53 protein-coding genes and 1 pseudogene (1 of these 54 only partly in view) are annotated in these 55,671 nt (G+C 68.5%); 29 read left to right on the top strand and 25 right to left on the bottom strand.

The window, feature by feature from the left end; all coding sequences use genetic code 11:
* The 13 genes from ACIHFD_RS57230 to ACIHFD_RS57170 form a co-directional block, all read left to right on the top strand.
* On the top strand, window positions 1-272 hold the final stretch of the coding sequence (locus ACIHFD_RS57230) for a universal stress protein (protein ID WP_397374083.1). It extends 538 nt beyond the left edge of the window; the window shows 272 of its 810 coding nt (coding positions 539-810); the start codon falls outside the window, past its left edge; the stop codon is at window positions 270-272.
* A complete protein-coding gene (locus tag ACIHFD_RS57225) occupies window positions 269-1,177 on the top strand; it encodes an RNA polymerase sigma factor RpoD/SigA (protein WP_397374082.1) in 909 nt (302 codons plus the stop codon). Before ACIHFD_RS57230 ends, ACIHFD_RS57225 begins: the two co-directional genes overlap by 4 nt.
* An 18-nt stretch (window positions 1,178-1,195) precedes the next feature.
* Window positions 1,196-1,663 carry a nitroreductase family deazaflavin-dependent oxidoreductase gene (locus ACIHFD_RS57220; protein WP_397374081.1) on the top strand — a complete coding sequence of 156 codons (468 nt, stop codon included), beginning with the start codon at window positions 1,196-1,198 and terminating at the stop codon, window positions 1,661-1,663.
* Window positions 1,664-2,029: 366 nt separating this feature from the next.
* Entirely contained in the window at window positions 2,030-3,730 is a 1,701-nt protein-coding gene (locus ACIHFD_RS57215; protein WP_397374080.1) for a GAF domain-containing sensor histidine kinase, read from the top strand.
* 71 nt (window positions 3,731-3,801) lie between these two features.
* On the top strand, window positions 3,802-6,099 hold the full coding sequence (locus ACIHFD_RS57210; RefSeq protein ID WP_397374079.1) for a phosphoketolase: 2,298 nt from the start codon (window positions 3,802-3,804) through the stop codon (window positions 6,097-6,099).
* Window positions 6,096-7,427 carry a wax ester/triacylglycerol synthase domain-containing protein gene (locus ACIHFD_RS57205; protein ID WP_397374078.1) on the top strand — a complete coding sequence of 444 codons (1,332 nt, stop codon included), beginning with the start codon at window positions 6,096-6,098 and terminating at the stop codon, window positions 7,425-7,427. The genes ACIHFD_RS57210 and ACIHFD_RS57205 overlap by 4 nt, the downstream gene beginning before the upstream one ends.
* A 112-nt stretch (window positions 7,428-7,539) precedes the next feature.
* Complete coding sequence (locus ACIHFD_RS57200) at window positions 7,540-8,889, top strand: amino acid permease (RefSeq protein WP_397374077.1); 1,350 nt, start codon at window positions 7,540-7,542, stop codon at window positions 8,887-8,889.
* Complete coding sequence (locus tag ACIHFD_RS57195; protein WP_397374076.1) at window positions 8,886-10,061, top strand: arginine deiminase; 1,176 nt, start codon at window positions 8,886-8,888, stop codon at window positions 10,059-10,061. Before ACIHFD_RS57200 ends, ACIHFD_RS57195 begins: the two co-directional genes overlap by 4 nt.
* A complete protein-coding gene (gene argF / locus ACIHFD_RS57190; RefSeq protein WP_397374075.1) occupies window positions 10,058-10,987 on the top strand; it encodes an ornithine carbamoyltransferase in 930 nt (309 codons plus the stop codon). Before ACIHFD_RS57195 ends, argF begins: the two co-directional genes overlap by 4 nt.
* Window positions 10,984-11,895, top strand: a complete 912-nt coding sequence (locus tag ACIHFD_RS57185) for a carbamate kinase (protein WP_397374074.1) — start codon at window positions 10,984-10,986, stop codon at window positions 11,893-11,895. The genes argF and ACIHFD_RS57185 overlap by 4 nt, the downstream gene beginning before the upstream one ends.
* Before the next feature lie 95 nt (window positions 11,896-11,990).
* Window positions 11,991-12,872, top strand: a complete 882-nt coding sequence (locus ACIHFD_RS57180; RefSeq protein ID WP_397374073.1) for a universal stress protein — start codon at window positions 11,991-11,993, stop codon at window positions 12,870-12,872.
* A 94-nt stretch (window positions 12,873-12,966) separates the two neighbouring features.
* On the top strand, window positions 12,967-13,491 hold the full coding sequence (locus tag ACIHFD_RS57175; RefSeq protein WP_397374072.1) for a hypothetical protein: 525 nt from the start codon (window positions 12,967-12,969) through the stop codon (window positions 13,489-13,491).
* Between the two features lie 323 nt (window positions 13,492-13,814).
* Window positions 13,815-15,305, top strand: a complete 1,491-nt coding sequence (locus ACIHFD_RS57170) for a CocE/NonD family hydrolase (RefSeq protein ID WP_397374071.1) — start codon at window positions 13,815-13,817, stop codon at window positions 15,303-15,305.
* A 424-nt stretch (window positions 15,306-15,729) separates the two neighbouring features.
* Here the strand turns inward: ACIHFD_RS57170 and ACIHFD_RS57165 are convergent, their stop codons facing one another.
* Window positions 15,730-17,136, bottom strand: a complete 1,407-nt coding sequence (locus ACIHFD_RS57165) for a DUF4389 domain-containing protein (protein WP_397374070.1) — start codon at window positions 17,134-17,136, stop codon at window positions 15,730-15,732.
* A 181-nt stretch (window positions 17,137-17,317) separates the two neighbouring features.
* Between ACIHFD_RS57165 and ACIHFD_RS57160 the strand changes: the two genes are divergently transcribed.
* The 4 genes from ACIHFD_RS57160 (at window position 17,318) to ACIHFD_RS57145 (ending at window position 19,997) form a co-directional block, all read left to right on the top strand.
* Window positions 17,318-17,533 carry a PLD nuclease N-terminal domain-containing protein gene (locus ACIHFD_RS57160; protein ID WP_397374069.1) on the top strand — a complete coding sequence of 72 codons (216 nt, stop codon included), beginning with the start codon at window positions 17,318-17,320 and terminating at the stop codon, window positions 17,531-17,533.
* Window positions 17,534-17,901: 368 nt separating this feature from the next.
* A complete protein-coding gene (locus ACIHFD_RS57155; RefSeq protein WP_397374068.1) occupies window positions 17,902-18,309 on the top strand; it encodes an Hsp20/alpha crystallin family protein in 408 nt (135 codons plus the stop codon).
* Between the two features lie 60 nt (window positions 18,310-18,369).
* Window positions 18,370-19,227: a universal stress protein gene (locus tag ACIHFD_RS57150; RefSeq protein WP_397374067.1), complete on the top strand. Its 858-nt coding sequence runs from the start codon at window positions 18,370-18,372 to the stop codon at window positions 19,225-19,227.
* On the top strand, window positions 19,224-19,997 hold the full coding sequence (locus tag ACIHFD_RS57145; protein ID WP_397374066.1) for a DUF6544 family protein: 774 nt from the start codon (window positions 19,224-19,226) through the stop codon (window positions 19,995-19,997). Before ACIHFD_RS57150 ends, ACIHFD_RS57145 begins: the two co-directional genes overlap by 4 nt.
* Before the next feature lie 144 nt (window positions 19,998-20,141).
* Here ACIHFD_RS57145 and ACIHFD_RS57140 read toward each other — a convergent pair whose 3' ends face one another.
* The 5 genes from ACIHFD_RS57140 to ACIHFD_RS57120 form a co-directional block, all read right to left on the bottom strand.
* A complete protein-coding gene (locus ACIHFD_RS57140) occupies window positions 20,142-20,834 on the bottom strand; it encodes a CBS domain-containing protein (RefSeq protein ID WP_397374065.1) in 693 nt (230 codons plus the stop codon).
* Window positions 20,831-21,436 carry an HPP family protein gene (locus tag ACIHFD_RS57135; RefSeq protein ID WP_397374064.1) on the bottom strand — a complete coding sequence of 202 codons (606 nt, stop codon included), beginning with the start codon at window positions 21,434-21,436 and terminating at the stop codon, window positions 20,831-20,833. The genes ACIHFD_RS57140 and ACIHFD_RS57135 overlap by 4 nt, the downstream gene beginning before the upstream one ends.
* A 2-nt stretch (window positions 21,437-21,438) precedes the next feature.
* Window positions 21,439-22,119 (bottom strand): CBS domain-containing protein, encoded by a 681-nt coding sequence (locus ACIHFD_RS57130; RefSeq protein ID WP_397374063.1) that lies wholly within the window; start codon window positions 22,117-22,119, stop codon window positions 21,439-21,441.
* 6 nt (window positions 22,120-22,125) lie between these two features.
* Window positions 22,126-22,542, bottom strand: a complete 417-nt coding sequence (locus ACIHFD_RS57125) for an Hsp20/alpha crystallin family protein (RefSeq protein ID WP_397374062.1) — start codon at window positions 22,540-22,542, stop codon at window positions 22,126-22,128.
* A gap of 88 nt (window positions 22,543-22,630) precedes the next feature.
* Entirely contained in the window at window positions 22,631-25,222 is a 2,592-nt protein-coding gene (locus ACIHFD_RS57120; RefSeq protein ID WP_397374061.1) for a GNAT family N-acetyltransferase, read from the bottom strand.
* Between the two features lie 172 nt (window positions 25,223-25,394).
* Between ACIHFD_RS57120 and ACIHFD_RS57115 the strand changes: the two genes are divergently transcribed.
* The 4 genes from ACIHFD_RS57115 to ACIHFD_RS57100 all read left to right on the top strand — a co-directional run bounded on the left by ACIHFD_RS57115 (window position 25,395) and on the right by ACIHFD_RS57100 (window position 31,260).
* Window positions 25,395-27,836 (top strand): cation-translocating P-type ATPase, encoded by a 2,442-nt coding sequence (locus tag ACIHFD_RS57115; RefSeq protein WP_397374060.1) that lies wholly within the window; start codon window positions 25,395-25,397, stop codon window positions 27,834-27,836.
* Between the two features lie 100 nt (window positions 27,837-27,936).
* Window positions 27,937-28,647, top strand: a complete 711-nt coding sequence (locus tag ACIHFD_RS57110; RefSeq protein WP_397374059.1) for a universal stress protein — start codon at window positions 27,937-27,939, stop codon at window positions 28,645-28,647.
* 73 nt (window positions 28,648-28,720) lie between these two features.
* On the top strand, window positions 28,721-29,701 hold the full coding sequence (locus ACIHFD_RS57105; protein ID WP_397374058.1) for an Acg family FMN-binding oxidoreductase: 981 nt from the start codon (window positions 28,721-28,723) through the stop codon (window positions 29,699-29,701).
* A 95-nt stretch (window positions 29,702-29,796) separates the two neighbouring features.
* Window positions 29,797-31,260 carry an AAA family ATPase gene (locus ACIHFD_RS57100; protein WP_397374057.1) on the top strand — a complete coding sequence of 488 codons (1,464 nt, stop codon included), beginning with the start codon at window positions 29,797-29,799 and terminating at the stop codon, window positions 31,258-31,260.
* A gap of 11 nt (window positions 31,261-31,271) precedes the next feature.
* Here ACIHFD_RS57100 and ACIHFD_RS57095 read toward each other — a convergent pair whose 3' ends face one another.
* The 8 genes from ACIHFD_RS57095 to ACIHFD_RS57060 all read right to left on the bottom strand — a co-directional run bounded on the left by ACIHFD_RS57095 (window position 31,272) and on the right by ACIHFD_RS57060 (window position 37,731).
* On the bottom strand, window positions 31,272-31,877 hold the full coding sequence (locus ACIHFD_RS57095; protein WP_397374056.1) for a hypothetical protein: 606 nt from the start codon (window positions 31,875-31,877) through the stop codon (window positions 31,272-31,274).
* Between the two features lie 248 nt (window positions 31,878-32,125).
* The gene (locus tag ACIHFD_RS57090) at window positions 32,126-32,806 is read right to left on the bottom strand and encodes a CBS domain-containing protein (RefSeq protein ID WP_397374055.1); all 681 of its coding nucleotides are present in this window, start codon (window positions 32,804-32,806) and stop codon (window positions 32,126-32,128) included.
* Window positions 32,807-32,911: 105 nt separating this feature from the next.
* The gene (locus ACIHFD_RS57085; RefSeq protein WP_397374054.1) at window positions 32,912-33,559 is read right to left on the bottom strand and encodes a DUF305 domain-containing protein; all 648 of its coding nucleotides are present in this window, start codon (window positions 33,557-33,559) and stop codon (window positions 32,912-32,914) included.
* A 712-nt stretch (window positions 33,560-34,271) separates the two neighbouring features.
* On the bottom strand, window positions 34,272-35,651 hold the full coding sequence (locus ACIHFD_RS57080) for an MBL fold metallo-hydrolase RNA specificity domain-containing protein (RefSeq protein ID WP_397374053.1): 1,380 nt from the start codon (window positions 35,649-35,651) through the stop codon (window positions 34,272-34,274).
* 14 nt (window positions 35,652-35,665) lie between these two features.
* Complete coding sequence (locus ACIHFD_RS57075) at window positions 35,666-35,773, bottom strand: hypothetical protein (protein WP_397374052.1); 108 nt, start codon at window positions 35,771-35,773, stop codon at window positions 35,666-35,668.
* Between the two features lie 14 nt (window positions 35,774-35,787).
* Window positions 35,788-36,327, bottom strand: coding sequence for a CBS domain-containing protein (locus tag ACIHFD_RS57070; RefSeq protein ID WP_397374051.1), 540 nt, complete (start codon window positions 36,325-36,327; stop codon window positions 35,788-35,790).
* Between the two features lie 116 nt (window positions 36,328-36,443).
* Window positions 36,444-37,394, bottom strand: a complete 951-nt coding sequence (locus ACIHFD_RS57065; protein ID WP_397374050.1) for an Acg family FMN-binding oxidoreductase — start codon at window positions 37,392-37,394, stop codon at window positions 36,444-36,446.
* Between the two features lie 31 nt (window positions 37,395-37,425).
* Window positions 37,426-37,731 carry a hypothetical protein gene (locus ACIHFD_RS57060; protein ID WP_397374049.1) on the bottom strand — a complete coding sequence of 102 codons (306 nt, stop codon included), beginning with the start codon at window positions 37,729-37,731 and terminating at the stop codon, window positions 37,426-37,428.
* A 304-nt stretch (window positions 37,732-38,035) separates the two neighbouring features.
* Here ACIHFD_RS57060 and ACIHFD_RS57055 point away from each other — a divergent pair.
* Together ACIHFD_RS57055 and ACIHFD_RS57050 are read left to right on the top strand one after the other, a co-directional pair.
* Window positions 38,036-39,085 (top strand): annotated as a pseudogene (locus tag ACIHFD_RS57055) (wax ester/triacylglycerol synthase family O-acyltransferase); the annotation flags it as partial.
* A gap of 88 nt (window positions 39,086-39,173) precedes the next feature.
* On the top strand, window positions 39,174-39,539 hold the full coding sequence (locus ACIHFD_RS57050; protein ID WP_397374048.1) for a WS/DGAT domain-containing protein: 366 nt from the start codon (window positions 39,174-39,176) through the stop codon (window positions 39,537-39,539).
* 250 nt (window positions 39,540-39,789) lie between these two features.
* Here the strand turns inward: ACIHFD_RS57050 and ACIHFD_RS57045 are convergent, their stop codons facing one another.
* From ACIHFD_RS57045 to ACIHFD_RS57035, 3 genes are all read right to left on the bottom strand, one after another.
* Entirely contained in the window at window positions 39,790-42,351 is a 2,562-nt protein-coding gene (locus ACIHFD_RS57045) for a cation-translocating P-type ATPase (RefSeq protein ID WP_397374047.1), read from the bottom strand.
* Window positions 42,352-42,644: 293 nt separating this feature from the next.
* Complete coding sequence (locus ACIHFD_RS57040; protein WP_397374046.1) at window positions 42,645-43,067, bottom strand: ATP-binding protein; 423 nt, start codon at window positions 43,065-43,067, stop codon at window positions 42,645-42,647.
* A 300-nt stretch (window positions 43,068-43,367) separates the two neighbouring features.
* The gene (locus ACIHFD_RS57035; RefSeq protein ID WP_397374045.1) at window positions 43,368-43,742 is read right to left on the bottom strand and encodes a hypothetical protein; all 375 of its coding nucleotides are present in this window, start codon (window positions 43,740-43,742) and stop codon (window positions 43,368-43,370) included.
* 149 nt (window positions 43,743-43,891) lie between these two features.
* Here ACIHFD_RS57035 and ACIHFD_RS57030 point away from each other — a divergent pair, with 149 nt between their 5' ends.
* Window positions 43,892-44,071, top strand: a complete 180-nt coding sequence (locus tag ACIHFD_RS57030) for a hypothetical protein (RefSeq protein ID WP_397374044.1) — start codon at window positions 43,892-43,894, stop codon at window positions 44,069-44,071.
* 288 nt (window positions 44,072-44,359) lie between these two features.
* Here the strand turns inward: ACIHFD_RS57030 and ACIHFD_RS57025 are convergent, their stop codons facing one another.
* From ACIHFD_RS57025 to ACIHFD_RS56995, 7 genes are all read right to left on the bottom strand, one after another.
* On the bottom strand, window positions 44,360-44,482 hold the full coding sequence (locus tag ACIHFD_RS57025) for a hypothetical protein (protein WP_397374043.1): 123 nt from the start codon (window positions 44,480-44,482) through the stop codon (window positions 44,360-44,362).
* Between the two features lie 25 nt (window positions 44,483-44,507).
* The gene (locus ACIHFD_RS57020; protein WP_397374042.1) at window positions 44,508-45,347 is read right to left on the bottom strand and encodes a universal stress protein; all 840 of its coding nucleotides are present in this window, start codon (window positions 45,345-45,347) and stop codon (window positions 44,508-44,510) included.
* 441 nt (window positions 45,348-45,788) lie between these two features.
* A complete protein-coding gene (locus ACIHFD_RS57015) occupies window positions 45,789-47,210 on the bottom strand; it encodes a wax ester/triacylglycerol synthase family O-acyltransferase (protein ID WP_397374041.1) in 1,422 nt (473 codons plus the stop codon).
* Between the two features lie 60 nt (window positions 47,211-47,270).
* Window positions 47,271-48,113 (bottom strand): universal stress protein, encoded by an 843-nt coding sequence (locus ACIHFD_RS57010; protein ID WP_397374040.1) that lies wholly within the window; start codon window positions 48,111-48,113, stop codon window positions 47,271-47,273.
* Between the two features lie 683 nt (window positions 48,114-48,796).
* Window positions 48,797-49,774 (bottom strand): Acg family FMN-binding oxidoreductase, encoded by a 978-nt coding sequence (locus ACIHFD_RS57005; RefSeq protein ID WP_397374039.1) that lies wholly within the window; start codon window positions 49,772-49,774, stop codon window positions 48,797-48,799.
* 746 nt (window positions 49,775-50,520) lie between these two features.
* A complete protein-coding gene (locus ACIHFD_RS57000; RefSeq protein ID WP_397374038.1) occupies window positions 50,521-51,177 on the bottom strand; it encodes a CBS domain-containing protein in 657 nt (218 codons plus the stop codon).
* A 103-nt stretch (window positions 51,178-51,280) separates the two neighbouring features.
* Window positions 51,281-52,126 carry a universal stress protein gene (locus tag ACIHFD_RS56995; protein WP_397374037.1) on the bottom strand — a complete coding sequence of 282 codons (846 nt, stop codon included), beginning with the start codon at window positions 52,124-52,126 and terminating at the stop codon, window positions 51,281-51,283.
* A 287-nt stretch (window positions 52,127-52,413) separates the two neighbouring features.
* On the opposite strand from ACIHFD_RS56995, the gene ACIHFD_RS56990 reads away from it, so the two are divergent.
* Window positions 52,414-52,650, top strand: a complete 237-nt coding sequence (locus tag ACIHFD_RS56990; RefSeq protein ID WP_397374036.1) for a pyridoxamine 5'-phosphate oxidase family protein — start codon at window positions 52,414-52,416, stop codon at window positions 52,648-52,650.
* Here the strand turns inward: ACIHFD_RS56990 and ACIHFD_RS56985 are convergent.
* Window positions 52,610-52,741 (bottom strand): cation-transporting P-type ATPase, encoded by a 132-nt coding sequence (locus ACIHFD_RS56985; protein WP_397374035.1) that lies wholly within the window; start codon window positions 52,739-52,741, stop codon window positions 52,610-52,612. The two genes, ACIHFD_RS56990 and ACIHFD_RS56985, sit on opposite strands and share 41 nt — an antisense overlap.
* Before the next feature lie 396 nt (window positions 52,742-53,137).
* Between ACIHFD_RS56985 and ACIHFD_RS56980 the strand changes: the two genes are divergently transcribed.
* The 4 genes from ACIHFD_RS56980 to ACIHFD_RS56965 form a co-directional block, all read left to right on the top strand.
* Entirely contained in the window at window positions 53,138-54,106 is a 969-nt protein-coding gene (locus tag ACIHFD_RS56980; RefSeq protein WP_397374034.1) for a ferritin family protein, read from the top strand.
* 156 nt (window positions 54,107-54,262) lie between these two features.
* The gene (locus ACIHFD_RS56975) at window positions 54,263-54,742 is read left to right on the top strand and encodes a hypothetical protein (RefSeq protein WP_397374033.1); all 480 of its coding nucleotides are present in this window, start codon (window positions 54,263-54,265) and stop codon (window positions 54,740-54,742) included.
* A gap of 319 nt (window positions 54,743-55,061) precedes the next feature.
* A complete protein-coding gene (locus ACIHFD_RS56970) occupies window positions 55,062-55,346 on the top strand; it encodes a DUF305 domain-containing protein (RefSeq protein ID WP_397374032.1) in 285 nt (94 codons plus the stop codon).
* A gap of 170 nt (window positions 55,347-55,516) precedes the next feature.
* Window positions 55,517-55,671, top strand: a 155-nt coding sequence (locus tag ACIHFD_RS56965; RefSeq protein WP_397374124.1) for a hypothetical protein, incomplete at its 3' end; no start/stop codon positions are given.

Below are 55,671 nucleotides of genomic sequence, written 5' to 3'. Positions count from 1 at the left end.
CGAGCTATGCACAGCCAGGCCGCGCGGCCCTTGATGAGGTGTCCGAAGTGACGTGGCCGTCCGCCGGATGGCACGCGGACGTCGCCCTCGTCGAGGAGGTGGTGCACGGCCATCCCGTCGAGGTGCTCCGCCAGGCCGCTGGCGGCGCCGACCTGCTGGTGGTGGGCTCGCATGGGCATGGCGCGTTTGCCGGGATGGTCCTTGGCTCGGTCAGTCAGGAACTGCTCCAGCAGTCCCCGTGCCCGCTGGTCGTGGTCAGGAGCGCCCGGTGAACGCCGATCCGGCTCGGCACGATCAGCTGAGCGACTACCTGGCGCGGATCGGCGGCACTCCCTTGCTGACCGCCGAGCAGGAGTTGGAGCTTGCCACACGGATCGAGGCAGGAGCCTGCGCCGCTCATTTGATCGCTCAGGGGAATGGGGGGCGCGAACTGGAGGCGGCGGCCGCCGATGGGCGGGCGGCCAGGAAGCACATGATCGAGGCGAACCTGCGTCTGGTCGTGTCCATCGCCAGGCGGTATGCGCATCGCGGTCTATCGCTCGCCGACGTGATCGAGGACGGCAACTTGGGACTGATCGAAGCGGTCGGGCGGTTCGACCACACCCGGGGCAACCGGTTCTCCACCGTCGCCACCTGGTGGATCCGCAAGGCCATCCAGCGAGGGCTGGAGTATGCGCCCACGATCCGGCTGCCCATCGGCGTTCAGGAGCAGTTCGCCAAGGTCGCGCATGCGGAGATCGTGACCACGCACCGGCTCGGACGTCGCCCGACGGAGCGTGAGCTGGCCGAGGAAGCCGGACTGCAACCGGCCCGACTCAACGCCCTGCGCTGCCTGCCACAGGGATGTGCCAGCCTTGACGTGCTCGTGGGAGCGGGAGGGCACCAGTCGACGCTGGGTGAGCTGGTGGAGGACACGGCCGCCCTGTCTGCCGAGCACCTCGTCGAACACGATGCACTGAAGGATCTGCTCGCCTCACTCGTCGACGGGTTGGCGCCGCGCCAGGCGTTGATCATGCGGTTGCGCTTCGGCCTGGACGGGCACACCGAGCACACACCGCGACAGGTCGCCGAGAAGCTCGGCTTGACTCCGTACTGGGTGCGCCAGCTGGAGAAGGAATCGCTGGCCCACATGCGCGTACGCGGGAGCCGTCGAGGGCTGTACGCGTGGGCGAGCTGACATTGAGAAGGTGAACTCGTGAAACGATCAGGGCGCTGGCACCACTGGCTCTATCGTGGCGGACGGCCGAATCGCGTGGCCCGGGCCATGAACCGGGCCTGGCGCGTGCTTCACTCGTCCGGGCTGGTGAGGTGCCTGGTGACCCTGGAGGTGGCCGGGCGCCGTACCGGCCACGTCATCTCCTTCCCGCTGGTGGTGGCCGACTACCAAGGAGAGCGCTACCTGGTGGCGATGCTGGGGCCCGACACCAACTGGGTGCGTAACGTGCGCGCAGCCGGGGGCCGGGCGGTGCTGCGCCACGGCCGGTGCCGAGCCGTCCGTCTCGAAGAGGTCGAGCCCGCGCTACGAGCCCCCATCCTGCGCCGCTATCTGGACCTGGCGCCGGGCGCGCGCCCGCACATGCCTGTGGACCGGCACGCACCACCGGAGAAGTACGAGCGGATCGCGGCTGGGGTCCCTGTCTTCCGCATCACCACGTCCTCATAGGAGCCAAAGATCGTGCCTCGGAACACTGGTCAGGTGCCGGTGCCGCCATCCTTGCGTTCAAAGAGATCGGACGCGCGCCGCCAGCCCGCTGATCCCGTTCGTCACGAGTACCTCGGCGACGTCCTTGAACGGAGTATCCGCCTTGACAGCGATCGCCCGCGCTGTCATGACCTCTCACTGTGATTCGCATGGTCCGCTCCTTTTGGTTCTCCCTTCCATGGCACATTGCCTTCCATCGCGGATTCGTAGGGACGAGGGGCTTCGGAGACCCTGACTTTGGAACCGCGGAAAGTCCTCAGAAAGCGCGCCTGGACATGTGGGCAAGGAAGCTAGGCAGCGTTTTGGCGTGGTGCGAGACTGACCCGTATGGAAAGCGAGCACCGTCCGTTGATGCCGCAGATGCGGCTCGATGAACTGCTGGCAGAGCTGCAGGTACGGCTCAATGCCGTGCTGGCCACCCGGGACCGGGTGCACGCACTGCTCGAAGCCGTCGTGTCCGTGGGCAGCGACCTCGATCTGGAGACAGTGCTGCGGCGCATCGTGGAGACCGCGACCAAGCTGGTCGACGCCAGCTACGGCGCGCTGGGCGTGGTGGGCCACGAGGACACGCTGCTCCAGTTCATCCCGGTGGGGCTGACCGAGGAGGAGATCGCCAGGATCGAGCACTGGCCACACGGCCTGGGCCTCCTCGGCTTGCTGATCAAGGACGCGCGGCCGCTCAGGCTGAGCCGCATCTCCGACCATCCCGAGTCGTACGGCTTTCCGCCGGGCCACCCGCCGATGGGGACGTTTCTCGGCGTCCCGGTACGGGTGCGGGATGAGGTCTTCGGCAACCTCTACCTGACCGAGAAGCGCGGCGGCGGCGAGTTCGACGAGGAGGACGAGGCCATCGTGATAGCGCTGGCCACCGCCGCCGGCGTCGCCGTGGAGAACGCCCGGCTGTATGAGATGTCGCGGCGGCGCGAGACCTGGCTGCAGGCGTCCTCGGAGGTCACCACAAGCTTGTTGTCCGGCGCCGAACCGGGTCATGTGCTCACCGTGGTGGCCGCCCGCGCCCGCCAGATGAGCGACGCCGACCTGGTCCAGGTGCTGCTGCCGGACCCGGCGGGAGACGCGCTGCGTGTGGAGGTCGCTGAAGGAGAGGGTGCCGAGGAAGTGCTGGGAACCGCCTTCGAGGTCTCGGCCACGCTCGCGGGCGACGTGTTCGTTCAGGGGGAGCCGATGTCCGACGCGGACATGCAGAGCGCTCCCTATCCGGACTCACCGCTGCGGCGGCTGGGTTATGGCCCCGGGCTCATGGTTCCGCTTGGCACTCCGCCGAACGTGCGCGGGGTGCTCACGCTGGCCAAACGGAGTGGGCGGCTGCCGTTCAGCACCGCGGAACTACAGATGTTGCATGCTTTCGCCGGCCAGGCGGCGATTGCGCTCGAACTGGCCGAGGCGCGCCGGGACGCCGAGCGGCTGGGGCTGCTGGAGGACCGGGATCGGATCGCCAAGGACTTGCACGATGTGGTGATCCAACGATTGTTTGCGACCGCGATGACGTTCATGAGCACGGTGCGGTTGGTGGACCATCCGGAGGCGGCCAAAAGGCTGCAGCGCGGTATCGACGAACTGGATGGGACGATCCGGCAGATCCGCTCGTCCATCTTCGCCCTGCAGGTCTCCCACGACCAGGACACGCCCAGCCTGCGGGCGCAGATCGTGGACCTGGTGGAAGGCGCCGGCAGCCATCTGGGCTTCATGCCTGGCTTGCGCATGGAAGGGCAGATCGACACGCTGGTGCCCGAACCCGTTGCCGAGCACCTGCTGGCCGTCCTGCGGGAGGCCCTATCCAATGTGGTACGCCACTCTCACGCCACCCGCGCCGAGGTCTCCGTCGACACGGCGAGCGACAGTCTCACCCTCACGGTCTCGGACAACGGTGTCGGTCTGGGGGAGAGCGGTCGTCGAAGCGGCCTGCGCAACATCGAGGAACGGGCCGGCCACCTGAGCGGTAATGCAGAGCTGGAGAGCCCGGGCCCGGACGGGAAAGGCACGCGGCTACGCTGGCACGTCCCGCTGTGAGGTCCCGCGACCCACGAGAAGGGGACCAAGGTCCCTAGGGCGCGCGGACTGATCCGGACATCATCGGCACCATGACGACGATGCAGTACATCGACGCCTACTGGCGTGCCGCGAACTACCTGTCCGTCGGGCAGATCTACCTGCTGGACAACCCGCTGCTGACGGAGCCGCTCCGGCCGGAGCACGTCAAGCCGCGCCTGCTCGGCCACTGGGGCACCACGCCCGGGCTGAACTTCTGCTTCGCCCACCTCAACCGGATCATCGCCGAGCGTGGCCAGGACATGATCTACATCGCGGGTCCCGGCCACGGCGGCCCGGCGGCGGTCGCGCACGCCTGGCTGGAGGGCTCTTACTCCGAGAAGTATCCCGAGGTGTCCCAGGACGCGGCAGGGATGCGGCGGTTGTTCCGCCAGTTCTCCTTCCCGGGTGGCATCCCCAGCCATATCGCGCCGGAGACGCCCGGGTCGATCCACGAGGGCGGCGAGCTTGGGTATTCGCTCGCGCACGCTTATGGAGCGGCCTTCGACAATCCACGCCTCGTGGTCGCCTGTGTCGTCGGCGACGGCGAGGCCGAGACGGGTCCGCTCGCCGCCAGCTGGCACTCCAACAAGCTGCTCGACCCCTATCGCGACGGCGTCGTCCTGCCGATCCTGCACCTGAACGGCTACAAGATCGCCAACCCCACCCTGCTCGCCCGCATCCCCGAGTCCGAACTGCTCAAGCTCATGGAGGGGCACGGCTACCGCCCGCACCTCGTCGGCCCCGACCACGAACAGATGGCGAACACGCTGGATGAAGTGTTCGATCAGATCGCCGCTTACAAGGACGGCCGCGCCGACCGCCTCCCAATGATCATCCTGCGGACGCCGAAGGGCTGGACAGGCCCGCGCGAAGTCGACGGGCTGCCTGTCGAGGGGACCTGGCGGGCGCACCAGGTGCCGCTGTCCGGCGTCCGCGACAACCTTGAGCACCTGACGATGCTGGAGAAGTGGATGCGCTCCTACCGGCCGGAGGAACTGTTCGACGTCGACGGCCGCCCGGTCCCGAAGATTCTGCAGACGGTGCCGGAAGGGGCGAAGCGGATGAGCGCCAGCCCGCATGCCAATGGCGGCGAGCTGCTGAAACCTCTCGCGCTGCCGGACTTCCGCGACTATGCGGTGGAGGTCAAAGCACCTGCGCGGCAATCCACTGAGCCCACCCGAGTGCTGGGCACGTTCCTGCGCGACGTGATCGCCGCCAACCCGCGCAGCTTCCGGCTCATGGGGCCGGACGAGACGGCCTCCAACCGGCTGCAGGCCGTCTTCGACACCACCACCCGGGCCTGGAACGCCGCCACCGAGCAGACCGACGACCACCTGGCCGCCGGCGGGCGGGTCATGGAGGTGCTGTCCGAACACCTGTGCCAGGGCTGGCTGGAGGGCTACCTGCTGACCGGCAGGCACGGCCTGTTCAACTGCTACGAGGCGTTCATCCACATCATCGACGCCATGTTCAACCAGCACGCCAAATGGCTGGAAGCGTCAAAGAAGATCCCCTGGCGGCGGCCCGTCGCCTCGCTCAACTACCTGCTGTCCTCACACGTCTGGCGGCAGGACCACAACGGCTTCAGCCACCAGGACCCCGGCTTCCTCGACGTCGTGGTCAACAAGAAGGCGTCCGTGGTGCGGGTCTACCTGCCGCCGGACGCCAACACGCTGCTCTCGGTCGCTGACCACTGCCTGCCCTCGCGCGACTACGTCAACGTGATCGTGGCGGGCAAGCAACCGGTGCTAGACCTGTTCACGATGGACGAGGCCATCGCGCACTGCACCCGCGGCCTGGGCATCCTGCCCTGGGCCTCCAGCGACTCCGGCGCAGAACCGGATGTCGTGCTGGCCTGCGCCGGCGACGTCCCCACGTTGGAGACCCTCGCCGCCGCTGCCATCCTGCGCGAGCACCTGCCGTCCCTGAAAGTACGGGTCGTCAACGTCGTGGACCTGATGCGGCTGCAGCCCCCGTCGGAGCACCCGCATGGCATGCCGGACGCCGAGTTCGACACCCTGTTCACCACCGACAAGCCGATCATCTTCAATTTCCACGGCTACCCGTGGCTGATCCATCGCCTCACCTACCGCCGCCACGGCCACGCCAACGTCCACGTGCGCGGCTACAAGGAAGAGGGCACCACGACGACGCCGTTCGACATGGCCATGCTCAACGACATCGACCGCTTCCACCTGGTCATGGACGTCATCGACCGCGTCCCAGGGCTCGGCACCACGGCGGCGCACCTGCGCCAGCGCATGAGCGACGAACGGCTGCGGGCCCGCGCGTACACGCGCGAGCACGGCGAGGACATCCCCGAGATCAGTGGCTGGACCTGGCCATGACAGCCGACGGCCGCGAAGAGAATACGGCCCCGCTCGGTGTCGATCGTGCCAGTACCGGCGACCTGTTCAACCTCGCGGTCGACATCGGCCCCGTGCCCATGCAGGTCGGCGCCTGCCTGATCCTGGACACCGGGCCGGGCTTCGAGCTGACGCACGCGCGCCGGCTGATCGCCGAGCGGGTCGGCGCGGTGCCGCGGTTGCGTCAACGCCTCGTGCCCACCCCACCCGGATGCGGTCGGCCTCTCTGGATCGACGACCCGGCCTTCGACCTGGACCGCCACCTGCATGTCACGACATGCCCACCACCCGGCGACGAAGGAGCGCTGCTCGACCTCGCTGCCGCGGTGATCAGCCGGCCACTGGCGGCGTCCCGGCCTCTGTGGTCGATGACCCTGGTGACAGGTCTGACGGGCGACAGGATCGGCATGATCGTCTGCTTCCACCACGTGCTCGCCGACGGCGTCGGCGGTCTGGTCGTGCTCGGTTGCCTCGTCGACGGGGTGCCCGCGCCGACCGCACGTGCGTTTCCCGTTCCCGCTCCGCCCCTTCGCCGGATCGCCGCTGACGCATGGAGTGCCCGGCTGCGTGCTCTGACCCGTCTCCCTCACACCTGGCGGGCCGTCAAGCGCGCCGCCGCTGAAGTCGGTGCTCCGCAGCGGTCGGCGATCTGTTCGCTGAACGCGCCCGCCGGTGGGAACCAGCGACTGGTGGCCGTCACGGCGAAGCTCGACGACGTCCGCCGGTTCGCTCACGCGCATGGCGGCACCGTCAACGACGCCGTGCTCGCCGCGATCACCGGTGCCGTACGCACCCTGCTGGCTCATCGCGGGGAGAGCGTCCCTGATCTGGTGGTCTCCATCCCCGTGTCGGCACGGACATCCGCCACCGCCGCCAGGCTCGGCAACCAAGTCGGTGTCATGCCCGTCCGCCTTCCCACCGGAGGCGGCCTCGCGCACCGGCTAGAACGCATCGCGACGATCACCAGAGCCCGGAAATCCGAGACCCCAGGAGTCTCGGCGCCGTGGCTCGCGAGGGTCGGCCGAATGCTCGCCCGCATCCACATGATGGGCTGGCTGCTCAATCACCAGCATCTGATTCACACCGCCGTGACGAACTTGCGCGGCCCCGAGGAGCCGCTGTTCTTCAACGGCGTGCGTGTGCGAACGATCATCCCGATCGCGCTGGCACGGGGAAATGTGACCATCGCCTTCAGCGTGCTGTCCTACACGGGCATCCTGACGATCACGACCGTCGCTGACGCGGAGCGCGTAACCGACCTGCCCCACCTCACCCGCGCGCTGCACGACGAACTCACCGCGATGAGCTGACGGCCAGGCAGGCGGATAGGGACGAAAGTCCTGGCGGATCGATGGCTTACGCCTCGGTACCCGAACCGCCGAGGTTGATGTGCTGGCGGTGATCGTACGAGAGGGGATCACGATGTCCGTCACTCCGTTAACGCGGCGCCGCAAGCTGGGGCCGTGGATGGCGACCGCGCTGGTCGTCGGCAACATGATCGGCTCGGGCGTGTTCCTGTTGCCGGCGTCGCTGGCGGCCTTCGGCAGCGCGAGTCTGCTGGCGTGGGCGCTCACCGCGACCGGGGCGCTGTTACTGGCGCTGGTATTCGCCCGGCTCGGCCGCGCCTACCCCAAGACCGGCGGCCCGTACGCCTACGCCCGCCGCGCGTTCGGCGACTTCATCGGCTTTCAGACCGCGTGGGGATATTGGATCGCCGTGTGGGTGGGCAACGCCGCCATCGCGGTGGCGTTCGTCAGCTACCTCGGCTACTTCTGGCCCGTGCTCGCCGACACCGCCGTGCTCGCCGCGGGCGTCGCGCTGGCCGCGATCTGGCTGTTGACCGTCGTCAACGTCCGGGGAGTGCGGCTGGGTGGCTGGATCCAGGCCGTCACCACCGTCGCAAAATTGCTACCCCTGGTCGGGCTGGCCGTGGCTGCGCCGTTCTTCGTCGACGCCGCCGACTTCACCCCGTTCAACCCGAGCGGCCAGAGCACGTTCGGGGCCCTCACGGCCGCCGCCGCGCTGACACTGTGGGCGTTCATCGGCATCGAGTCGGCCACCGTGCCCGCCGAGGACGTCGACGATCCGGAGCGGACCATCCCCCGCGCCACCGTCATCGGCACGATCACTACCGCGGCGGTCTACGTCCTGGGCACCGTCGCGGTGTTCGCCGCCGTGCCTCGCGCGCTGTTGACGGAGTCCACCGCACCGTTCGCGGACGCGGCCGAGGCCATGTTCGGCGGCTGGGCGGGCACCGCGGTCGCCATCGGCGCGATCGTCAGCGCGTTCGGCGCGCTCAACGGCTGGATCCTGCTGCAGGGCCAGGTGCCGATGGCCGCCGCCCGCGACGGGCTGTTCCCGCGGGTGTTCGCCAAGACGTCGCGCTGGGGCACGCCGGCCGTGGGGCTGGTCGTCTCCAGCGTGCTGGTCACCGGGCTCATGCTGTTGAACTACAACGCCGGGCTGGTCGAGCAGTTCAACTTCGTGATCCTGCTGGCCACGCTCACCACGTTGATCCCGTACGCGTACGCCGCGGCGGCGCAGCTCATGCTGGCCCTCACCGACCGGGAGCACTTCTCCGGCAGGAGGCTGGCGGGCGACGCCACGGTCGCCGTCGTGGCGTTCGCCTACGCGTTGTGGACCATCGCCGGGTCCGGCTACGAGGTCGTCTACAAGGGGACGCTGCTGATGCTCGCCGGCATTCCGGTCTACGTGTGGCTGAAGTACCGCGACCGCGACGACACCGTCCGTATCGACAGGAAGGCGGCATGAGCGTGTTCCATGTTGACAGCGAGGTGGGCACGCTGCGACAGGTCATCCTGCACCGCCCCGGGCTGGAGCTGATGCGGCTCACGCCGAGCAACTGCGATGAGCTGCTCTTCGACGACGTGCTCTGGGTCAAGCGGGCCCGCCAGGAGCACGACGCCTTCGCCGACACCCTGCGCGAGCGCGGCGTGACCGTCCACCTCTTCGACGAGCTACTGGCCGAGACTCTCAAGCTGGATGAGGCCCGGGCGTGGGTCCTGGACCGGGTGGTCACCGAGTCCGCGTTCGGCCCTGCGCTCGCGCCCCCGCTTCGCCAGGAACTGGAGGCGATGCCGGTGGACGCCCTGACCCGCCATCTCATCGGCGGGTTGACCAAGCGCGAGCTCGGTCTGGCAGCCGACAGCCTGCGCCTGGCCGGGCTCGGCGAGGACGACTTCATCCTGCCGCCTCTGCCCAATCACCTGTTCACCCGCGACGCCTCGGCCTGGATCTACGGCGGGGTGTCCCTGCATCCGATGGCCAAACCGGCCCGCCGCCGCGAGACCACGCACGTGGCGGCCGTGTACGCCTTCCACCCGATGTTCGGCGGACGGGCGCCGGTGTGGTTCCCGGCGGAGGCCGAGCAGCCCGCCAGCATCGAGGGCGGCGACATCCACGTCGTCGGCGACGGCGCGGTGCTGGTGGGGATGAGCGAGCGCACCACGCCGCAGGCGATCGAGCTGCTCGCCCGCCGCCTGTTCGAGGCCGAAGCCGCCGAGCGCGTCATCGTCGCCGCCCTGCCGAAGAAGCGGGCCTTCATGCACCTGGACACCGTGATGACGATGGTCGACCGCGGTGTCTTCGTGGCCTACCCGGAACTGCCGCCGCTGCGCTCGTTCACCCTCACTCCAGGCCTGCGCGTACGGGAGAACGACGACCTGTTCGAGGCGCTCGGAGCGAGCCAGATCCTGCGCGCCGAGCAGGACGTGTGGGCCGCCGAGCGCGAGCAATGGGACGACGGCACCAATGTGCTGGCCATCGCCCCCGGCGTGGTCGTCGCCTACGAGCGGAACGTCACCACCAACACCATGCTCCGTAAGCACGGCATCGAGGTCATCACCATCTCCGGCGCCGAGCTGGGACGCGGCCGTGGCGGCCCGCGTTGCATGAGCTGCCCCATCGAAAGGAACCCCCTGTGAAAGACCTGCTGCGCATAGTCGACCTGACCCCGGACGACATGACTCATCTGCTCGACCGCGCCGACCACTTCCAGCGGCATCCCCTCGACTCCCGCGAGCTGCTGGCCGGCCGGACGGTGCTGCTGTACTTCACCAAGCCGTCCACCCGCACCCGGATCTCCTCTGAGACCGCCGTGGTCCGACTTGGCGGGACGCCGCTCACCGTCGGTCCCGCCGAGCTGCAGCTCGGCCGTGGCGAGACCATCGCCGACACCGCCCATGTCGTGAGCTCGTACGCGGACGCTGTGGTGATCCGCACCTTCGACGACGAGGAGGTGAGAAGCTTTGCCCGCGCGGCCCGCGTACCGGTGATCAACGCGCTCACTGATGGCCATCATCCGCTGCAGGCGCTCGCCGACCTGATGACGCTGCGCGAGGTCGCCGGCGATCTGCCCGGACGGAAGATCGCCTATATCGGTGCGGCGACCAACGTCACGCACAGCCTCATGGAGGCCGCTGCCTTGGCCGGGCTCTCGATCGCCGTCGCGACCCCGGCCGGGTACGCGCCCGATCCGGCCGTCGAAGCCATGGCCAGGAAGCTCTCCGCAGGAGGGGAACTGCTGCTCACCGACGATCCCTACGAGGCGGTCGAGGGAGCCGACGCCGTCTACACCGACGTGTGGCTGTCCATGGGGGATCCGCCGGAAGAGAAAGCCGCGCGTGTCGCCGCGCTGACCCCCTATCAGGTCACCGCCGGGCTGATGGCCGCCGCGGGGCCCGGTGCGATCTTCCTGCACTGCCTGCCCGCCCATCGCGGCGAGGAGGTGACGGCCGAGGTGATCGACGGTCCCTCGTCCCGGGTGTTCCGCCAGGCCGCCAACCGGCTGCCCATTGCGCAGGCCGTGCTCGAGGCACTGCTCGCCCGCGATCTGGCCGGTGCGCTGTGAGGATCGTCATCGCGATCGGCGGGAACGCGCTGCTGCACCGCGGCGAGCGGGCCGATGCCGCGACGCAGATCCGCAACGTCGCCTCCGCCGCCGAGCAGCTGGCGTGGGTCGCCGAACGTCACCAACTGCTCATCGTGCACGGCAACGGCCCTCAGGTGGGGCTGCTGGCCGAGGAGAGCGAGCGCGACCCCACTTTGGAACGCGGCTACCCCCTGGACACGCTGGTGGCCGAGACACAAGGCATGATCGGCTACTGGCTGGCGCAGAGCATCGGTCGCCGCCTGCCGGACACACAGGTCGGCGCGCTTGTCACCCAAGTCGTCGTGTCCGCCGCGGACCCCGCCTTCGACCACCCCGACAAACCCATCGGTCCCTACTACCCGACGGAGGAGGCCGAACGGCTGGCTCGCGAACGTGGCTGGGAGTTCACCAAGGAAGAGTTCGGCATGCGGCGCGTCGTTCCCTCGCCGCACCCGATCCGGGTCATCGAACTGCCCATCATCAAGCGACTGCTGGACGACGGGTGCGTGGTGATCTCCGGTGGGGGAGGCGGGGCGCCGGTCGCGGCCGATCGGTCAGGCCTGGAGGGGGTGGTGGACAAAGACCTGGTCGCCGCGCTGCTCGCCGAACAGGTTCAGGCCGATCTGCTGGTCATCCTGACCGACGTGCCGAACGTGTACGCACACTACGGGACCCCGCGCGAGCGTCCCCTTGTGCTCGTCTCCCCGGAGGAGCTGGAGGCCATGTCGTTCGCGGCGGGCTCCATGCGACCGAAGATCGACGCGGTCTGCGCGTTCACCCGGGCGACCGGACGGCCGGCGGTCATCGGCGCACTGGACGAGCTCGCGGCCGTGGTCACCGGCGCACGCGGCACCCGCATCCAGCCGGTGCCCGCCCATTTCGGGTGAGAGGACCAAAGGCGCATGAAGACGTGAGGGACGCCCCTTAGCGGAACAGCCTGGCAGGAAGACCGTGAAGGGAGAGCGATCGAGCGGAGGCGACGATGAAGAACGAATTCGGCGTAGCGGTGGGCTATGAGGATGCCCCATCGGCAAGAGAGGCCCTGCGATGGGGTGCTGCCGAAGCCACAGACAGGAGGCTGCCCCTGACCGTGTGCCACGCCTGGGAGTGGCCGTACCACGAGTGGCCCGGCGAGATCGTGCCGCTCGAACTCGTCCGCCGCCCAGCGCAGCGACTCGTCGAAGCCGCCGCGGGGCGGGTCCGCCGTCGACACCCTGACATCACCGTCAACACGCTGATCGATCGCGGCAGGCCGGGCGAGCTTCTCGTGGAGCTGTCCACGGACGCGGCACTGATCGTGGTGGGCTGTCGCGGCCTTGGCGCACTCGGAGGATTGGTGGCCGGCTCCGTCAGCGGCCATGTCGCCGCGCATGCCAGGTGTCCCGTAATCGTCATGCGAGGCCCTGCGGAGGCCCACGGCGCCCGAGAGGTGGTGGCGGGGTTCGACTCCTCACGGTCGTCCGTGGCGGCGCTGGACTTCGCTGCCGGAGAGGCGGTTCGGCTGGGAGCTTTGCTCAAGGTAGTGATCGCATATCAGGGCCGCGGCCGAGATGCCGGCGCGCTGCAAACGCCTGTCCAAGCCGAAGGGCTGGCCTGGGACGAGCTGACCCTGCTGCGGCGCCGGTATCCGGACCTACGGGCCGGCATCGAGCTGGTGGACGAGCCGGCGCGCCCGGCGCTGCTCGAAGCGGCATGTAAGGCGCGCCTGCTGGTGGTCGGCTCGCGGGGTCTGGGCGAGGTCCGGGGACTGCTGCTCGGGTCGGTCAGCCAGGCCATCGTGCATCACGCACCGTGTCCGGTCGCCATCGTGCACGACGACTGCGCCGCCCCTCCTCCCAGCGCATTGACGGGACGAAGGTCCTGACGCTGGGGGCCGTACGGCACTGCTTCCCGAAGGCCGCAGGCGGTGTGCTTGAGGTGTGACAAGGACGACGCATCCGCAGCGAAAGGGGGCCGTCATGGCCACCACCGTCAACACGTCCGGCAGGCAGACTGCTACCGCCGCCGGCAAGCAACCGGTCGACTACGTCTGGGCGATCGCCCGGATCTCGATCGGCTGGATCTTCCTGTGGGCCTTCCTGGACAAGACCTTCGGCTGGGGCTTCGCCACTCCCGCCAACCGCGCCTGGATCGCCGGCGGCAGCCCCACCACCGGCTTCCTCAAGGGCACCGGCGAGAACGCACTTGGCGGCTTCTTCGGCTCCCTCGCCGGACAGGCCTGGGTGGACTGGCTGTTCATGGCCGGCCTGCTGGGCATCGGCCTCGCGCTGGTCCTGGGCATCGGCACCCGCGTCGCCGCCGGCGCCGGCACGCTGATGCTGGTCCTCATGTGGGCGGCCGAACTGCCCCTGGCCAACAACCCCTTCGTGGACGACCACCTCATCTACTCGATCGTGCTCATCGGCCTCGCCCTCGCCGGCGCGGGCACCACGTTCGGACTCGGCAACCTGCCGATCGTCCAGCGCACCCCCTGGCTGAAGTAGTGCCGACCGCCACCCGCCCGCCTCCGGCCACCGGAGGCGGGCGTCGCGCTTTGCGGGCGCGCCCGATGCGAATGGACGTCGAACGAGCCTGAAACTTCGTAAGACCGAAGGCTGGAGGTCCTGATGCCGCGTGACCGGGTCCTCTACTGCCTCGCGAGCGTGGGATCGATCGTGGATGTAGGTTCAGCAATTACGCTCCTTCAGGAGCGATTGATCGCCACCTATCGAGACCGGCACAGCCCCGCCACATCGCCGCTGCGCAGTCGGCCCCTACGGGCTGGCAGACGAACGTCGTCGACGTCGAGGCGGACGACCTCGCTGGTGTGGGGCCGACGACCGTCGAGGCCGATACGTCCTCGATCGTGGCGCTCAGAATCTTGCCCGGATGGAGGGGTAAGGCGGACCTGATGAGCCGTCTCCTGGCCGAGCGCGGCTACCAGGTGGTCTTCCAGAACTGCCGCGGCACCTTCGGCTCCACCGGAGAGTTCGAGCCGTTCAGGAACGAGCGCGAGGACGGCCTGGCGACGCTGGAATGGCTCGCCACCCAGCCGTGGTTCAGCGGCTCGGTGGCCATGTTCGGCCTCAGCTACTACGGCTACGTGCAACTGGCCTCGGGCGCGGGCGCCCCCGACTACCTCAAGGCGCTGGTGCCGCAGATGGCCGCCTCCCGTGTCTACGGCGTGCTGCGCGGCGAGCCGATGCGCCTCGACGGCGCGCTCAGCTGGCTGTACACCACCTACAACGGCCATCTCGCCACGTCACTGCTCGACAAGACCCGGGTGACGCTCCGGCGTACCAGCGCCTTACGCGCTGGCTTTCAGCACCTGCCGGTCGGCGAAGCAGACCACGCGGCGCTCGGGCGCCCCATCCCCTTCTTCCAGGACATCGTGCGGTACGGCAGACCGGAGGACGATCTGTGGGCCGCGACGGACAACTCCAAGCACGTCCCCGGCATCCAGGCCCCCGTGCACTTCCTGGCCGGATGGTACGACTTCTTCCTCCGCGACGAACTCGCCGACTACCAGGCACTACGGGACGCGGGCAAGAACCCCTACCTCACCATCGGCCCGTGGACCCACGCGTCGCTGCCCGGCATGAAGGCCGGCTTCAAGGAGAGCCTGGAATGGTACGACGCTCACCTTCGCGGTGACGTCGGCGCGCTGCGCTCCGCTCCGGTGCGGGTCTGCGTGATGGGCGCCGACACGTGGGTTGACCTGCCGTCCTGGCCGCCTCCGTCCACTCCCGTACTGCACTACCTGCGAGCCGGAGGTTCGTCGTCCACGGAGCCACCCGCAAGCCAGGATCAGCCCTCGCGCTACCGCTACGACCCCGCCGACCCGACGCCCAGCCTCGGCGGTGCGGTGATCAGCGGTGGCGGTGCCAAGGACAACCGCAAACTCGAGGCCCGCCCGGACGTCCTCACCTTCACCGGCGACCCAGTACGAGCCGACACGACCATCATGGGCACCGTCTCGGTCAGCCTGCACGCCCGCTCGACGCTCGACCACACCGACTTCTTCGCCCGCCTGTGCGACGTCGCACCCAAGGGCACGTCCACCAACCTGTGCGACGGCATCATCCGTCTCGACCAGGGCGGCACCCGGCAGGTGACCATCAGCCTGACCCCCACGGCCCACTGCTTCAAGCCCGGCCACCGCATCCGCCTGCAGATCTCCAGCGGCGCGCACCCCATGTACGACCGCAACCCAGGCACCGGTGAACCGCTCGCCACCACAACCGCGATGCGCCCCGCCGACCAGGAGATCCTCCACGATGCCGCGCATCCCTCGGCGCTCATCCTGCCCGTCGTGTAGCTGCGGCGTGAGCATGAGGCGAGGCTGTGTGGTACTTCGGTGCGGCTTCCGTCACGCCCGCGTGCTGCTTGAGATCCCCCTCGCCTGCAGTCTGTTCATCGGCATCTTCACCAACCTGACCAGCGCAGGTCCCCTCGCACCGCCCAGGTTGCTGTGCTGACCGGTCCGAGTGCGCCGGACTCGCTTCCCCGCGAAGCGGATCGAGTCGCCAACGGCTGTCCGCCGGGTCCTCAACCCGGTACTTTCTTGGACGGACGATGAACGACGTGGATGGCTCCCTTTCACGGAGCCTGGACACGTTCGGCCATGCGACGGGGTCGCTCGCGCCCGGGGACGAAGTCCTGCCCAAGGTCACGGAAGCCCGTGTGATCAGGTGAAGGTTCACGGGCGTCGTGGCAGTCGTCATGCTTGTGAGCGAGTGTCTTCAGAGCCGGGGCGTCGGTGCGGCATGCGGCGTGTCAGGGACGGTGCTCCTGGTGAGGCCGATGCCGAACAGAATGAGCCCAATGCCGGAGATCAGCAGGATCCCGGTCGCGACGAACAGCCAGGTGGTCAGTTCGTCCAGCCACGGGAGGGCGGCGGCCAGCCGGAGATCTGCCGAGATCGTGGGACTCGAGTCCGAGTTCATGATCACGATCGTCCAGTCGCCCGGTTCGATGTCCCATTCGAGACTTCCCGACCCCGTGGCCGTCCAGAAGGTCTGCGTGGTGGGAGGAGCGGCAGGCTGACCGCCCAGGTGCCGCGCGTAGGCAATGTCGTCGGGCCCCGGTCCGAAGGCCAGGTGAGTGATGCGGTCGTAGCCGGCGTTCTTCAGATATGCGTCCACGTCGGTTCGGCGGCCGATGCCGATGAAGAGCGGGTTACCAGTGGTGGTCGCCTCAATGCGGACCTTACCGGTGAAGCCGCGCAGATACTCCACGCCCTGGCCGTCAACGGCGATCTCGTCCGTGGTCAGCGCGTACGCCGGGGTGGCGATCCGCTCGCTGGTCGTGCTGACGAAGCCATCGCCGGAGCGGGACTGGGCGAGCAGTGCCGAGAGCGAGCCGGCCGCGGCTGTCCCGATCGCGCCGAAGGCGAGCACCGCACCCAGCACCATCGCCACGATTGAGCCGGCGTTGTGCCGTACAGGCGCATGTCGTGGAGCGGACGGTGCGTCCACGCGGGGCAGCTCGTGGCCGCCCTGCTCCAGCCGGAAGGGCGGGTACGCGTCGGTCATGAGGGTGGCGTAGGCGGCCACTCTGAGCGCCCACCGGTTCATGCCGACAACGAGGTCGTGGATGCCGTGGGGGTAGCGGCCGGTGAACAGCAGGGACAGGGCGGCGACGAGGACCAGCAGCCCGATGAGACCGCCCCAGTCGAGCGTGTAGAGGACGCCGCCGCCGTCGGGCAGGCCGCTCCACCAGGAGATCACGCTGCCGCTGGTGAACAGGCCCACGATGAGATAGTGCGGGAGAGCCAGCAACCACCACTTGACCAGCACCAGCCCGCGGGAGAGCCGCTCGGGATAGTCGATTTCCAGCGTGGCCGGGTAGCCCGGGGCCGGGCCGAGCGTGAAGGGTGGGTAGCGGTCGGTGCCCAGGGCGCCGTAGGTGTAGTACGCCACCCGCCAGGTCCAGCGCAGGACGCCGACATTGAAGTCGAACAATGCGCGTGGGTAGCGGCCGGTGAAAAGGATCGCGAAGAACGCGATGACGGTGAGGACCGCGAAGGCGATCCACAGCAGGCTCAGAACGATGTAGTGGGGTATCGCCAGGAGCCACTTGACGATCCAGAGGCCACGATTGAGCGGCTCCTCGAGCCGCGCCTCCACTCTTACGGGATAAGTACTCATGCTTCGAGCGCACCATCGTTCCGCACAGATGCCTGGAGGCGAAGGTCCCGATCTGGGCGCCGATGGACACCGGACACGGAAGAAGGTCCAAGGACCTCAGACTTGGGACTTCGTGCCCCAGACGGTGGTCGGCGAGAGCGCCACTCTGGTGCCCAAGGGCATGAGAGAAGGGAGTCCGCCGATGCGCTGGGACGAGATGTCGAAGAGACAGCAGGGCATGCTGCTGACGCTGGTGTCCGTGGAGGTCTCGCTGACCACGGCTGCCGCGGTTGATCTCTGCTTCCGCCCTCAGCACGATGTGCGCGGGCATAAGGGGCTGTGGTGGCTGGGGATCTTCGTGCAGCCGTTCGGGCCCATCTCCTACCTGCTGTGGGGACGACGACGGCCATGCACGTGATCTCGCTGTGGAAGGCGCTCGATCGTCTCCAGAGCCGCATGGTGAACCCGGTCGTCGCCTGGCTGCCCCGAACACCGTTACATGGCCTGCTGTCGAAGCGGATCATTCTGTTGACCGTCAACGGCCGCGCTCAGGCGTACGCGCTGAGAGCCGTGCTCCCCGCCGTCCGGACCCGCGGTCGCGGCTCTGAGCGGGGCCGCGCTGGTGCGCTTGATTTATCCCATCGTTCCCTCCCGGCCTTGTTGATCGGCGCGATGGCCGTGGGCGGCCGATGGTCCCTGGCAACGAGGACTTCCTCCTCTGCCGCCGCAGGCGCGTCGGGTGTGAGCTGGAGGCGTGGGAGATCGGGACCACGGAAGGAGGCCGCGATGAACCTGCCTGACCGGCGGGAGATCAGGATCCCGGAGCTGCTGGAGTGGCTGGAGCACCCGACGCTCGGGTTCCGGCCGTTCGGACAGATCCTCCGGGTCGAGGATTACGTCGCAGACGGCCGGTATGTGCTGCGCGTAGAACTACCCGGAATCGACCCCGACAAGGATGTCGAGGTCATCGTGGACGACGGCGTGCTTCACATCCGGGCAGAGAAGAGCCGGAAGACCACCGAGCCGCACCGCTCCGAGTTCGCCTACGGGTCGCTCTCCCGGTCGGTGACGCTGCCGGCGACGGCCAAGACCGACGACGTCAAGGCGGTCTACAAGGGCGGCGTCCTGGAGGTCAGCGTTGGGCTGGCCGAAGGAAGGAAGGCGGAGGGCCGGCGGATCACCGTCGAGCACTGACGCCTGGGCGAGCGTGGGACGGGGCGCCTGCCCACGCTTCGCTGTTTCTGAAGAAGGTCGATGATGAACCGAGCAATCGTCGTGGGCGTTGATGGATCGAAGGCCGCGAGGTCAGCCCTCGCCTGGGCCGCCGAGGACGCCGTACGTGCAAGTCTGCCGCTGCGCATCGTGCACGTGCGCGAGCCCTGGGCGGCCGAGCACCCGCTCACCGCCTCCAGCGGCAAGGAGACGTTGACCGAGCGGTGCAACCTCCTGCTCGACGCCGCGGCCGAGCAGGCACGTACGCTCGCCCCGGGGACGCAGATCTCGACCGCCCTGGTCACCGGTGCGGTGATGGAGCGGCTCAGGAGCGAGTCGGAGGCGGCCGAGACCTTGGTGGTGGGCAGCCGGGGGCTGGGCGGATACACCGGGCTGGTGGTCGGCTCGGTGGCGCTCGGGCTCGCCGGGCACACCGACAGCCCGCTGGTCGTCGTCCGGGTGCTCCCGCGCGAGGAGCGCGGTGAGATCGTGGTCGGCTACGACGGCTCCCCGGACGCGGACCGCGCGATGGCGTACGCCCTCCACCAAGCCACCGTTCGCACGACGCGGGTTCGCGTGCTCTACGGCAGGCGATACCCCGTTCTCGCCCCGCATCCTGCCGGATACGGTCCCATTCCCGTCGACGAGGCGGCCGAGATCGGGCGGCGTCTGGCACCCTGGCGGGACAAATACTCTGAGGTCGAATTGGTCGAGTCGATCGTGCCTGGACACCCGGTTCCGGCCCTGGTCGAGGCGTCGAAGGCGGCCGATCTCGTCGTCGTGGGGTCACGCGGCAGGGGCGGGTTCACCGCCGCGGTGCTCGGCTCGGTCAGCCATGGGGTTCTGCACAGGGCGCGCTGCCCGGTGGCCGTGATCGGTACGCCGAGGAGGCGGCCATGACCGTGATCGTCGCGCCGCCGCACCTCACCGAAGAAGCACGGCATGACTGGGACGTGTTGCAGCGTGCGACCGAGCAAGCGGGCGTGTTCGACCCAGGACAGGCCGACCTGCTGCCCGAACCGGCGCGGCGCTGGGTCCTGCACGCCATCGCCCCTGGTACGTCCTTGCTGCGGGCCGTCGTCCTGAGCATGCGCGGCACGATCAAGCTCGGTGCGTGGCGGCGGTTCCGGGCCACTCAGGTCCTGCGGCCGTTGGAGGGCTTTGTCTGGTCCGCGAGCGTCTTTCTCGGGTTGCTGCCGGTGCACGGCTTCGATCGGTACCGCGCCGAGGCCGGCGAGATGCGCTGGCGCTTGCTTGACACCTTTTCGATGATGTCAGGCACTGGGCCGGATATCACCAGGAGCGCGGCCGGGAGGTTGGCGTGCGAGTTCGTGCTAGCGCCCGCGGCAGCGCTCGATCCACGCGTGCGGTGGAAGGCACTTGACGGGCGACGTGCTGTCGCCAGCCTTCCGATCGGCTCCGTGGATCACGATATGACCCTGACCATAGCGCCGGACGGCCGACTGGAGAGGGTGACCATGAGCCGTTGGGGCAATCCCGACAAGGGCACGTATCGCGAGCATCTGTTCGGTGTCGACTGCGGGGACGAGATCACCTGGGACGGGTTCACCCTGCCTGTGCGGATACGAGGCGGCTGGTGGCCGGGGACAGAGCGGTGGACCGATGGCGAGTTCATCCGCTTCACCCTTGACGACGCGTTGTTCCGATGATCCCGGCCATGCTGGGCTGAGGCTCCCCGCGGCCCACGTCCATTTGCGCTGCTGATGGAGATGGGATCACGCTGTCGTGGGACGCTTGTGCCCACGACAGCGTGTCCGTGTTGTCCGGCGAGTCGAGGGACAGCCGGCTTCATGTCAGGCGCCGCCCCACACCGGGTAGTTGACGATGTCGTCGTTCTTCCAGCTGAGGTTGTCGTGGACGGCCACGACGCCGTCGATGTTCTCGATCAGGCGGACGGCCTTGATGGCCTGGCTGTGCTCGGCGAGCGTTCCGGACAGGGTGACCACGGCGTCGGACACGGTGACCTCCACGCCGAGGGTGTCGCTGTGGATCGTTTCCCGGACCTGGTTGGCGATGTCGGCGTCGTCGCGGAGGAAGACTTTGACCAGGTCGCGGCGGCTGACGATGCCGATGAGCCTGCCGCCGGCGTCGACCACGGGCAGGCGCTTTACGCCGTACTTGTCCATCTGCCGTGCGGCGAGGACGACGGAGGCGTCGGGGGTGGTGGTGTGGGCGGGGGCGGTCATCAGCTCGCCGGCGGTCTCGCCGAGGGCCTTGTAGAAGCCGCTGCCCTCGCTGCCGACGGTGTGGCGCAGGCGGGCGCGCAGCGGCGGGCGGTAGCCGTCGCCGTAGTAGCGCTCCTTGAACTCGTGCTTGGCCAGCAGGTCGGCCTCGGACACCACGCCCACGACGTGGTTGTCGTCGTCCAGCACGGGCACGCCGCTGACACCCCTGCTGATGAGCAGCTCGGCCACGGCGTGGAAGGAGGCGCCCTGGTTGACGGCGGCCACGTCCGTGGTCATGACGTTCTCGACGGTGGTTCTCATGGGGATCTCCGATGATGCTTGACCCGGACGATGCCGGGCACGGTACGGGCGAGCAGGTCGGCGATGTGGTCGGCGTGCTCGTGGGGCGGCCCGCTCAGCTCGGCCACGCCGTCGCGCACGGTGACCTGCCAGCTCGGGCCGAAGGGATACTGCTCGCGCAGCGCGGTGACCACCGCCTCGCGCAGCTCGCCGTCGGGGCGGGCGAGCATGGCCATCAGGTCGCAGCGGCTCACCATGCCGACGACCTCGTGGCCGCGGAGTACGGGCAGACTCTTGATGCGCTTGCCGACCATGAGGTCGATGGCGCTGGTGACATCGGTCGTCTCGGTGACGGTGACGACGTCACTGGTCATGACGTCCATCACCTGGCGCGGTGGGGGCTCATGGGAGCTCGGGGTGGGCCGTACGGTGGCGCGGGGGTCGGGCTCGAACTCGCCGCGCAGCAGGTCGAGCTCGCTGACCACGCCCACGAGGTGGCCGCTTTCGTCGACGACCGGAGCGGCGGTGATGTTGTGACCGTAGAGCCGCCGGATGGCCCGCCGCACCGGGTCGGTGTGGCGGACCGTCATGGCCGGGCTGCTCATGACCTCGCGCACGAGCATGGCTACCTGGCCTCCCACGTGGAGTCGTCGGTTTTCCAGGTCAGCTTGTTGACGACGTCGACCACGCCGTTGACCCGGCTGGTCATGCGGGCCGCGATGCCCGCCTCGGTGCGGCGGTCCATCCACCCTGACAGAGTGACCACGCCGTTGTTCACGGAGACGGTGACGCTGGAGGTGTCCACCCACAGGGTGCGGTCGAGAATGTCGTCGCGGATCTCGGCGGCGATCTCCTCGTCGTCGCGCAGGAACAGCTTGACCAGGTCGCGGCGGCTGACGACGCCCTGCAGCCGACTGTTGCGGTCGACGACGGCCAGGCGTTTGACGTCGTGGGCGTCCATGAGGCGGGCGGCCGCGACCGCGGTCGCCGCGGGGGTGATGGTGATGGCGGGGCTGGTCATCAGGTCGGCGGCGGTGTCGCCTTCGGCTTTCTGGCGGCCCTTGGGGTGGCGCAGCCGGGCGCGCAGCGGCGGGCGGTAGCCCTCGTTGTAGAACTCCTCGCGGAACTCCTCCTTGCGGAGCAGGTCGGCCTCGGAGACCATGCCGATCACATGGTCGTCGTCGTCCAGCACTGGGACGGCGCTGATGCCGCCGGTGATGAGTGCTTGGGCGATGTCCTTGAACGGGGTGGCGGCGGTGACGGAGACGACCTTGGCCGTCATCACGTCTTCGACAGTCATGCGCATCGTCGGTCAGCTCCTTTCCGACTTCTGCACGAGGATGCGGGTGCTGGCCGGCTTGCGTTCGGCGAGCTTCACGCTGACCTCGAGGATGCCCATGTCGTAGGTGGCCGTGACGTCCTTGTCGTCCGCGTCGGTGGGCAGCGCGATCGATCGGGTGAACGCGCCGTAGGCGAACTCGGTGCGGTGCGCGTCCTTCTCCTCGTGGCGGCGCTCGGCGTGGATGGTCAGGATGCCGTTGGCCAGGGTGATCTCGACGTCCTTGTCGGGGTCGATGCCGGGCAGCTCGGCGCGCAGCACGTACCGGCCATCCTTGACCAAGTCCTCGAATCTGATCCGCGGCGGCGGGCGCAGCCCGGCGAGCGGTACTTCGAGCAGGTCGAAGATCTCCGGGAAGAGTCCTCGCTCCCGGTGCACGATGGGGTTCATGCCTTCCTCCTTGTTGTGTCGCTTCCATCGCATCTCGCGAATGGTCGACGTTTTAGGGGCAGAGGTCCCGAAACGGGACGGTCGTTGGTCAGCGAAGTCGGCGAAGCAGAGGCGAGGGCGGCTTTTCGCAGGGTGCCACCCTGATCCGGGCGTCGACCGTGGTCGCGCCGCTCGGTGTGACGATGACCGGGTTGAGGTCGAGTTCGGCCACCTGCGGCAGGTCTTCGAGCAGCCTGCTGATCCGTACGACCTGATCGGCCAGGGCGGGGACGTCGGCGGGTGGTGAACCGCGGTAGCCGTGCAGCAGCGGGGCGCAGCGCAGCTCGCCGATCATGTCGAGGGCGTCGGTGATGGGTGGCACCCGGAAGGTGCGGTCGGCCAGCAGGTCGGCCATCACTCCGCCCATGCCGACCATGAGCAGCGGGCCGAACGTCGGGTAGTTGACACCGCCGACGATGATCTCCACGCCGCCGGGCAGCATGCGCTGGACGATCGCCCCGGTCATCTCCGCGCCGATCCGTGCCGACATGTCGTGATACGCCTGCCGTACTTCATCTGGCGTCTGGAGGTTCAGCCGTACCCCGCCGACGTCGCTTTTGTGTACGGGACCTGTGGCCTTGAGTACGACGGGCAGCCCGATGCGGGAGGCCGCCGCGGCGGCGGCCTCGGGCCCGTCCACGTCGATGGACTCCGCCGGCGTCATGCCGTAGCAGGAGAGCAGCCGGGCCGTGTCGGCGGGGGAGAGCCAGCCGCCGTCCGGGCGCGTCTCCAACGCCGAGCGGACGATCTCCCGGGCGGTCTTTTCATCAGCAGGTGGAGGTACTGGAACGGGTTCGACGGGGCGGCTGCGCCATTCGGCGTAATCCACGGCGTGGGCCAGCGCCTGGACGGCCTGTTCGGGGAAGGCGTAGCTGGGCACGCGTCCGTCGATCAGGCCGTCGTGGCCGACGATGCAGGCCAGCACGGTCCTGGCCGATCTCTTGGTGGCGTCCGCGATGGCCTGGCGGGTCGTCTCCAGACCGTCGCCGAACGGCGGGGTGTAGACGACGAGTACCACGTCGACGTCGGGCGAGGCGGCGAGCGCCTCGACGGCGGCGCCGATCTCGGCCGCGGTGGCGTCGGCGGTCAGGTCGACCGGGTTGCCCAGCGCGGCGGCGGCACGGGCGTCGAGCAGTCCGGGCGGCAGCTCGGGGACGGTCAGGCCGTGCCGCTCGCAGGCGTCGGCGGCCATCGCCTGCGGCCCGCCCGAGTTGCCCACGATGGCCACCCGGCGCCCGGCCGGCAGCGGCTGGGCGGCCAGCAGTTTGGCGACGTCGATCAGCTCGTGGACGCTGTCGAGCCGGATCACGCCGGCGGCGCGGGTGAGCGCGTCCACGGCCACGTCCGGGGTGGCCGCGGCGGCGGTGTGCGAGCGCACCGCCCGGCCGCCGGCCTCGCCGCGGCCGCTCTTGACCAGCAGCACCGGCTTGCGCTTGCCGACCCGGCGGGCGATGCGGGCGAACTTGCGCGGGTTTCCGAACGACTCCAGATACAGCGCGATCACGCAGGTGTCGTCGTCGTCCTCCCAGTATTCGAGCAGGTCGTTGCCGCTGACGTCGGCCTTGTTGCCGACCGACACGAACGACGACACGTCCAGCCGGTCCAGCAGCGCCGCCCCTACGGCGCCGGACTGTGACATCAACGCCACCCGCCCGCGGACGGGCCGGTGCGGCAGGAAGCTGGCATTCAGCCAGGCTCCGGTGTTGACCACGCCCAGGCAGTTCGGGCCGATCAGCCGCATTCCGGCGGTACGGCACAGCTGCAGCACTTCCGACTCCGCGCCGCGCTGCCCGGCCTCGGCGAACCCCGACGTCAGTACCACCAGCCCGGCCACCCCGGCCGCCGCGCAGTCGCGTGCCACCTGGAGCACGAGCCGGGCGGGCACCGCCACGACCGCCAGGTCCACGCCGCCGGGCACCTTCGCGTGGCAGGCCAGCCCGGCGATCTCGTCGGCGTTGGGGTTGACGGGGTAGATCGGCCCGCCGAAGCCGCCGTCGATGAGGTTGCGCAGCACCTTGTGCCCGACCGACCGCTCGTTGCGGCCGGCGCCGATCACCGCCACCGAACGCGGCGCCAGCACCCGCGCCAACGAGGCCCGCCCGGCCTCGTGGTCACGGGCCTCGATGGCCGCCATCAGCCTGGGGGTGGGCTCGGCGGCGATGCTGACGTGCAGGGTGCCCCCGTCGAATCGCTGGACCACGTTCAGGCCGAGGTCGCGCAGCACCCGGATCATCGGCCGGTTCTCGGCCAGCACGTCGGCGACCAGCTCGCGCACGCCGTGCTCGGCGGCGTTCACGGCGAGGTGCTCCAGCAGCAGCGTGCCCAGGCCATGCCCGTGCACGGCGTCGTCCAGGAGGATGGCCAGGTCGGCCCTGCCGCCATCGATGGGGATGTACTCGGCGACCGCGACCAGCCGGCCGCGCAGGCCGGCCACCAGCGCGTGGCCGTCGTACTTGTCACCGGTGATGCGGTCGATGTAGGCGTGCGCGGTGTTGCGGCCGCCGGTGAAGAAACGCAGGTAGGCCGAGCGTTCCGACGAGCGGTCGACCAGCTCGTGCAGGGCTTGGCCATCGGTGGGGCGGAGCGGGCGCACGTGGGCGATGTCGCCATCGCGCAGCAGGACGTCGTAACCCTCGGACATGCCGGATCTCCCGTTCCTTATGTGTCGCGCAGGTCTTGTCGGCGTGAGCGTGGCGTACCTCTCACTACCGAGGCTCCTCGGCAGCCGGGCGCGCCAGGAGTGCCGGACGTCCCTGGCCTTGAGGCCGAAAGTCCCTGCCAGGTCGCATCGAAGGAAAGTGAGGCTGGCGGACATGACTACCGTGTCGCGGACCAGGTCCGGGCTGACCGCTGCCGAGGCCGGAGCGCGGCTGGCCGCCGACGGGCCTAACACGCTGCCGGCCGCTCGCCATACCTCTCCAGTGGTGTTGCTGCTGCGCCAGATGGTGCACTTCTTCGCCCTGCTGCTGTGGGGCGCATCCGTGCTCGCTCTGCTGGCCGGGATGCCGCAGCTGGCCGTGGCGATCGTCATCGTCGTGCTGCTGAACGGGGTGTTCGCCTTCGCCCAGGAGTACCGCGCCGACAAGGCCACCCAGCGGCTGGGCGAGCTCATTCCGGCCAACGCGGTGGTCCGCCGGGACGGCAAACGCCTGCTGGTCAGCGCGGCCGATCTCGTGGTCGGCGACGTGGTGCTGCTGGAAGCCGGCGACCGCGTCTCGGCCGATCTGGAGCTGACGGACGTGCACGCGCTCGCCGTCAACGAGTCGATGCTGACCGGGGAGAGCCGCCTGGTCCGGCCCGAGATGAAGGATCGCGCCTACGCGGGCACGTTCGTGGTGGAGGGCCAGGCCGAGTCCGTCGTGGTGGCCACCGGCCTGCGCACCAGGTTGGCCGCGATCGCCAAGCTCACCCGGGAGGCCAGCCGGCCGCCGAGCCCGCTGGCCGTCCAGCTCGGCAAGGTTGTCAAGATCGTTGCCGGGATCGCGCTGGCCGTCGGCGCGGCCTTCTTCGGATTGGCCATGCTGATCGGTATGGAGGCGGGCCAAGGCTTCCTGTTCGCCATCGGCGTCACGGTGGCGCTGGTCCCCGAAGGGCTGCTGCCGACGGTCACGCTCTCTTTGGCCCGTGCAGCGCAACGCATGGCGGCCAAGAACGCCTTGGTCCGCCACCTGGAGGCGGTGGAGACGCTCGGCTCGGCCACGTTCATCTGCACCGACAAGACCGGCACGCTGACCCGTAACGAGATGACCGTGGCCGACGTGTGGGCGCCCGCGCATGCGCGCGCCGAGGTGATGCGGTCGGCCGTGCTCAGCTCCACTGGCCGGATGAGCGACGGCAAACCGGTGGGCGATCCGATGGAGGTCGCGCTGCACGTTGAGGCACTGAGGATCGGCGCCGACTTATCGGGCGAGATCACCCGTCGCCACCCCTTCGATCCGGTACGGCGCCGCGCCTCTGTCGTGGCCGACAACCATCTGCACCTCAAGGGGGCGCCGGACATCGTAATTCCGCTCTGCGGTGGCGTACCGGGCGTGGAGGAGGCGCTGGCCCGGATGAGCGAACAAGGGCTGCGCGTGCTGGCGGTCGCCCGGGCGGACACGACCGAAGAACGCGATCTCCAATTTCTCGGCCTGGTCGGGCTGTACGACCCCCCTCGGGACGACGTGGCCGAAGCCATCTGGAAGTGCCGGGTCGCCGGTATCAAGCTGGCCATGATCACCGGCGATCACCCTGGTACGGCCCGCGCCATCGCCAAGGAGGTGGGCCTGCTCGGCGACGACGAGCTCGTGGTCAGCGGCGCCGAGCTGCCTGCCGACGACGCCGCGCTGGGCGAGCTGCTCGACCGTGACGGCGTGGTCGTGGCCCGTGTCACCCCTGAGGACAAGTTGCGCATCGCCCGCGCCCTCCGCGGCCGAGGCCACGTCGTGGCGATGACCGGCGACGGCGTCAACGACGGGCCCGCTCTGCGCGAGGCCGACATCGGCATCGCCATGGGCGCCTCCGGCACCGATGTCGCCCGCGAGGCCGCCGACCTGGTGCTCCTCGACGACCGCTTCGCAACCATTGTCACCGCCGTCGAACTGGGCCGCGCCACCTACGCCAATGTGCGCCGTTTCCTCACCTACCACCTCACCGACAACGTGGCCGAATTGACCCCGTTCGCGGTCTGGGCGCTGTCCGGCGGCACCATCCCGCTCGCGCTGAGCGTGCTGCAGGTGCTCGCCCTCGACATCGGCACCGACCTGCTGCCCGCCCTCGCTCTCGGTGCCGAACCCGCCAACCCGCGAACCATGCACGGCCCCGCCCGCTCCGGCAACCTCGTCGGCCGTCGCCTGCTGGTCCGCGTCTTCGGCGTGCTCGGTCCCGCCCAGGCACTGGCCGAGATGGGTGCCTTCGTCGCGGTGCTGCTGCTGGGGGGCTGGCACCTTGGCGCCGCGCCGAGCCCAGCTCTCCTGGCCGCCGCCTCGGGCACTGCCTTCACCGCTGTCGTGCTTGGCCAGTTCGCCAACGCCTTCGCCTGCCGCAGCGAATCCCGCTGGATCGGACGTCTGCGCTGGCGCACCAACTCACTCCTGCTGGGCGCGCTCGCCTTCGAGGCCATCATGCTGCTGCTCTTCCTCGCTCTGCCGCCCGTCGCGGGCGTGCTCGGTGGCGCGTTTCCGCCACCGGCCGGCTGGGCACTGGCCGCACTCGCCATCCCTGTGATGATCCTGGCCGACGCCGCCCACAAAGCCTGGCGAGCCCGGCGCGTGTGAAGCGGGAAGAGGACCAAGGTCCTCCAGGCGAGGGCTGGTCAGCCCTACGCATCGGATCTGCCGGCGCGCAGGCTGGTTGTAGGGAAGGGAGCTCACTGACATGAACCACATTGTGCTCGGCTATGACGGCTCAGACTTCGCTATGCAGGCCCTGGACTGGGCGCTCGACGAGGCCGAGCTCAGAAAGCTGCCCCTGACCGTCTTCCACGCCTGGCAATGGCCCTACGGTGAGGCGGATGAGGAGGCCAAGGCTCATCTGCGCAAGGCGGCCGATCATGTGCTGTGGCACGGCGCCGACTGCGCCCGCGCCACCAGCTCGGGCGTGCAGGTCGAAACCGACCTATACGAAGGATCTGCTGCCCAGCGCCTCGTCGAGCTCTCCGGCGGCGCCGCGCTCGTCGTGGTCGGCTCACGTGGCCTGAACGCATTGCCCCGGGCAGTCGTCGGCTCGGTCGCCGGATACGTCGCCGCCCACGCTGTCTGCCCAGTGATCATCGTGCGCGGCCCCGGCCCTCTACCTGCCTCGGCGAATCCCGGGCCGGTTGTCGTGGTCGACAAGGAGCCCGATGCGGCCGTCCTGGAGTTCGCGTTCAGCGAGGCGGCCATGCACCAGGTCCCCGTTACCGCTTCGGTGGATCTGGCCGACTGGTCGGCGCGCCACCCAGGAGTCCAGGTTCAGCAGGGCGACGCTCACGAGCGGCCGACCCTCATAGTCGTCGGGCGCAAGCGATCCGCACGTTCGGGCACCGCGAGCTTCCTGCTTCAACACGCGCCCTGCCCTGTCGCCGTGGTGACCGAGGGCGACTCTTGACCTGGGACCTTCGACCCTATCGGACGCCTTGCACATCGTGATGCGCTGAGTTCTCACGGTTGGAGGTGCTGCCATGAAAGCTCCGAAGGAGCGGACGCACGCGCTCGAATCTGCGTTGGACGCCGCCCGCTGGGCGCCGTCCGTGCACAACACTCAACCATGGTCGTTCTCCCTGTCCGGGGGGGAGATCGGCCTGCGGGCCGACACGGAACGGACGCTGGCCGTGAGCGACAGCGAAGGCAGGGAGCTGCTGATCAGCTGCGGGGCGGCGCTGTTCACGATGTGCACGACGCTGCGCTGTGAAGGCTACGAGCCGATCGTGACGATCCTGCCCGATCCGGACCGGCCATCTCTGCTGGCCACGGTCAAGGCCGGGAACGAGACGAAGGCCGACGAAGAGACCTGGGTTCTCGGAGGGGAGATCGAGCGGCGGCGTACTCACCGCGCGGGGTTCGCCAGCCCCAAGGTGCCGGGCCGACTGATCGATTCCCTCATAAGGGCCGCCAGGGAGGAGGGCGCGAAACTCACCGTGGTCGACCTCCCCGCAGCGGTGGAGGTGATCGCCGCGCTCACCCGGGCCGCGCAGGGCGTGCAAGCTCAAGACCGGCGGTTCACCCTGGAAATGATCCGTTGGAGCCGGCGACCGGGCAGCAGCCGCAGGGACGGAGTGCCCGCCGAGGCATACCCGGGCCAGGCTCTGCCCACGCATCCCGAGTTCGCCCAGCGCGATTACGCCTGGCAGCAAGGCTGGGGCCACGACGCCGATCAGAGTGGGTCCGCCACGACCGGTGTCGTGGCCCTGCTGACCACACCGGGCGACAGCAGGCAGGAGTGGATCGCCGCGGGTCAGGCCCTCCAGCACATTCTCCTGCGAGCCGCTGCACACGGGGTCAGCGCCGCCTTCCACACACAGGCGCTGGAGATGTATCACCTGCGCGAGTTCCTGCGGCTGGAGCTGTGCTCGGGCGAGTATCCGCAGATGATCATGCGGCTCGGTGTCACCTTCGATGAAACCGAGTCGGTCCGTCGTCCGGTGACCGATCTGATGGATTGAACATGTCACGAGTGGTGCGCGGCATTCTGGAACTCAAGGCCCTTTGACCCTGGCGAGCGGCAGACCTCCGATCTGAACTGGAAGAGGAGGTGGTCATGTTCGCGACGACCAAGGAGACACATGCCGCCGTGGTGTTCTTGCTCGGTGAGCATGCTTACAAGCTGAAGAAGCCCGTGAACCTCGGCTTCCTCGATTTCAGTACCCTGCGCGCCAGACAGGCGGCCTGCCGCCAGGAGGTGGAGCTCAACCGGAGGCTCGCGCCCGATGTCTACGAAGGCGTGGCCGATGTGACCGGCCCGGACGGCGAGGTGTGTGAGCATCTCGTCGTGATGCGCCGCATGCCCGACGAGCGCCGCCTGGCCACCATGGTCCGAGAGGGGAGGCCGGTCGACGAGCACGTGCGGGCGATCGCCCGGCAGCTCGCCGGATTGCACGCCAAGGCCCCTCACGGCCCGCAGATCGGCCAGGAGGGCGGGTCGCAGGCGCTGCGCACCCGCTGGACGGCCGGTTTCGAACAGGTACGCAGTCTGCCCGATGCCACGATCGAGCCTCGGACCCTGGACGAGATCGAACATCTCACACTACGGTTCCTGGCCGGCAGGGAGTCTCTTTTCGAGGCGCGCATCGCCGAAAGGCGCATCGTCGACGGTCACGGCGACCTCTTGGCCGAGGACATCTTCTGCTTGGACAACGGGCCGCGGATCCTGGACTGCCTGGAGTTCGACGAGCGCCTGCGCTTCCTCGACGGGCTCGACGACGCCGCCTTCCTCGCCATGGATCTGGAACGGCTCGGCGCCCCGCGGCTGGCCGAGCTGTTCCTCCGTCGGTATGTGGAATTCAGCGGAGATCCGGCGCCGACGGCGCTGTGGCATCACTACGTTGCCTACCGCGCCTTCGTCCGCGTCAAGGTGGCCTGTCTGCGTCACTGGCAGGGTGACGTGGACGCCGGCTGGGAGGCGCGGCCATTGGCCGAGCTCGCGCTACACCACCTGCGGGCGGGAGCGGTAACTCTGGTGCTGGTCGGCGGCCCGCCGGGGGGCGGGAAGTCGACACTCGGCGGCGCGCTGGCCGACCGGCTCGGCTACACGCTGTTGCGCTACGATCGCATCCGCGCGGAACTGGCCGGGCTCGACAGGAACGCGCATGCCCAGTCGGGGACCTCCTCTTCCGAGGACATCGCACGCGCGTACGTCGAGCTGCTCTCACGCGCCGAGCGGCTGCTCGGACAGGGAGAATCGGTCGTCCTGGACGCGTCTTGGGGAAATGCGCGGTATCGGGCGATGGCCGCGGACGTGGCTGATCAGACCTTGAGTAACCTTGTCGCGCTACGGTGCGCCGTCATGCCGCAAATCGCGGCTGCCCGGCTCACCGCCCGGGAACGCACGCTCTCCGATGCGGACGAGACCGTTGACGACGCCACGGCACTGTGGGCCGGGGCGCTCGAAATCGACACGGGAACTCTTCCGGAGCAGGCGCTGGCACGTGCGCTGGCCGCGGTCCATCCGCCCGAGCTGGACGTGTCCTGGCATTTCCAGAGACCTCGGATGGAACCTGATTGATGCGTTGGCAGCTACGTCTGCCGCCGGCGCCGCCAGGCTTTGTCCGCGCAAGCCCAGCCGGTGTCCCACTCCTTGTAACGGTTCCGGTCCATCCGCCACCGGAGACCCGCGAGGGTGGCCAGCGTCAGCATGGTGGTCAGCAGCACGATCAAGAGGCCCGTCGCCACGCCCCTCATTCGGAGCACCTCCAGGTCCAGAGGCGATGAGGCGGGCGCTCCGGAAGCATCGATCCACACCGGGACCACGGAGCCGGCCTTGGCGAGCGCGGGCGCCGGCACCTGACCGCTCCGCGCCTGACCCTCCGGAGTCGTCCATCGTGCCAGTGCCACCTGCTCGGCCACCGGGACCTTCGTGAGAGACACGCGGGCGACCGGAACGTCCTCCAACAGCGTTGCCATGACCTGCCGGGAAGAACCGGCGCCGACGCGCTCGTCCTGCAGCGCGCTCTCGTACGCCAGCCGCCCGACCAGGACGGCCGGCCAGACACTGGCCAGCACCAGGAATAATGCCACCAGAACGAACGCGGACTCCAGCCGGTCCGAACGGCGACGCAGGGGATTGCGGTCCAGCCGGTACAGGCGTATACGCAGCGTCACCGGGTTGATCGAGGTCTTCATCGGACACCTCCTTGGGATCACTGTGCGAGGCGGCGGCGATCCATGGCAGAGCCGTACGGCTCAGTAGGGGCGGGACTTTCGTCCCACGCGCGGGTTCGGCTGGTGCGTCGGTGCAGGTCGAATTGCAGTGATCTTGTATAACGGACCCGACGCCACCGTGTCCGCGCAGTCCCGGGCGAACGACGGGCGTCGGCCCGGGCGGGACGCTCCTCGAATCCGCTCGTGGCTGCGTCCGTCGACAGGACGGACTAGGCGTCGTCCTCGTCCCAGCTCAGCTCGTCCCGCACGTCTACCACGCCGTTGACCCGTGTGATGGAGTGTGCGATGAGCGCGGCGTCGGTGTGGGCCCGGGTACGGCCGCTCAGGGTGATGACGCCGTCCTTGACGGTCGGCCTGACCATGGTGGTGTCCACCCAGGCGAGATGGTTGAGGTCGTTCTGGATCTCGCGGAGAAGGTCGTCATCCGGGCGGACGAACACCTTGATCAGGTCGCGGCGACCGACGATGCCCACAAGGCGGCCCTGGATGTCGACCGCAGGTAGGCAGGTGACGCCGCGCTCATCCATGAGCCGCATCGCGTTCACCACGGCCAGTTGCGGCCTGACGGTGATCGCGGGCGTGGTCATCAGCTCGGCCGCCGTGCGTGCGTACATCTTCTCCATCGCCCGGCCGCCGCCCGGCGACAGATGCCACCGGAGTCGGGCTCGCATCGGCGGCTGGTAGCCCTCCCGCGTGTACTGTTCTTTGAACTCCTCCTTGGGTATCAGATCCGCCTCGGACACGACCCCGATCACTCGATTGCCGTCGTCGACCACGGGCACCGCGCTCACTCCACGTGCGACGAGCGTTTCCGCGATCTCTTTGAACGACGCGTCCGCAGTGACGAAGGCCGCGTTCTCAGTCATGATCTCGTTCACGGTGATACGCATAACTCCTCCTGACGTCAGGGACCGGCCGGTTCCGCCTCGTGGCCGAGTTCTTCATCGCACGTACGTTTGGAGTGCCCCAGGCCTGATCGACATGCCCCGAGGTCGTCACCAGCCCATGCCTGGCATGTCCCACGAGCCGGTGCCGAACCAGTCGCTCAGGTAGCGCTGCATCTGGAACATCTCGGAGTGCTGGGTGTCACGCACACTGGCCGCGAACGCCCTGACCTCCTCATGTTCCGCTTGCCTCCGCATCAGCAACTGTTGGGACATCATCACCGCCACCATGTGGTGAGGAATCATGTCCTGCAAGAACGCCTTGTCCAGTGCATCTCCCGACAGCTTGGACAGATCCCGCATCATCGGCCGGTAGTCGACCGCCGTCGAGCGTCCCGGGTGCCAGGCGGCCAGCCACTTCTTCATGGAGGCGATCTCGGCGGATTGGGCCTTCACGATCGAGGCGCCCAGCGTCCGCAATTCCGCCCGGTTCGAGCGCTGGAGTTGCCCGGCTGCGGTGACGGCCTCCTGGTGGTGGGCCACCATCTCGGCCAGGTAGTCGAACTCGCTTCCGACGTGAATATCGTGCATCCGGCTCATTGGCCGCATGTCACTCATCGGGCCGTAGAGTCGTCCGTTCTGATGCCATCCGGTGGCCTGCGGTGGTTGAGCATTGCCAGCGGCGACGGCGACGCCGGTCACTGCGGCGGTGACGAGCACCGACCCGGCGGCGATCCCTGCGATCATCGACCGTCTCATCTCGGCCTCCTTGATTCCTTGACCGCTGATGTGGGTCTCATGTTCCAGCCTGAACCGCCCAGGCCGGCGAGGGCAGAGTCGCCCGACATCTGAGGCCGGGACCAACAGCACCCATGGTCAGGACCAATGTCATCTCGACCGTGCCTCTGGCGCCGGCACGTCGCGCCGGTAGTGCGTTCGGCGGATCGGGGAAGCGGCATCGGATGTGGTCGGGAACGCGGTATCTGTCACCTCGGCACAGATCTTCGGGCTGGTCCAGCCCGTCGAACCCCTAGTAGGGAAGGACGCGCCCGGATGGGGTACGGCGATCGATGCCCGGCCGAGGGCGCGCCGGTCTGGGGCGTGCCGCTATACGAATCGCACGCATTTCGATCAGCTCCTTCGCGGGTTGTTCGTCGTGGTGTTCACCATCCCATGTGGTTGCGTGCTGGGTGAGGTGCGGAAGTCCCACATGCGGAGGGCTGTTGGGCTCTGCTCATGCATGCCCGAGCAGGACTTTGGGCCTGTACCGGACAACGAACGGTGAGCATGCTCGGTAGCGGCGGAACGGAACCAGCGTCGTAGACGAAACGGACGAGTGCGATCTGCGTGGTGAGGTCAAGAGCGCCGGCCAGGCAAGGGAGGAGGTCGGTGTTTGTCGACCTTGCCGGTCAACCAGAGGGTCGAGCCTCCGCGGTGGCGTTCGCATCAGTCTGCTCTGGGCCGGACCGGCTCAGAACAGGACGCTCTCGTCCGGAACGGGGACGACCGCGTGCCAGCCGAGCTCATCGCGGATGCGATCCCGTAACGCGGTGGCCGCGTCCGGCTCACCGTGGACGACGTAGGCGATCTCCGGAGCTCGGCGGGCGGTGCTCAGCCAGGCGATGGTCTCATCGGCGTCGGAGTGCACAGAGAACCCCGGCAGGTTCACGATCTCGGCTCGTACGGGCACGTAGTGTCCGTGGATCTTGAGTGCGGTGGCGCCGTCGAGGAGGCTTCGTGAGCGCGTTCCGAGCGCGGCGAAGCCAACGATGATCACGGTCATGCGCGGATCCGGCAGCAGGTAGCGCAGATGGTGCAGGACGCGGCCGCCGCTGGCCATGCCGGAGGCAGAAATGATGATCGATGGTTGATCCGGTTCGTTGACGCTCATCGACTCCTCAACCGTCCGCAGCTCACGCAGCCACTCGGGGTCGAGCACGTCACGGGTGAGCCAGGGGCGCAACTCCGGAGAGCCAGAGGAGATGGCCTCCAGGTATACGTTCCGGGCAGCCAACCCCATGGGGCTGTCCACATAGACCGGCACGTCCGGGATCAGTTCCAGCAGTCGCAGCTCGCGAAGCCGGTAGATGATGACCTCGGTACGGTCCACGGCGAAAGCGGGAATGAGCACCGAACCGCCGCGCCGCACTGTCCGGTTGATGGCCTCGGCCATGCGCTCCAGCGTGTCGACGTCGTCGTGGTGTCGGTTGCCGTACGTCGACTCGACGAGCACGGCGTCGGCTCCTTGGAACGGGGCAGGGGGTTGGAGAAGGGGGTGAGCTGGGCGCCCCAGGTCGCCGGTGTGGACGAGCGTGGCCGCGCCAGGCAGGGTGATCTCGCTCCAGGAGGAGCCGAGGATGTGCCCGGCCCGGTGCAGGTGCAGTCTGATGCCGCACAGGTCGGCAGGCTGCTCGTGCTCGACGGGGACGAACAGCTCCAGGGCCTTCTCGACGTCCTTCTCGTCATATAGCGGTAGAGCCGGTCGATGCTTGGACCAGCCGTAGGCATTGGCGTGCTCGGCCTCGTCGGCCATCAGTTTCGCGCTGTCCCGCAGCACGATTGCCGCCAGCCGTGCTGTGTGGGGTGTGGTGTAGACCGTCCCGTTGAAGCCCTGCCGCACCAGCGCGGGCAGGTAACCGCAGTGATCGAGGTGTGCATGGCTGAGCACGACCGCCGATAGCGACGACGCCGGGACCGGGAACGTCGCCCAGTTCCGGCGCCGCAGCTTCCGCCGGCCCTGGAACAGACCGCAGTCGAGCAGCATGCGATCCCCGCCGGGCAGGTCGAGCAGGAACTTGCTGCCGGTCACCGTGCCGACGCCGCCGAGGAGGGTCAGCCGGGGCGACCTCATGCCGCTCATCGTCGTCATGCGGAGTCGTCCTGCTTCCACAGAAGCTCGTCGATCACATCGACCACACCGTCGACGCGGGTGGTCATTCGCACGGCGATCGCAACCTCGCTGCGGCGGTCCATCCAACCGCTCAACGTCACGACCCCCCCCGTCGGACCTGGACCATGACGCCCGAGGTCTCCATCCACAGAGAGCGCTCCAGTACGTCCTCGCGGATCTCGCGGGCGATGTCGGAGTCAGGGCGGACGAACACCTTGATCAGGTCGCGTCGGCTCACGACGCCCTGCAGCGTGCCGTCGTCAGCGACGACGATCAGGCGTTTGACACCATGCTCGTCCATCTGGCGGGCGGCCATCACTGCCGAGGCTGTGTCGGGAACGGTCACGGCGGGTGCGGTCATCAACTGAGCGGCCGTGTCCCCGGCGGCCTTGCGCCGGGACGCAGACCCGTCCTCGGATAGGCGGTGACGCAGCCGGGCGCGCAGCGGCGGCTTGTAGCCCTCTGCGTAGTAGCGCTCGCGGAACTCCTCCTTGCACAGCAGATCCGCTTCGGAGACCACGCCGATGACGTGATCGTCGTCGACCACCGGTACGGCGCTTACGCCGTACCGGATGAGCGTGTCGGCGACGTCCTTGAACGGGGTGTCGCCGGCGACAGAGACGACCTCTGTGCTCATGACATCTTTGACTGTGACTCGCATCGTGGCTCCTCCTTCGAAGACTGCTGCCTTCATCGCATCGCGGATGTGTTTTCTCAGGCAGGGGCGGAAGTCCCACGCCGTCGAGCCGTTCGTCAGGTGCGCTCGGCCAGGAGTTCGGCCACGGGCCGGCGCGGGGCGCGAGACACGGTCGGGGCGTAGCCGAGCCGCATGATCATCTGTGGGTGACCGCGGCGATGATGCGGGTCGCTACGACGCCGCATGTCGCGCAGGTCGAGCGGCTGGTTGAGGAACGACGCCGAGACCTCGTGCTTGGCCGCTACCAGCAGCACTCGTTCCAGCGCCTGCCCGGCACGCAGCCAGTCCATCGGCTCGTCCCCGGCGGTGGTGAGCACCGCGAGCTGGGGGCGCGGCTCGAAACGTGCGCTCCCCGAACGGCGGCCGAAGTCACGGACTGGATCCACGACACCGGTGGCCAACGGTCCGTGCACGTAGGAGGGCACGCCGTGCCCGCTTGTCCAGGCCGCCAGTTCGGCCACGTATGCGGTGTCGCGGGCCAGCTCGTCCTGGGCAATGGCGGCATAGTCCAGCAGGTCGGCGGCCGAACGTCGGTCCAGCAGGATGAGCCTGGCGTGCTCCAGCGCGGCCGCGGTGCGCATTTCGTGCAGCACGTGCGCCGGGATCAGCCGCTCGTCATACGGTCTCCGGTTGGTACGCCGGACTGGGATGAGCTCGTACAGCTCCCGCGCCTCGGCCGTCGGCAGCTCATGTGCGCCGAGGTCGACGGCGGCCAGCAGGTCCGGCGCCTTCTCAGGATCGGGTAGCAACCGCGCGACCGGCCTGCGTCCGGCGGCGCGGGCCGCGATGCGCAGGTTGAACAGCGCGGCGCCGCAGCTGACGTGCAGGGATCGTCCGCGCGGGTCGCTCACCGGCAGCCAGCGGTTCCAGTCGGCCAGCAACTCGATCACGTCGTCGCCGCCCACCTTGAACCGCCACGGCTGGGTGTTGTGCACCGAAGGCGCCTGTCCGGCTGCCACGAGCAGCCGTTTGACCGCGAGATCGATGGTGTGGTGTGCAGTGGTCATGACGCACCTCCCAAGACCGACTCTGGCCCGCCTAGGCCCGCACGATCAGGGGCGAACGTCCTGCCGAAGGTCCCGCGAGCCGGGACCCACGTGCGTGTTTCACGATGCCCGCCGACACCATCGCACCGGCCAGTCCGATCAGCAGCCACGGGATGCGGCGCAGGAACCGACGGCGTACAGACCTCTCGGCAACGGTCTTGGCCTTGAGGCTGCCGCTCAGACGAGCCAGGTCCTCGTCCTGATCCACGCCGGGCAACACAACGGGAGGATCACGGTCGGCCAGCTCCGAGAGGGGAGTGCCGTGCGGGGCCGCGAGCAGGCGCTCGATGTCGAGCATGCCGTATAGGTGGCCTTGCGTGTCCAGGATCGGAGGCACTGTCGTATTGTTCGCCGAGCATGCGCTCGCGCGCCTGTCCCGCGCTGACGTCGGGAGGGAAGGCCGGAACTCCGGTGACGATGTGTTCGACGGCGGCGGTAGGCATGGCGCCATGATGCCGGATCGCAAGACACCCGTCGGGGATGCTTCGTCCAGGCGCTCCAGCCGCTGGCGGAGCGTGGAAAATGGATAAAGAGAAGAAAGCCCCTGCTGTTAGGGAAGATCTGCTCTGATCTCCCTGCCGTGCGGGAACGACGATCGAAACATGCGGCAGCTCAGTGCGCTGGACGCGCAGTTCCTCAACTTCGAGACCGCCACCAACGTCGCGAACGTCGGCGGGTTGGCAATCCTCGAAGAGTGCCTGTCCAAAGAGGAGATCCTGGGCAGGCTGTCCGAGCAGATGGCCGCGGTGCCGCAGTTACGGCACCGCCTGGTTCACGTGCCTTTCGGTCTCGATCACCCGTACTGGGCCGACGATGGTGAGGTCGACCTGGAGTATCACGTTCGGGAGCTCGCCCTGCCGCCACCCGGTGACGATGCGCAGCTGGGTGAGCAGGTGGCCCGCCTGCATGAGCGACGGCTGGACCGAGGACGTCCGCTCTGGGAGATGTATTTGATCCACGGTCTGGCCGAAGGCCGGTGCGCCATCTACACCAAGCTCCACCATGCCGCCGTCGACGGGCTGACCGGGGCCGAAGTGCTCGCTGCGCTCATGGACCCCGTCCCAGCGGCTGTCCCATATGAGCTGGAACTGCCGCCAGAACCGTGGCGAATGCTGGTCAGAAGCGTCCAGCACCTCGCGGCGACTCCCAAGCACCTGCTGAGGCTCGCTGGCGAGGCCCTGCCAATGCTGGACCAGCTTCCCGGCGTCTCCCGGCTACCCGGCGCGAGCCGTCTGTCGCGGCTGCTGCGGCGCAGGCCGTTAAGCGGACTGCCGGATTTCGCCGCTCCGCGCACTCCTCTGAGTGGCCCCGTTTCGACCCACCGCCGCTATGCCTTCACCGAGCTGCCGTTGGAGGACGTCAAACGGATCAAGAATGCCTTCGGTGTGACGGTGAACGATGTCGTGATGACGCTGGCGGCTTCGGCGATGCGTCGCTGGCTCCCGGCACATGAGGCTTTGCCGGAGGCTCCCTTGGTTGCGGGTGTACCGTTCTCCCTGCGCGGGCGAACCGGCACCAACGACGGTAACCAGGTCACCATCATGATCACACAGTTGCCCACGCAGGTAGGCAACGTTCGACGCCAGCTGGAACTCGTGAGCGAGGCGATGCGGCAGATCAAGGAACGCTTCGCTCTGACGCCGGTGGGCTGGCTGGGGGACCTGAGCGGGAGCCTTCCCGCCGCGCTGAACGGTCTGGCGGATCGCGCCGCGTTCGATCTGGTTCGCGCCACCCATCAATGTGATCGTGTCCAACGTTCCTGGTCCGCAGGCTCCGCTGCGCATCGCGGGGGTCAAGCTGCTCGCGCACCACCCCGTGTCCGTGGTCACCGATGTGAGCGGCGCCCTCAACATCACGGCCTTCTCCTACAACGGCCGCCTCGATGTCGGGATCATCGCCTGCTGGGAGCGAGTTCCCGATGTGTGGGCCTTCTCCGGCTATTTGCGCGAGGCTCTGGACGAGCTCAAGCTGGAGTCCTCGCGCCCAAAGCGCGGTTCCATTGATCACCGTCATACGTCACTCGCTCGCACGGCCGGCGAGCCACCGCAGGCAATGCGCGGGGACGCGGTACGGGTGCAGTTGGGCCCCGATGCCTGCTCCAGCTGAGGCGCCGTCACGACATCGACTTCCCCACAGACCGTGACCTTCGCCGTGCCATTCTCCGCGTGCCCGGAAAGCTTGGAGGACCGTCTGCACAGGCCCGGACGAGCAGGCTCCTCGTTCATCTCCTCCTTCAGCCGAGTCCGTATGAGGAGGGACGAATCCGCTCCGCGCCGTCGGGCTGCCGATTGCCGCAGTTGAGCCAGAGGTTCCCATTGACCTCCAAAAGCTGACGGATCTCCCGGGACCACGCCCGCTATCGATCATCGTGGACGGATAGATCGGGTACGGGCGAGGGCTGGACGGGCCGTGGCGACCGGGACGGGTGCAGGATCCGGTCGAGGCGGACGGCGGCGTAGCCGAGGACCGATAGTGCGCTGACGGTGAGCAGGTCGCTCAGGGCCAGCGGTTCGGTGCTGAGCAGCTCTTGGAGCGGTGGGAGGTAAAGTCCGGCAAGTTGCAGGACGAGCGCACCGGCGACGGCGAGCAGCAGCATGGGGTTGGCCAGCGTGCCTGGCCGGGTGCGGGAGCCGAGAGCGACGCCGAGTTGGGTGGCGCCGAGGGCGAAGAAGGCCATGCTCTGCCAGGGGCGGCCGGTCTGGTGGGCCCAGACGGCCACTCCGAGCGTGACGGCGGTGAGGACGACGGCGATGCGGATCAGGCGCTGCCACAGCCCTGCGCCCAGGATGCTCTGGCTGGGTGGCCGTGGTGGGGTGGTCATGGCTCCTGGTATGGCGGGCTCGCCACCGAGGGCCACGCCGGGCAGTCCGTGCGTGAGCAGGTTGATCCACAGGATCTGGGCGGGGAGCAGGGGGAGCGCGAGGCCGGCGAAGGGCCCCAGCAACATCACCGCGATCTCGGCTGCTCCGCCGGACAGGCCGTAGACCAGGAAGCGGCGGATGTTGGCGTAGACCCGGCGGCCCTCCTCGACGGCCGCGACGACGGTGTCCAGGTTGTCATCGGCGAGCACGAGGTCTGCTGCCTGGCGGGCGACCTCGGTGCCACGTTTGCCCATGGCCACACCGATGTCGGCGCGTCGGAGCGCTGGGCCGTCGTTGACGCCGTCACCGGTCATAGCGAGTGTTTGTCCGTCGGAGCGGAGGTCTTGGATGATCTGCAGCTTCTGCTCGGGCGTGGCCCGGGCGTACACGCTGGCCTTGGTTTGATCGGGCGTCCCAGGATCCCGGAGATCCACGACCGGATCGTCGGCGGCGATGATGCCCAGATCGGTGGCGACGGCCCGAGCGGTGCCCGGATGATCGCCGGTGATGAGGAGCGGCCTGATACCGGCCTGCTTGCAGGCGGCGATCGCGGTGGCCGCGGCGGGACGCGGCGGGTCCTGGATCGCGATCAGCCCGAGCAATGACAACCCGCTCTCTGGCGCTGCCTCCGGAACGGTGTCCAGATCGAGGCTCGCGACGGCTAGGACCCGGTACCCTGCCTGGGCGAGTTGCTCGGCGCGCGCGGCGGCGCGGGCCAGCAGCACCGGGTCGTCGGCCAGGACAGGCTGCCGGAGCAGCACTTCGGGCGCGCCCTTGCAGATCACCCGGCAATGTCCGTCGGGGAGGTGATGTACGGTGCTCATCCGTTTGCGTTCGCTGTCGAAGGGGCGTTCGGCCACCCGTGGGTAGCGCTCTTGCAGTTGCTTGCGGTCCAGGCCGAGCTTGGCGGCGGCGGTGAGTAGAGCCGTCTCGGTGGGATCGCCCAGCGCCGTCCACTCCCCGTCGGGCTCCTGCGGCGGCGACAATCTCGCGTCGTTGCACAGCACGGTTGCCACCAGCAGGCCGGTTAGGCTCGTGCTGCCGAGGGAGTCGTCGCGCACGATCTGGCCGTCGGGTGCGTATCCGGATCCGGTGACCGTGGCCTCTCCCGTCGGAGTCCAGAGGCGCCTGGCGACCATCCGGCCCTCGGTGAGGGTGCCGGTCTTGTCGGTGGCGAGCACGGTCACCGCGCCGAGGGTTTCCACGGCGGGCAGCGTGCGGACGAGCGCCTTGCGCGCGGCCATCCGGCGAGCCCCCAAGGCCAGGCTCAGGGTCACGACCGCGGGCAGCGACTCGGGTACGGCCGCGACCACCAGGCTGATCGCAGTCACTACCATCAGTTCGACCGGTTGCCCGTGGACCAATCCCAGCGCCAGCACCAGCGCGGACAGCGCAACCGCGACGCCGGCCAACAAGCGGCCGACCCCCACCAGGCGCCGCTGCAATGGCGTCAGGCCGGCCCCCTTGACCATCATGGACGCGATCCGGCCGCTCGCGCTCGCCGCCCCCACGGCGGTGACCGCTGCCCGGCCACGGCCCCGTACCACGACGGTGCCGGAGGAGACCGGGTCGTCGTCGGCCTTGTCCACCGGCACCGACTCTCCCGTCAAGGACGACTCGTCCACGAGCAGTGCCGCTGACTCCACCACGGTGGCGTCGGCGACGATGATGTCGCCTTCGGCCAGCACCAGCAGGTCTCCCACGACGACATCGGCCGCCGGAAGCTGCGTCTGGGAGCCGTCGCGGATCACGCGCGCTACTGGCGCCGTGAGCTGTGACAACGCCGTGATGGCCCGGTCGGCGCGCACCTCCTGCGCGACCCCGACCGAGGTGTTGACGACGATCACGAGCATGATCACGGCGGTGTCGGTCCAGTCGCCCGTGGCGACGGTCAACGCCGCCGCCACGAGCAGGACGATGATCAGCGGATCGCGAAGCTGGGTGGCGACTCGCCGCCACAGTGGGATGGGCGGCTTCTGCGGGAGCAGGTTTGGGCCATCCCGCTCCAGGCGCACCGCCGCCTCCGCAGACGATAGTCCGGAGGGTATGAGAATCACCGAGTTCCTCCTTGATCCGCAGCCCTCCGGTGGGCAGGCGCGCCGTATCTTCCCGCCTACCTGTTTTCGCAGCTGACGAACTTCCGAACCAGAAGCGAAGGTCCTCTTGGGTAAGGCCGAATGGCAGGTGCATCGCAACTGTTGGCCATCTCCAGCGGAGTCAGAGGACGCAGCCGTCCTGCTGATTCACAACGCCCAATGCCCGGCGCATTCAGCGTGCTGAGCTACCGCGTGTCTCCATCTCAGGGGTCAGATCCAGCCGTGCCCTGCCTTGCTGTGCCTCACTCGTCAGGTCAGCGATGCCCCCCTTCAAGATCGTCTTTCGAAGGCTGGGGTAGCCGCATGCTCATCCGCACTGTGGTGCCGTCGGGGCTGGCGGTGAAGACGGCGCTGTCGGTGAGACGGCGCATCAGCCAGATACCCCTGCCGCCTGGGGAGGCAGACGGGGGTAACCGGACCTGAATGAGTGCTTGCGCCGAGATTCCAGGCCCGGAGTCCTTGATCTCGCACAACAGGTGGCCGTCCTCTCGCCAGAGGTTGAGCCTGCCCCGCCCACCGCCATGCTCCACCGCGTTGACCACGCACTCGTTGACCGCCACAAGAAAATCCATGAGCCGCTCTCCCACCATGCCCTGCTCGTGTGCCTTGCCGAGGAGGTCGTGGCGCGTGCGTGTCAGGCAGTGCTCGTCGAAGTTCGTGGTGAGCAGCGTTTCCATGTCCTTACTATTGGCGACCTACCGTCCGCCGGGCAGAGGCCGAAAGTCCCCACTGAGCAGGCGAAGTGCTCTGGATTCGGTTCATGTCATCCCCTGGGCCATGCTGGCCAGCCGGTTGGCTCAGCGCCATTTGTTGTCGTTGTCGTACCAGCCGAGGACCTTTGACCAGGTCCTCGCTCGCCTGGGTGAGGGCGGAGTCGAACACGCAGGATGAGGTGGTCGAGCCGCTCATCTATGAATATCTCCGGCAATGGGCCGCGCTAGCCGAAGGCAGCCTCTCGAGGGCCTTCGGCCCCTCCTTCACCTGGGCGTCTCCGTCTTCGAGGGAGAAAGTACGTGTCGGATGGTGGCCATCAGCCACAGCGCGATGGTGGCGTAGAACAGCAGGGCCAGAGCCAGCTCGCTGCCTGCGATCAGGACGAGCCCGCCCGTGATGAGGGCGATGCTGCCTAAAGCGCTCGCCAGGTGCAGGTACGGCCCTCCTCTGCCCATGTACTCCTCGCCGACCGAGCTCAGCGCGCACCCACCCACTATGCCGAGCAGCAGAATGGCGCCCGCGGCGCCGCGCACGCTGTCGATGAAGGGCACATCCACGCCTTGGGTAAAGGCGACGTAGATGGCGATGTTCGTCCCCGCAACCACTGTCGCCAGAGCGTCCTTCCAGGTCAGCCTCATCGCTGTCATCTCCTTTCGCATCGAGGCTCCACCCGGCCGACTCGTGCGGCCAGTGCCGTTGGTCCCGCTGTCCGCGGACTTTCGCCGCTGTACCACAGTGCTCTCCGGCGGCGACGATGAGCGTGTTCGCTTCAAAGAGGGAGGGCATCATGATGGGTGGGCGGAGGCTCATGGAGTCGCCGGCGCTCGACGCTGAGCTGCTGGCCTTGAAGAAGCGAGTCTCTGATCTGGAAGAGCAGGTCCGTTCTCTGACCGCGGCGAACTTGGCGCTGGTACGGACGGTGGAGAACCTGCACCGGACCTCGGCCGGCCTGGCACCCAGCGTCTAGCACTTCACCGCGAGCCAGCCGCGGGTGACTCGGCCCGCCCCTCAGATGATCGCGCCAGGCGGGCCGATGCCCACCAGGCGCCTGTCTGGTGCTGGAAGCGATCGCGTCATGATGCCGGGATTGGGGAACAGCGCCGCGAGGCTCTTACCTCACCGCCCGGCCCGCTCCAGCTCACCTGACACCAGCGGCCCCGCGTCCCGATGACGTAGAAGCTCTACGTCGGCGCCACCTGGTGGCTGGACTGCTTCTCAGGTCGGCCCGATCAGGACGCCGCCACCTGCTCACGCGTCAGATGCCGAACACGTGCCGCTCTTCGACGGCCGGGGGGTGATGCACCTTGGCGCGGCGCATCAGCTCCCAGGTCATCGACGGCGACTTGTTCGGCTTGACCTCCCCCAGCACCCGGCTCATCGCCCGGCGGCCAGCGTTTCGACGGTCATGACTCCCCATTCGCGCGCGGTCGTACCACCGCGACCGGGCAGCCCACGTGATGCAGCACGCCGTGGCTGACCGAGCCCAGCATCGCCGAGGTGAAACCGCCCAGCCCACGCGAGCCCACCACGACCAGGTCGGCCGTCCGGGCCGCGTCCATCAGCCCTTTGACCGGGTGCTCGCACGGCTGCTCGTCGGTGATGACGAGATCGGGGTTGCTCTCGCGCCAGGGAGTCACGCGCTCTCGCGCCACGTGGGCCTCCTGCCGCATGACGTCCTCGATCAGACTGCTGTACGTGACCGCGTACGGGGAGAACACCGGTACCTGCCATGCGGAAACCACGTGCAGTTGCGCTCCTCGGGCCCTGGCCTGCTCGACCGCGTAGGCCATGGCCGCCTCGGAGTGCCCGGAGCCGTCGTAGCCCACCACGACCCTGCCATGCCACAGCGCGCTGGGAGCGCGGACGACGATGACCGGTGCGGCGGCGTGCCCGGCCACGGCCATGCTGACCGAGCCGAGCACCATCCCGGCGAACCCGCCGAGCCCTCTGCTGCCCACCACCAGGGTGTCCGCCGAATTCGACTCCGCGATCAGATCATCGATCACGTTGCCCTTGAGCATCTCCGTCGTCACCTCGACGCCTCTGGTGAGCTCCCGCGCTCGATCGGCGGCGGCCTCCAGCGCACGGGTGCAGTACTCCGTACTCTCGCTGTGCGGCCATTGCTCGCACACGTGTACGATCCGCACGGCCAGATCACGCCTCTGTGCGTCGGCCGCGGCCCACTCAACCGCCGCGGTCGCCGGTGCGGACCCGTCCACACCGACCACGATGTGACCAGCCATCACGCCTCGCTTTCACAGGTCGGATCTCTCACACCCACCTTCGCGACCACGAACCCGCCGCACTCGGGGACGAAGTCCCGAATGGGAGTGACATTGGTCCTCAACCCCAAGGGGGCAATCGGATGCAGCGCCGGGTGCACCGCACATGCCATTACGAGGTGTGCAGGTCGAGCATGAAGGCCGTGGCCAGTGCCGGGGTGTGTACGGCCAGGCAGTGGTGCAGTGACACAGGCGTGGGTGTTGTCGGCCCGGCCACCGCCGACGGCGCATATTCCAGCCTACGACCGACGGAGGTAGGCGAAGCCGGGCTGGGTCGTCGGGACGTACCGGTAGCGAGACCCGCCGGTGACGCCGCCCCACTCGAACGTGACGGCACCACTCACTGGTTGTGCTGGGGCCCTGCGCGGTCGGCTTCGGGAACACGTCGGTGTCGCGCGGTTCCTAGGCGTGGCCGCGGCTTCCGGCCGTGTCCCGCCTTCTGCGAATCGGTTTGAGCTCGTCGAGGGCCGCGCGAAGGTAGCCGGAGAATGCCCCTGCATCGGGCACCAGCTTTCGGCATGCGGTGATCCCGACGTTGAGGCGGCCGTTGTAGGAGAAGGCTGTGATGTTCAGGCCGCCGCTCACATCGGTGACCGCGGACACCGGGTAGTGCGACAGCAGCCTGACCCCGGCGATCCGCAACGGGGACTGCGGCCCGGGGATGTTGGAAACGATCACGTTGATGGGTGGCGCGGTCCGGCCCACCAGATCGAGCGCGGCGCGGTCGGCCAGGCCGTTCAGCGCGGCGGGCAGGCTCTCGCTCAGGTCCCGCAGCAAGCGGGCCGGCGTCAGGGCGAACCGTTCCTTGATCTGCCGCATCGCCTCGCTCACGGCTTCGAGCCGCTGACGGGCATCCGCCACCTGCGTGGGCAGCTGCGCGATCATGATGCTGACCTGGTTGCCCTCATCCGTGCCCACCTGTCTGCGCACGGAGAACGGCACACCCGCGACAAGGGGAACCTCCGGCAACGCCTTGTGCTCCATCAGCCAGCGCCGCAACGCGGAGGCCGCCAGCGCCATCACGACGTCGTTCACCGTGACGCCGAAGGCGTTCTTCACACGCTTGACGTCCGTCAACGACAGCTCGACGAAGGCATAGCGGCGACGGGACGAGACCGGACCGCTCAGCGGGGTATGCGGAGCGGCGAAATCCGGCAGCTCGGGCAGGGCCTCGCGGCGCATCAGCCGCGACAGGCCTCTCGCGCCGGGCAGCCGTGAGAAGAAGGGGAGCTGGTCCAGCACCGGCAGCGCCTCACCCGCGAACCTCAGCAGGTGCGCGGGGTTGGCGGCGAGGTGCCAGGCGCTCCTGGCCAGCATGCGCCACAGCCCTGGAGCGGCCTCCGGCTCGCCCGCGACCGTCCCGGGGGTGGGGTCCATGAGCGCGGCCAGCACCTCGGCTCCGGTCAGCCCGTCGACGGCGGCGTGGTGGACCTTGGTGTAAAGGGCGCACCGGCCGCCGGCCAGGCCGTGGATCACGTACATCTCCCACAGCGGGCGGGTCCGGTCCAGCCGCCGCGCGTGCAGCCGGGCCACCCGCCCGGCCAGCTGCTTGTCGCCGCCGGGAGGCGTGAGTGTGAGCTCCCGGACGTGATGGTCCAGGTCGACCTCGTCGCTGTCGGCCCAGTACGGGTGGTCGAGACCGAGAGGTACGCAGACCAGCCGTCGCCGTAGCTGCGGCACCCCTGCCATCCGCTCTGCCAGTCTGTCGAGGATCTTCTCCTTCGGCAGGTCCCTGGCCAGCACGCTGAGCCCGCCGACGTTGGCCACGTTGGTGGCGGTCTCGAAGTTGAGGAACTGCGCGTCCAGCGCGCTGAGCTGCCGCATGCTTCTATCTCAGCTAGCTCGCCGCACGGATGGCGACCGGCGGCGAGACGACCGATCCGTTCACTGCCGCACCACGGCCACGGCACATCGGGCGTGGTGCAGCACCCCGTGACTGACCGAACCCAGCAGCGCCGAACGGATCCCGCCGCGCCCGTGCGAGCCGACGACCACGAGCGCGGCCTGCGCCGACGCCGCCACCAGGGCGTCGACCGGGTGGGCGCGCCGCACGTCCTCGACCACCACGACCTGCGGGTGCGCCTCCCGGAACCGGGCGATCCTGGCGGCGACGGCCTGGTTGGCGGCCGCCGTGACGTCGTCGGGGTCGTAGTTGACCTGCGGGGCGTACAGCTGCACCGGCGGCTGCCAGGCGTGGACCGCGCGCAGCGTGCTGGCGCGCAGCTCGGCCTGGCGGAAGGCGAACTCCAGCGCGGGCTCGCACTCCGGCGAGTCGTCCACGCCGACCACCACCTCACCACGCACGGACTCCTGCTCCGGCCGCACCACGACCACCGGGCAGTGCGCCTGACCGGCCACGTGCAAGCTCACCGACCCGAGCAGGGCCCCCTCGAACCCGCCCAGCCCTCGGCTGCCGATGACGATCTCGGTCGCGTCCTTGGCCTGCTCACGCAGCGCCACCGCCGCGGGCCCCTCGACGATCTCCGTCGACACCTCGACATCGAGCTGACGCTCGCCCGCCTGCTCGGCTGCCTCGTTCACCAGGTCCTGCGCCATCCGCGCCAGCAGCTCTGGCTCGGGAGAAGCGTGAAACCTCGAGAACCGGTACGGATCCTGATTCACGGCGTGCACGATGCGCAGCGGCTCGTGCCTGCGCTTTGCGTCATCCACCGCCCAAGCCACTGCGGCGCGGGCCGCGTCCGACCCGTCAACACCTGCAACGATCATGTCAGCCTCCCTTTCTCCCATGGCACACCGTGTGGCTGCGCCGCCCAAGGGCCATAGGTCCCTGGGCGGACATGCCCAACGACCTGATCGACCAAGTCGTCCAGACCTCACCGCGACGGGGAGACACTCTTCGGATGACCTGCGGCCGGGCACCATGGCGTCATATCCGTCGCCGAGTTCGGGTACTGACATCGCACGTGGCGAGGTCATGGCGGGGCCGGGATCGTCGAAAAGCCGGGACGGAACGCCACAGGCCTCGTCTGTTGTCCCGGAGAGACATGTCCCCACGGTCACAACGCTCTACACCATGGGTTTTGGGTAATACACCCGTGTCCAAGCCCATCCCGATCACTAGGCAGCCTCACTGACATGGGGGTTAACGGATCGTGTCAGATCTGTACGCCTCGGAGAAGGAACAGGTCCGGGAGCGAATAGGTACGGCCATCGAGCAAGACGGCGATGTGATCGAGGAGCGCTTTCCTTTCGGTTCCCAGGGGCGATTCGCGAAGGTTGTCACGGCGCGGGTCAGTGGTCGCTCAGCAGCTTATGAGAGGCCCCTCCGCTACCCCTAAACCCTTGGTTTGCGAGCAGCAACGGTGCGGTCGCGCGTCCGCCTGTCCTGCCGTGCAGGGACCACTGCAAGCTCCACTGTCTGGATCAGAGATGTCCCTTCGGCGTGATTCTCAGTCCATGACCTCGGATAGGGAGCGGCGGACCGAGGACTTCTCATCGAAGGTGATGCCGAGTCGCATGACCATCTGGGGGTATTCGTCCGAGCAGAGTTCGCGTCGCAAGAGCTCACGTAGCAGACACATCTCCAGCGCCTGAGTGTGGAAGGCCGCACTGACGCCGTGAGCGGCGGCGTGCAGCAGGACGTGCTGCAACGCTTGCCCGGTGTCGATCCACTCTTGGCGGCTGTCACCCGGCGTGGTGAGCAGCGCCACGATCCCGACGGAGGTTGCCGTTCGTTGGTCGGCCTGGCTGCCCCAATCATGCCGCCAGGAGTAGTCCCGCTGGGGAAAGTCCGGGTCGGTACGTACCGTCTGACGTGGATAACCCTCCGCGGGTACGCCATCCTTGCGCAGACTGCCCGGTGGCTGCGCCCAGCGGATCACCTCCAGGCTGAAGCGGCGGTCCTGCGCCTGAATACCCTGAGCGGCCTGAGTGAGCGCGGCGATTACCCGGACCGCCTCCGGGGAGCGGACGGGGGTCAGCGTGGCGCCCTCCTCCGCGGCGGCGCGGATCAGCCGTTCGATCAGCCTGTCCGGCACCGGCACATCGGCGAAGCCGGCGCGGTGGGTACGGCGACGTTCGATCTGCGCGCCCAGAGTCCTGATGGATTCGTCGGCGTCCATTCGGGCACCTGGCCGGAGCGTGGCGAGCAACGATGGTCGGTCCGGGTCCGGCAAGGTTCGTACGATCGGCTCGATGCCCTCGCACCGCATGGCTGTACGCATGGTGAAGAGCGCCGCGCCGCAACCGATAACCAACTCGCGGCCCGCGACGTCGCTGACACGCAGCTTCCTGTCGGTGTCGGCGCGCAGGCTGATCTCCTGCTCCGATATGGAGAAGGCCCAGGGCTGCGCGTTGTGGATGGACGGCGCCCAGCGTGCGGCCTCTACCGCGGTGTCGATTGCGTGTTTCGCCGAAAGGATTGTCATGACTCCCACCTCCGCGGGACCCTGCATCCAGGGCATCACGCGGTAGGTGCGCCGATCAGGGCCGAAGGTCCCCCTTACCAGGGTCTTCGGCCTCTTTGACGCAGAGGGGCGTGGTCGGGGATTCTCCACTCCTGCAAGTCTTTCAGGTGAACCGTGGGGCGCTTCAGCCCTGATCATCTCAACCTAGCCTGCGAGTACTTCTCCCGCAGCCAGAGGGCGATCCCACCCGCCGGGCCGTGGTGGCCTTCGAGGCCGACGAGTTCGATCCGGAGCTGCGTACCGGCTGATCTGTCACCGCGGTGGGGCACGCGAGGGCCGTGACCGACCCGGACGAGATGGACCGCCTGGCGACGTTACCCCTGGGCACCGGGCAGCCGGGACTACTACATCGTGGTCGATGCCGAGCAGGTGTCCGGCCGCCGGATCCCCGCCTGACAGATCGACGAACGGTTGTTCCTGGCGGAGAAGGCGTCAAGAACGACGTCTCCAACGTGCTGGCTGAGCTCAACATGCAGCCGCCGCACCCAGGCTGCCGCGTTGGCCGCCAGGTTACGGGTCGACCGCCGTCAATGATCGATGGTTTACGCGTCTGACAGCCTCGCCCGTAGTTGCCTCCCTGTCATGGCTGATCCCGCCGTCGTTGACCGGGACCCGTTCCACCGATGTACGACTCGAACCCGGCCGCCAACATCTGTGTCAGCATGTCGATGGCCAGGTTCGGCGGGGCCTGGCATCCGCGAAGCCGGCTACATCCCGGATGGGACGATGAGGAGGTCATCCTTCTCGAAGGTCACTGCGGACCTGACGTCGACGACGCCCTCCACCATGCGGATCAGCTCCGTCAGCCCGATGGCCTGGGACTTCCACTCGACCACGCCGCTGATCGTCACCACCCCTTGCTCGATCTTGATGGTGAACTCTTCGGGACGGGGTAGCACAGCTCTGATATCCGTCTCCAGCGCCTCGGTCGGGCGGGTGAAGACCCGCAACACATCACGCTGGTGCAGCGTACCGATGATCCTTCGGGTGACCGCGTCGATCACGGGCAGTTGCTTGATGCGCTTGGCGTGCATCAACTGGGCCGCCTCACGAACAGAGGTGCCCGGCGTGACGGTGATCGCCGGCGTGGTCATCAACTGGACCGCCTTCACCCCCGCCGCCTTCTCGTGCTCTCGCTTCCGCTTGCGGGACTCGAAGATCGACACGTTGTGACCTGCCGTATCGGCCTCTTTGAGCAGCAGGTCGTCCTCGGAGACCACGCCTACCGGCCGCCGGTCGGCGTCGATCACGGTCACCGCGCCCACCGCGAACCGCTGCATGGCGTCCACGATCTCGGAGAACGACGCATCCTCCCGGACGGCGATGGCCACCCGCCCCATGACGTTCCTGACTTCGATCGACATGACGGTCCTCCTCACGTTCCCCTTCTCACGCTCTTCCACCGGCGGCCGGCCCTGCAGTGGCGAATGTCCCCCATGCCGGGGACCAAGGTCCTGACGGCAATTGCTATGCGCGGACCACCGCTAGCGGGCAGTGGGCGTGGTGCAGGACGCCCCGGCTGACCGAGCCGAGCAGCATCGAGCCCAGGGCTCCTCGCCCATGCGAACCCACCACAAGCAGGTCCGCGCGTTCGGAGGCGTCGGTGAGCGCGTTGACCGGATGCGCGGACTGGACGTCCTCCAGCACCTTCACCTCCGGGTAGTCCTCGCTGAAGATCGCCACCCGATCGCGGACGACCTGGTGCTGCGCCGTGCGGACCTCGTCCACGTCGTAGCTGCTGATCTCCGGGGCGAAGGCGTGCACCGGCAGCTGCCAGGCATGTACCACCCGCAGCGCGCTGCCGCGGAGCTTCGCCTGCTCGAAGGCGTAGGCGAGCGCGGGCTCGCATTCCGCTGAGTCGTCGACCCCGGCCACGACCTCGCCGTGCATCGGCCGGTGTCCCTCGGGCACCACCACGACGGGGCAGTGCACGTGGCCTGCCACGTGCATGCTGACGGAGCCGAGCAGGGCACCGGCGAACCCGCCCAGCCCGCGACTGCCGACCACGATCTCGGCGGCGCCCTCGGCCTGCTCGCGCAGGACCGCGGCGGGCGAACCCTCCACGTCCTGGCTCGTGACCTCGACCGTGGGCTGTCGCTCGTGGACGAGCGCCTCTGCCTCGCGCAGGATCCGGCGTCCCTCACGCAGCAGCACGTCCGGCAGGGCGGCGTTGGGGTACCTGCCGATCTGGTACGGCAAGAGGTCCACCGCGTGCACGATCCGCAGCGGCATCCGCATGCGGAAGGCGTCGTCGGCCGCCCATTCGACCGCGGCCCGCGAGGTCACGGAGCCGTCCACGCCTACGATGATCATGATGTGCCTCCTTCGCCACACCCATAGGACCGCGCTCGTCCTCATCCGCAGCAGGGCCGAAGGTCGGTCACCCAAGGACCGAAGGACCCTGTCGGCCGGCGTGACCGATGGCTAGCTTCATGACCTGACCAGGGAGGGCACGCTCATGACAGGTAACGACGACTTCGGACGTCGCATCAGCTACCGTCCCGACCATCTCGGCCCTGGACCCGCCGCGGCCGAACCGACCTTGGGTCCTTGAGCCCGAGGAGTGCCTGCGACTGCTCGCAACCGGCGACATCGGCCGAGTGGCGTTCAACGGGCCGGACGGACCCACGGTGCTGCCCGTGAACTACAGGCTCCACGACGGCGCCATCGTTTTCCGCACCGCTCACGGCGGTCCCATGGACCAGGACCTGTGCACTGGTCTGGAAGGGGTGGAAATCAAGATCGGCTTCCAGGTCGACCGGGCCGACGAAGCCCAGCGGGAGGGCTGGAGTGCCCTCATCCAGGGCCCCGCCGCCACAGCGGGATGGGTGGTCTAGCGGGCAGCAGGTTCGGACCGTCCCGCTCCAGCCGCGCGGCGGCCTCCGCCGACGACAGCCCCGATCGGGACTGGACCAGCGGTTCGCTCATCTCCTACTCTTTCCCCGCTCGTAGGACGCTTTTCCTCATCCTCGCTAGCCATGGACGTGCGATCAGGGTCGAAGGTCCCGCGGACCAGCCCTGGTGACCTCTTCGCCCCGGCCGCCGGACTTATGCCATTGGGGACGAGTCAGCCGCGGCTTTACCTTCGACGGTGTCCCTGCTGGGCAGCCGGGGAGCGCGATCCATCGACAGCATGAGGTGACGACCGTCCTGCCGGATAGCCGGATGGCCGGGTGCCGACGTACAACCCCGGGTTGCCCCGCCCTGCGTATGGGCCATGCTTTGCATCCGGCCTGCATGCTTCCCGTGGTTTTGCCAGGATGACCGTTATCGACCGCCTGGCCAGGTAAGCCGTCTCACCATGGCCGTAGGCATCCGCACCAGGTGAGGGAGGTCGAGATGATCCCCTTGTCCGCACGCGCACTCATCACCAGCGCGTTCACCATCGCACTGTGCGTGCCCATGGGTGCTGGGTGCGCCGCTTCCGCCTCACCGGTGGGTCCGCCCGCCGACACGGTGGACCCGCCGAGCCCGCAAACCCAGAAAGATCTCGAGCAGTCGATGCACGGTGAGGCGTTCGCCAACGCCTCCTACCGCCTCTACGCGGCCCAGGCCGAGCGGGAGAATCTGCCGTCGGTGGCGCGCCTGTTCGAGCGCACCGCCGATGTGGAACTGGGCGAGCACTTCAAGGAAGAAGCCGCGCTGCGCGGCCTGGTCGGCAGCGACGCCGCGAACTTGCGTGCGGCGATGGCCGGGGAGAGGTACGAGTCCCAGAAGATGTATCCCGGCTTCGCGCAGCAGGCCAAGGCCGGCGGCGACAGCCGGGCGGCCGCCCGCTTCTCCGAGATCGCCGGTGACGAAGGCATGCACGCGCGAGCGTTCGGCGCCGCGCTGCGCGCCGCCGAATCTGGCCAGGGCAGCGTGCCGGTGCCGCCGAAGGCCGAGGCGGTGCAGGTCCCGCAAGGCGCGCCTGAGGTCCGCGCGCAGCAGACGAAGACCGACCTGGACACGGCCCTGCACGGTGAGGTGCTCGCGTATGCCAAGTACCAGCAGTACGCCGAGCACACCAAGGATCCGGCCGTGGCGAAGCTGTTCCACGGCAACGCCGATGTGGAGCTGCACGAGCACTTCGCTGACGAGGCCAAGCTGGCCGGGCTGGTCGGGAGCACGCATGACAACCTGATCAAGGCCATCGCCGGCGAGCGGTATGAATCCCAGACCATGTACCCAACGTTCGCCAAGCGCGCCAAGGCGGCGGGTGACAGCCAGGTGGCCGAACGCTTCTCGCACAACGCCGAAGACGAGGCCGGACACGCCCGCGCCTCCCAGCAGGCGCTGGATGGGCTGTCCTGAGCAGCCTCCTGGCACGGGTTCACCTGCGAGAAGGTGACCAAGGCCCCCGGCCGATCGATGCCAGACGCCATGGCCGCCGGTGTCGCCTGCGGCCATCGGCACTCCTCGTCAGTCGCGATCGCCGGCGCTTGGCGCCGGGCCAGACAGGAGGTGGACATGTTCTTCGGCCTGCCTTTGCACCCGCTGGTCGTCCACGCCGCCGTCGTGTGCGTGCCGCTCGCGGCGCTCGGCACCATCTTGATGGCGTTCTGGCCTGCTGCAGCGCGGCGATTGTGGCCGGCGGTGCTGTTCGTCGCCACGATCGCGCTGATCGCCGTGCCGGTGTCGATCAGCAGTGGTGAGACGTTGATGGACAAGGTCGGAGAGAACGCACTCATCGAAGCCCATGAGGAGCAGGGCGAGCAGGTCCTGCCGTTCGCCATCGTGCTCTGGCTGGCCGCGCTGGGCATCTCCCTGGCAACCCGCCTCACCGGACACACCCCGCGCTCACATCACGAAAGCACCGCGCCGCGGCCGCGGTGGCACGCCGCCATGTTGATCGTCTTTGCTGTCCTCGCCCTGGTCGGCGGCGGGGGAGGCACCGTCGTCATAGTACGGGCGGGCCATAGCGGAGCCCAGACCGTCTGGACCAGGTGACGTTCCGCGCCCGCGCCGAGATTCGGGCACCCCGTGTTCCCGGCCTCGACGAGAACTAGAGCTGGCGATGCCAACGGGACGCTTGCCCTGGTCAACAGGGTCACATGGCCCTGGCCTGCCGGGCCGGCCACGTCCGGGTCGGCCCGACAGGAGCGAGAGGCTGGCACGAAACGTTCGGCGCTAGCGCCGAACGCGAGCGCATCGACCCTGGCGACCGCGGCGGCGGTGATCGGCATCGCTGGCGCCGCGGCGGACACCACGCCGCTGTCGGCCCTCATTACGGAGCCGACCCCCTCACCGGCCGGGGCCCCAGAGGGCCGTGCGGCTGGATGCACGACATGTACTCAGTGACGAGCCTGACTATCCGACCCACATGGTGGCCCACCACCAGGAAGCCGTCGCCGCAGCGCGGCAACTTCAGCGCCCGAACCGGCCCCAGATGCGCGACCTGGGCATCTCGATCGTCACGACGCGAAACGCCGAGATCGCCACCATGAAGAACTGGCTGGCCAAGTGGTATCCGGGGCGCCCGGCGGCGCGCGAAGCGGTTCGGCATAGCGACGCCTCGCCGCTCCTGCTCAACCTGCCCGCCCCGCGCGCATAACCCTTTGAGGCGTTACGGCAGAGCTCGCCGTAGGCCAAACGCGAAGCTCCATCCTGAGGACTGCACTTTCTCCCGCTCACCTAAGATCCGAACACTGAAGAGCTCCTTAAGGCCATGGGCGGGGCGTCCGGAGAGGGCTGGACAGGGCTTGTGTGGGTAGCGTCCTGGATATGGGCGGCATCGGCCCCGCCTGGGAGATCGTGTACGACGGCCTCGATCTCGGTCGAGAAGGACTGAGGGAGGCGTTGTGCACGCTCGGCAACGGCAGGTTCGCCACCCGGGGCGCCACCCCGGACGGCGAGTCGCGCACGCCGGGCACGTACGT

Source organism: Nonomuraea sp. NPDC051941 (assembly GCF_044593615.1).
Note: the sequence above shows the minus strand (reverse complement) of the source record. Positions and strands in the feature narration are given on the sequence as shown.

Excerpts from the sequence above, each read along its gene's own strand:
- ACIHFD_RS57215 (WP_397374080.1), top strand. The coding sequence starts at position 2,030 with ATGGAAAGCGAGCACCGTCCGTTGATGCCGCAGATGCGGCTCGATGAA.
- ACIHFD_RS57210 (WP_397374079.1), top strand. The coding sequence starts at position 3,802 with ATGACGACGATGCAGTACATCGACGCCTACTGGCGTGCCGCGAACTAC.
- ACIHFD_RS57205 (WP_397374078.1), top strand. The coding sequence starts at position 6,096 with ATGACAGCCGACGGCCGCGAAGAGAATACGGCCCCGCTCGGTGTCGAT.
- ACIHFD_RS57200 (WP_397374077.1), top strand. The coding sequence starts at position 7,540 with ATGTCCGTCACTCCGTTAACGCGGCGCCGCAAGCTGGGGCCGTGGATG.
- ACIHFD_RS57195 (WP_397374076.1), top strand. The coding sequence starts at position 8,886 with ATGAGCGTGTTCCATGTTGACAGCGAGGTGGGCACGCTGCGACAGGTC.
- ACIHFD_RS57180 (WP_397374073.1), top strand. The coding sequence starts at position 11,991 with ATGAAGAACGAATTCGGCGTAGCGGTGGGCTATGAGGATGCCCCATCG.
- ACIHFD_RS57175 (WP_397374072.1), top strand. The coding sequence starts at position 12,967 with ATGGCCACCACCGTCAACACGTCCGGCAGGCAGACTGCTACCGCCGCC.
- ACIHFD_RS57165 (WP_397374070.1), bottom strand. The coding sequence starts at position 17,136 with ATGAGTACTTATCCCGTAAGAGTGGAGGCGCGGCTCGAGGAGCCGCTC.
- ACIHFD_RS57160 (WP_397374069.1), top strand. The coding sequence starts at position 17,318 with ATGCGCTGGGACGAGATGTCGAAGAGACAGCAGGGCATGCTGCTGACG.
- ACIHFD_RS57155 (WP_397374068.1), top strand. The coding sequence starts at position 17,902 with ATGAACCTGCCTGACCGGCGGGAGATCAGGATCCCGGAGCTGCTGGAG.
- ACIHFD_RS57150 (WP_397374067.1), top strand. The coding sequence starts at position 18,370 with ATGATGAACCGAGCAATCGTCGTGGGCGTTGATGGATCGAAGGCCGCG.
- ACIHFD_RS57145 (WP_397374066.1), top strand. The coding sequence starts at position 19,224 with ATGACCGTGATCGTCGCGCCGCCGCACCTCACCGAAGAAGCACGGCAT.
- ACIHFD_RS57140 (WP_397374065.1), bottom strand. The coding sequence starts at position 20,834 with ATGAGAACCACCGTCGAGAACGTCATGACCACGGACGTGGCCGCCGTC.
- ACIHFD_RS57135 (WP_397374064.1), bottom strand. The coding sequence starts at position 21,436 with ATGCTCGTGCGCGAGGTCATGAGCAGCCCGGCCATGACGGTCCGCCAC.
- ACIHFD_RS57130 (WP_397374063.1), bottom strand. The coding sequence starts at position 22,119 with ATGCGCATGACTGTCGAAGACGTGATGACGGCCAAGGTCGTCTCCGTC.
- ACIHFD_RS57125 (WP_397374062.1), bottom strand. The coding sequence starts at position 22,542 with ATGAACCCCATCGTGCACCGGGAGCGAGGACTCTTCCCGGAGATCTTC.
- ACIHFD_RS57120 (WP_397374061.1), bottom strand. The coding sequence starts at position 25,222 with ATGTCCGAGGGTTACGACGTCCTGCTGCGCGATGGCGACATCGCCCAC.
- ACIHFD_RS57115 (WP_397374060.1), top strand. The coding sequence starts at position 25,395 with ATGACTACCGTGTCGCGGACCAGGTCCGGGCTGACCGCTGCCGAGGCC.
- ACIHFD_RS57110 (WP_397374059.1), top strand. The coding sequence starts at position 27,937 with ATGAACCACATTGTGCTCGGCTATGACGGCTCAGACTTCGCTATGCAG.
- ACIHFD_RS57105 (WP_397374058.1), top strand. The coding sequence starts at position 28,721 with ATGAAAGCTCCGAAGGAGCGGACGCACGCGCTCGAATCTGCGTTGGAC.
- ACIHFD_RS57100 (WP_397374057.1), top strand. The coding sequence starts at position 29,797 with ATGTTCGCGACGACCAAGGAGACACATGCCGCCGTGGTGTTCTTGCTC.
- ACIHFD_RS57095 (WP_397374056.1), bottom strand. The coding sequence starts at position 31,877 with ATGAAGACCTCGATCAACCCGGTGACGCTGCGTATACGCCTGTACCGG.
- ACIHFD_RS57090 (WP_397374055.1), bottom strand. The coding sequence starts at position 32,806 with ATGCGTATCACCGTGAACGAGATCATGACTGAGAACGCGGCCTTCGTC.
- ACIHFD_RS57085 (WP_397374054.1), bottom strand. The coding sequence starts at position 33,559 with ATGAGACGGTCGATGATCGCAGGGATCGCCGCCGGGTCGGTGCTCGTC.
- ACIHFD_RS57080 (WP_397374053.1), bottom strand. The coding sequence starts at position 35,651 with ATGAGGTCGCCCCGGCTGACCCTCCTCGGCGGCGTCGGCACGGTGACC.
- ACIHFD_RS57075 (WP_397374052.1), bottom strand. The coding sequence starts at position 35,773 with ATGGACCGCCGCAGCGAGGTTGCGATCGCCGTGCGAATGACCACCCGC.
- ACIHFD_RS57070 (WP_397374051.1), bottom strand. The coding sequence starts at position 36,327 with ATGAGCACAGAGGTCGTCTCTGTCGCCGGCGACACCCCGTTCAAGGAC.
- ACIHFD_RS57065 (WP_397374050.1), bottom strand. The coding sequence starts at position 37,394 with ATGACCACTGCACACCACACCATCGATCTCGCGGTCAAACGGCTGCTC.
- ACIHFD_RS57060 (WP_397374049.1), bottom strand. The coding sequence starts at position 37,731 with ATGCTCGACATCGAGCGCCTGCTCGCGGCCCCGCACGGCACTCCCCTC.
- ACIHFD_RS57040 (WP_397374046.1), bottom strand. The coding sequence starts at position 43,067 with ATGGAAACGCTGCTCACCACGAACTTCGACGAGCACTGCCTGACACGC.
- ACIHFD_RS57035 (WP_397374045.1), bottom strand. The coding sequence starts at position 43,742 with ATGAGGCTGACCTGGAAGGACGCTCTGGCGACAGTGGTTGCGGGGACG.
- ACIHFD_RS57030 (WP_397374044.1), top strand. The coding sequence starts at position 43,892 with ATGATGGGTGGGCGGAGGCTCATGGAGTCGCCGGCGCTCGACGCTGAG.
- ACIHFD_RS57025 (WP_397374043.1), bottom strand. The coding sequence starts at position 44,482 with ATGAGCCGGGTGCTGGGGGAGGTCAAGCCGAACAAGTCGCCGTCGATG.
- ACIHFD_RS57020 (WP_397374042.1), bottom strand. The coding sequence starts at position 45,347 with ATGGCTGGTCACATCGTGGTCGGTGTGGACGGGTCCGCACCGGCGACC.
- ACIHFD_RS57015 (WP_397374041.1), bottom strand. The coding sequence starts at position 47,210 with ATGCGGCAGCTCAGCGCGCTGGACGCGCAGTTCCTCAACTTCGAGACC.
- ACIHFD_RS57010 (WP_397374040.1), bottom strand. The coding sequence starts at position 48,113 with ATGATCGTTGCAGGTGTTGACGGGTCGGACGCGGCCCGCGCCGCAGTG.
- ACIHFD_RS57005 (WP_397374039.1), bottom strand. The coding sequence starts at position 49,774 with ATGACAATCCTTTCGGCGAAACACGCAATCGACACCGCGGTAGAGGCC.
- ACIHFD_RS57000 (WP_397374038.1), bottom strand. The coding sequence starts at position 51,177 with ATGTCGATCGAAGTCAGGAACGTCATGGGGCGGGTGGCCATCGCCGTC.
- ACIHFD_RS56995 (WP_397374037.1), bottom strand. The coding sequence starts at position 52,126 with ATGATCATCGTAGGCGTGGACGGCTCCGTGACCTCGCGGGCCGCGGTC.
- ACIHFD_RS56985 (WP_397374035.1), bottom strand. The coding sequence starts at position 52,741 with ATGAGCGAACCGCTGGTCCAGTCCCGATCGGGGCTGTCGTCGGCGGAG.
- ACIHFD_RS56975 (WP_397374033.1), top strand. The coding sequence starts at position 54,263 with ATGTTCTTCGGCCTGCCTTTGCACCCGCTGGTCGTCCACGCCGCCGTC.